Below are 57671 nucleotides of genomic sequence, written 5' to 3' on the forward strand. Positions count from 1 at the left end.
GATTACTCCGTTCTTCATGGAATCCGCCATGAACGTGAGTGCCTGAACTCCCTTCTCGTCATTGAACACCGGCTTGCCCGTTTCATCCATGAATTTTCCTCCGAACGAACCGAGGAATTCGGCAAAGTAAGCAACGAGACCTTCATTGGCGCTCCATCCCCAAGCGCTGGCCGAACCGGGGGTTATTCCTTTCTCCTGAAGAGCCTGCGACATCGTGGTGAACTCGTCCCAAGTCACCGGCGGATGATCAAAACCGGCTTTCTTCAGCAGTTCCTCATTGTAGTAAAAGAATACGACGTCGTTAAACATCGGTACGCCGTAGATCTCTTCGTCCAGGCTTGCGATTTGCAGGCTCGCCGGCAGGATGCCTTGCTTCATCTCATCGGTGTAACGATCCGTCACCGGCAGGATGAATCCGGCATTGGCATACTCCGAGGTCCAGATTTCATCGACGTCCACAATGTCGTAAGCCGCTTCACCGCTGGCGTTGAAGGAGGCCAGTTCTTTGTCGTGCAGTTGATCGTAGGCTACATGATCCAGAACCACCTTAATGTCCGGGTTTTTCGCATTGAACTCCTCCACCGCTTTTTCCCGGAAGCCTGCAAAGTCATCGCTCGACAAAATGCGGATCGTTTGAACGCCGCCGTCATCGGCCGGATTTGCCGATTTTCCGCCGGAACATCCGGCAAGCAGGGACGGAATGAGCACAAGGGACATGATACCGAGTAACGACTTTTTCATGAAATAACCCCCATTGATTTATGTTAGTTTGTTCTAAGTACAAACAAATTAAATACGGTGTGGCTCTCCATTCAGAGCCTCTTGTTGACTGAACTTGAACTTTTCTATTTTTATAGGTCTTCCGCATCCTGCAACTGCTGGAACACGTAAGCGACAGCCCCCAGTCCCCCGGCATCCCTGCCCAGACGGGCCAACTTAATCTCCGTCGGGATCGGCGTAAGATCGGATACCTGCTTGCGGATATCCTCAATGACGGTAGACATGGAGCCGGATACGCCCCCGCCGATAATGACTCGCTGCGGATTCAACAAGCTTACGATATTGGCAATGGTGATCGACAGGTATTGCACGAATCCGTCAATAATGCGAACCGCCTCAGGCTCTGCGCGTGTATAGCGAGCAAAAAGCTCTTCGGGAGATATCCCGCTCCTCTCCAAAGCGAAAGCCGAGATTTGCTGTTCGAAAGCACCCATCTCTCCGGGACCGTTCCTTCTGTTCCGGGCCAGGTCCTCCCGGTCGATAAAGCGGTTGATTTCCCCCGCGGAGTACCGATAGCCTTCTATTAATTCACCGTTGGCGATAATAGCGCCACCTACCCCGGTTCCGATGGCGATGAAGAACATATTGTCTGTCATTCCCTCGCTGCCCAGCCACCTTTCACCCAGCGCGGCAAAATTGACATCGTTGTTTACATAAACTGGGAACGCAAAATAGTTTTTCGCCTTCTCAACCAGATTGATGTTTCCCCAGTTCAATGCGGGCACGTCGAGGATAACGCCTTCCCTGCTGTCCACAATCCCCGGAAGCCCGATCCCCATCCCGAGGATACGATCTTTTTCGATCCCGGATTTTTGAATAAACGCTTGAATCAGTTCCAGTGTCTCTTCCACGGTTGCCGTCGTTTTACATTCTTCTTTATACTCGATTTCACCGTCGAGGTCGGTCAGTACGATCAGGGTTCGGGTCCGCCCGATATCGACGCCGATGCCGTACCCCGATTTCGGGTTAAAGCCCAGCTCGATCCCCCTGCGGCCCCCCTCCTTGGTAGAGTCGCCAAATCCCGTTTCCACGACAAACTTTTTCTTGATCAGTTCGTTGACGATGGAGGTGACTGTGGACCGGCTTAAACCCAATTTCTTGGCTACTAACGCTCTGCTGATTTTTTTCTCGCTGCGGATCATGTCCAGAACCAAATTCCGGTTGATCTTCTTGATAAGATCCAAACTTCCGGTTCGATTATACAACCTCTCCCCTCCTTATTTCAGTTTCGTCGGAGAACAAACAAACTAAATTTTAAAGTAATTATACCATGTCGAAACTGCCTGTCAATAGTGAAAGCGGTGCCATTTTAAAATTATGTCATGAAAGCTTACGTGTAAATTATGAACGCTTTGAAAAATCACCGAAAACTTGATGTTTACTTTGTTTTATATGACACAAACCTAACATAATAGGATTATCTAAAAAAAGACCATTCGATTTTGCCATCGAACGGTCTTCTCTTAATCAGTTCCCGGTTCTTCAATTGCGAGTCTACACACTAACGGGAAAACCTCCCGTTAATGTACCCCTCTTGGCTCTTGGATCGGACTTAGCTGGAAAAGCTCCAGCTATTTCGCGGCACAATAGCCGATATACAGAGTTTCAGGCGAATTAGCGGGAGGTCTTCCAGCTAAATCACCTCTCCAGCCGCGCACGCCCCAAATTAACGGGAAGAATTCCCTTTATTTTGACCCAAACCATTAAAAATGCACTCCACCACAATTCCAAAGGCACTGATAGCGGCTTTTTGGTCCGTTATTTCGATCCGACCTAGGCTCCGTCGAGAAAATAACGATCAAAAAAGGCCTTATTTCCTGCCGCGGGGTACAAAAATCAGGTTTCGGCCCGCTTTTCCCAAAAATAAGGCCCCAAAGGACCTCTATTTCACACGGAAAGGACGATTTCGACAAATTAGCGCCGCAAATGGCCCTTACTCTACCCGCCCGGTTTCAAAGGGAGGCTGTTACAGCCGTTAGTCCCTCGGGTTAATGCAACGCTAGTGTCAAAAAGGGACTTTTTTACCTTGTGCGGGCCCCAAATCAAGGATTGGATCTCTCTATCCCAAAAATAAACGCCTAAAAAAGCCGCTATTTGCTTCCGATGAGCCGAATTCGACAAAATCGTGGCGTAAAAAGCTTTTATCACGATTCGCCAGCCCTGCTTTCAAAGGGAAAACGGGCATTGCCGAATAGGATAAATTCGACCTACTTTAGAAATTTTTGCTACGAACTTCAAAAATTGCAAATTTCAAATAGCGCCCCTCGTCCACGCCCAATATTTGCGGATGGTCCTTTCCGGCAGCCCGCCATTCTACGAGGCGGAGGATCTTGCCGGCATCGGCCGCCGCTTCCTGGATGGTCTCCAGGAACAGATCCGGCCGCATATGGTAAGAGCAGCTGGCGGTCACCAAATAGCCGCCCTCGTTGACGAGCTTCATGCCGTGCAGGTTGATGTCCTTGTATCCCCTGCAGGCGCCTTTCACCGCGCTGCGCGTTTTGGCGAAGGCCGGCGGATCCAGGATCACGACGTCCCAGGTACGCCCGCCGCCCGCAGTCATCGGCACCGACGTGTCGGCCTTGCCGTCTGCCGCCGCCCGGCTGCTCCGCTCGGCAAGCCCCTTAACCTGGCCGCGGAGATAATCGAACGCGTCGGCCACGACGAACTCGACGCGGTCGCCGAACCCGTTCAGCTCCACGTTCGCCTTGGCGCTTTCGATCGCATGCTCGGAAATGTCCAGGCAGGTGACTTTTTTGGCGCCGTACCGGCAGGCATGAAGCGTAAAACTTCCCGTATGCGAGAAGCATTCCAGCACCGTGGCCCCGTCCCAATACGGGAAGGTGACTTCCTTGCCGTTCCGGTTGACGGGAACCCGGCGGATTCCCCCGGCTTCGTCCGGCACATCCTGCAGCGCGATCCCGCTCCGCTCTCCCCAGCCGGTCATCAGCGGCCGGATGGAAGCGCGGTTCTCGCGCTGGTCGAAGAAATAGCCGGTCTTCTGGCCCTCTTCAATATCGACGCGAATCTTCAGCCCGTTCTCCGTCACGGTCACATGCCGCGGCGGAGTGCCGTAAAGCGGGCCTTTCACTTGCTCCAGCCCTTCCATCTCACGAATCGGTACATCGCTTCGCTCGTAAATTCCCGCGGGCTGAAGCACGGCGACCAGCGCCTCAACGATCGCCTCCCGGCATAGGTCCATGCCGAGCGTCAACAGCTGGATGACGAGCACGTCGCCGAAGCGGTCCACGATCAAACCGGGGAGAAAATCCGCTTCCCCGTAAACGAACCGGTACGCGTTCTCGTCACGGACAAAACGCTCCCGATGCTTGAGACATTCCCGAAACCGGCGCTCGAAAAAGCCGGTGTCCATCGCTGCAAGCGGCGTGAAAGACACCGCGCGTACCGTAATTTGCGATGCGGCGTTATAATACCCCGTTGCCAGAAAACGCCCCCGGTGGTCAAGAATCTCCACGAGACTCCCCGGAGCCGGCTCCCCCTCCACACGCTCAATCTCACTTTTATAAACCCATGGATGACCTTGTTCCAGCCGCTTTTTGCGGCTGCGCTGCAAAATAACCGATGCCACGCTATTCAACCCCCATAAAGATGATAGAACCCAAGCTCCGCTTGCGGTCCTGAAGCCACAAACCAACGATGCAAAATTACGCAGCATGGACCGCTGCGGCCAAGCATATATGTAACTTGTACACTTTGGTAGGACAGGAGGCGTCACGATTGTTCCATGAGCTCATTTTCCCCGTAACCTTCGGACTGGCCCTGTTCCTGTTCGGCATGAAGCTGATGGAAGCCTCGCTTCACGCCTGGGCGGGCCCCGGGTTGATCCGGGCCCTGCAAGCCACAACGCGGACGCCCTGGACCGGCATGGTCTCCAGCACGTTCGTGACGGCGGCGCTCCAAAGCAGCACGGCGGTTACGGTCATGACCATCGGTCTGGTCAACGCCGGGCTCCTGTCCTACGCGCGGACGCTCGGCATTATCCTCGGCGGGAACATCGGCACCTGCCTGACGACGGAACTGATCGCCTTGAATATTTCCAGTATCGGCGTCCCGCTGCTGATTCTATCCGTGCTTCTTTGGGCCGCGGCCGTCACCGCCCAGGAGATGCTTCCCGGCGGCTACCGGGCATCCAAGTGGTTCCGGCTGCTGACGCCGCTGCAATTCGGCTCCCTGGCTGCCGCCGGCTTCAGCCTGATCATGATCGCGATCCGCTGGATGCAGTCGGCCGGGCCCGCGCTGGAAGCCTACGGCGTCATCGGCTGGCTGCTTGATCACGCTGGCGACAGCCTGCTTTGGGGCGCGGCCGCCGGAGCGGCGCTGACAGCGCTCGTTCACAGCAGCGCCGCCACCATCGCGATGACCATGGGCCTGGTCGCCGCCGGGACGCTGCCGCTCCCGCTCGGCATCGCCATGGTGATCGGCTCCAACGTCGGCACCTGCGTCACCGCCGTGATCGCCTCGCTCGGCGGCTCGCGTTCCGGCAGCTTTGTCGCTTGGTCGCACGTTGCGCTCAACGTGCTCGGCGCGGCGTTGTTTCTCCCGCTCACGGAGCCTTTGGGCGCCGCCTCGGCCTGGATATCCGGAGACCCGGCCGCCCAAATCGCCCATTCCCAAACGATATTCAACGTCGTTTGCTCCTTGCTCGCCCTGCCTTTTTGCTATTTGCCGATTTGGAGCCGCCTGGAGCATCCGAAGGAAGCGTAACCGGACCGGCGATCGGCAGCCCTCCGTTAAAACTCCAGATTCAGCATTTTCAGAGCTTTTTCCAGAATAAAATCATTATTGTCGTATCCCGATTTCAGCTGTTTCTCCCAGGCCTCTTTCGGATCGTACCAGGCCACGCCCCGAATTTCTTCCACTTGGGGACGAAGCTGTCCGCCCCGGCTTTCGACGAGGTAGTAATGCACTTCCTTGTCCACGGCCCCGTGAACAGGATGGCGGTAGGTATAAGCGATAATATCGATCAGTCCGTCAATTTGCCCGATCAAGCCGGTCTCTTCCCGTATTTCCCTTAGTGCGGTTTGCTCGACCGTCTCCCCGGGCTCTCTTTTCCCCTTGGCAAAAGAAAACCTGCCGTACCGGTCCGTGATGAGCTGTATCTGCAACCGCCCGGCGGTCCTGCGGTACACAACGCCTCCGGCGGATATTTCCTTGTCCGGCATTTTCCTCGCCCCCTTACTGTCGTATTACCCCAATCGGCAACAAGGACTTCAACCCTGACGGGTGAAATCCCTGTTGAATCGGCTCTATGCAATTGCAGGTCCAACACACGAGGGCTGGCCGGTCAGGCCAACGCTTTGGCGCTTTCCGCCCCGTCCAGGACACGGACCAATTGTCCCTCGCTCGTATTGGCGTCCGCCTTGGTCAGCTTGACCCGGCACATCTTGCCGGCAAGATCGGGCGTTCCGTCAAACCGGATTTGCAGGTAGTTGTCGCTGAACCCGGTTACGAAGCCTTCTCCCCAAACGCCTTTTTCGTCGCGCTCGGGAATAACGTCCAGTACTTGCCCGACGAACTTCTCGGCATAAGCCAGTTGCATCTGCTCGGACAGATCGATCAGTTCCTGTACACGGGCATGCTTGATTTCTTCGTCCACTTGATCTTCCATCCGGGCCGCAGGCGTGCCTGTCCGTTTGGAATAAGGGAACACGTGCATTTCCGAGAAGCCGATCCGCTTGATCGCCTCGTAGCCCTCGCGGTACAATTCCTCGGTTTCTCCGGGGAAGCCGACGATGATGTCGGTCGTAATCGCCACATCCGGCATGAAGTTGCGGATCTTCTTGATCTTCTCTTCGAATTCCTCGATCGTATATTTACGTCTCATCCGCTTGAGCACTTCATTGCTTCCGGCTTGCAGCGGTATATGGAAGTGACGGCACATTTTGGAGGAACCTTTCAGCACCTCCAGCATGCGGTCGTCGATCTGGCTCGCTTCGATGGAACTGATGCGGATGCGGCCCAGCCCCTCCACCTTGTCAAGATCCCACAGCAGATCGGATAACCGGTAATTCTCCAGATCGTCTCCGTACCCGCCGGTATGGATACCCGTCAATACGATTTCGTTATATCCCGCGGCCACAAGCTGCCGGGCCTGGGCGACCACGCTCTGCGGATCCCGGCTGCGGGACAGCCCGCGCGACCAAGGAATGATGCAGAACGTGCAGAAGTTGTTGCAACCCTCTTGGATTTTCAAAAAAGCGCGCGTATGATCCGCGAAATCGGGAACATCAAGCTCCTCGAACTCCCGCGTCTTCATAATGTTCCGTACCGCGTTGATCGGTCGGCGCTGCGCCTGGATTTCTTTCACATACGGCATAATCTTGTCGCGGTCCTGCGTCCCGATAACGAGATCCACGCCGGGAATATCCAGGATTTCCGCCGGCGACGTTTGTGCGTAGCAGCCGGTTACGGCTACAATCGCGTCGGGGTTGCGCCGTACGGCCCGGCGGATAATTTGCCGGCTCTTCTTGTCCCCCGTATTGGTTACGGTGCAGGTATTGATCAGATAGACATCGGCCGTCTGTTCGAAATCCACCTGTTCGTAGCCTTCATTTTTAAACAGCTGCCAAATCGCTTCAGTGTCATAAAAATTCACTTTACAGCCCAGCGTGTAAAAAGCAACGGATGGCATACTAAATTCCCCCCATTTCTCCGGATTCATACATGATGCAGGTCAGGGCGGCCATGGCGGCCGTCTCCGTGCGTAAGATGCGTCGTCCCAAACCGGCGGAAAGCGCCCCGGCCTTCTCGGCCTCCGCCACCTCCCGCTCGGAGAATCCGCCTTCGGGACCGACAATAACCGCTACGCGACAGTTATGTCCGGATGCGAGGCGCGTCGAGAAAGGCTTCAGCACATCGCGCAGTTGCTGACCGTGCTCCTTCTCGTAGCAAATGCATACCAGATCGAAGCCGGACAGCTCGGCTAACATATCGCGCCAGGAAACCGGCGCCTCGATCGCCGGAATTCGGCTGCGATGCGCCTGTTCGGCCGCTTCCTTCGCAATTTTGCGCCAGCGTGCGGTCCGCTTCTCTTCTTTTTTTCCGTCGTACTGCACGACCGTCCGCTCGGAAATAAACGGCAAAAACGCGGAAGCGCCGATCTCCGTGCATTTCTGGATCACGGTTTCCATCTTGTCGCCCTTCGGCAAACTCTGCGCCACGGTAACCTCAACCGACGGCTCTCCGGCCGGTTCCAAAACCTCTATAATCTCCGCTGTCACTTCCTGCGGATCCAATGTCACGATCTCGGCCAGCGCCACGCGGTTTACGCCGTCGCTGACGATCAGCTTATCGCCCGGTTTCGATCGCATAACTTTGCCGATATGGCGGGCGTCATCGCCCGTAATCTCCACCGACGTGTCGTGGAACTGCCCGGGATCTATAAAATAACGCTGCATCTCATCATTCCTTGCCTTCAAAATCGCCAAAATACATCATACAACTTTTGTTTTCAGCTTTCCAGTGCTAGTTCGCGGTAAAGTCTTACCTAGCCGCCGAATATCGTATGGAAAAAGACCAAGAAGTGCTTTGAAAGGAAATAAGACGCACCATAAAGCGGCATTATCGTATACTGACGGAGTACCGGGACCATCAGTATAATCAGAAAAATAAGCACTGACCATTGTTCATATTGCTGAAGCTTGCCCGAAATCCGCCGCGGCGCAACGTCCTCCAAAATCCGGTATCCGTCCAGCGGCGGCAAAGGAATCAGGTTAAACAGGAACAAGAAAAAGTTCATAAGAACGAACAGATTTAAAAAAGTATCCAGGGCCAATGACAATTTGTCCTGCGGTCCGAACGGGGAAACCACGCCAAACCGGATAAGCGCCGCGTAGATCGCCGCACCGGCGATAGCCAGAAGCAGGTTGCTCAGCGGGCCGGCGATGGATACGATGGCTCCCATGACCCGAGGTTTGGAAAAGTTATCCCGGTTGACGGGGACCGGCCGTGCCCAGCCGAAGCCCGCGATCACGAGCAGGATAGTCCCCAACAAATCGAAATGCACCGCCGGATTTAGCGTCACCCGGCCCAGCAGCTTGGCGGTAGGATCGCCGAATTTATTGGCAACGTAAGCGTGGGAAAATTCATGTACTGAAAAAGCGATCACGATGGTAAGTAAATAAAAAGGTAACTCGCTAAACTGACCGCGCAATATTTGATCCAGAAGCCCCATCTTTACCTCTTTCTCGCCACAAAAGCGACCCAATCTTCTTCGCGGGCCGTTTGTTCAATCACGAAGCCCGCGGCCGTCAAGGCCTCCTCAACGACCCGTTCCTTATTCTTATAGATGCCGGAGGCAATATAATAGCCGCCCTGCTGCAACGCTTCATACACATCCTCAATAAAGAGCAGAATGATCTCGGCCAAAATATTGGCGACCACTACCCGGACCGGAAGCTGTACGTTTACCGTGGCCTCGTTGCCTTTTTTCAAGACGGACAACAGATCGCTCTCCACCACCTGAATCCGGCTCTCCAGTTGGTTCAGTCTCGTGTTCTCCAGAGCGCTCGACACCGCTACGGGATCCAGATCCAGCGCAAGCACGCGGGAAGCGCCCAAACGGCAAGCGCCAATCGCCAGAATGCCGGAGCCGGTGCCGACATCGATGACTTCGTCCCCTTCCCGAATAATGCCTTCCAGTGTCCGCAAACAGAGCGAGGTCGTCGGGTGCGTCCCCGTTCCGAAAGCCATCCCCGGATCTAGTTCAATGATTCTCTCATCGGCGGACGCCGGTTCGTACGCCTCCCAGGTCGGCTTGATCGTCAGCCGGTCTGACACGCGAAGCGGCTTGAAATACTGCTTCCAGTTGTTGGCCCAGTCGTCTTCACTGACCTCCCGGATCGTAAGCTCCGGCGTCCCCGGGTCAATGTCGTAAGTCCGTAGCTCTTCAATCCGTTCACGCACCTCGCGGATCACTTCCTCGATATCGACGCCTTCGGGGAAATAGCCGCTGATCTTGGCTTCTCCCTCAGGAATATCGTTCGGCGGAATTTCGAACCATTGGCCCAGGGATGTATCGCGCGGTTTATCGTTATCGACATATTCCTCAATCGTAACGCCGCCGGCCCCCGCTTCATGCAGGAAGTTGGAAATCATCTCCACCGCTTCCTCGGTTGTATGTATAGTCAGCTCTTTCCAGATCATCGTAAGATTTCCTCCTTGAAATTCGTGCATGAAATCTATTGTACTATAGATTGAAAAGAGTGACAAAATCGCATTTTCTATTCGCAATCAATCGGCATGCCGAAGAAACCGCCGAAGCTGCTCCGGCGGTTTCTCCATCCTTTATCTAAGTCCAGTCGTGCTGCCCTTTCTGCCGGTTGTCCGCCCGCTCACTGCGTTCGATCGCTTCCCAATCTTCCTGGTCCGCAAGTTCCTCGGAAAACTCGATATCCCGGTTATATCCGATCTCCAACTGCTTTCCGCTGGCCGGAACTCTTCTAGTTATCCGGTCCGGGTTCGATTTGTTCATGGCATAACCCTCCTTCTATATATCGAAAATTAGTTACATCTGCCCGCCGGCTTCTTCTATAATCCGCAGTGCCTGATGATGTACCGACTCATCGACGACCGCCGTAAGCAAAATATCCCGTCCGGTCGGCCCGCCTTGGCCACCATGGCTCAACCCGCTGGCGGCGGGGTCCGCCGCACTCAAAATGCCTGCGGATTGATTGGTAATCGCGGCATCCTGGGTGATGGCGGATAAACTGCTCACCTTGCCGGTGATGGGGTTAAAAGGATCGTAACCCTCGCCGGGGTAACGGCTGAACCGGTCGATGGATAGGTCAATTACGCGCAAGGCGCTCAGTTTTCTGACCACGCCTTCCGCTTCCTCGGGGCTTTTGAAATAGGCTAGAATATTCTTCTCCGCCATGTGCAGGACCTGCCTTTCTCGTTGCTGCTGTAAGGAACCGGGAATCCCCGTTCCTTGGGATATTAGGATGCGGTGTTTCGGAGGGGTTTATGCGATTTTTTTATTGTAAAAAATATTGATTAAAAATTGAAACGTCCTCTCTTCTTGCCCGTATTACAGGTATAGCATTAGAACATACTAAATTAAATTTATTAGGAGGGTTATTACTTTAATGCTAAAGAAAATGATGATGATTATGATGGCGTTTACTTTGATTTTCGCCGTCACTTCGCCCGGCCTCGTTGATGCCAAACGCGGCGGCGGATTTAAATCCGGCCCTCGTTCCTATACGCCGGCACCGAAAAAATCGACGGACAACTATCAAAGATCCGGCGATACTGCCGGAACCAACAAATCCGGTACGACGGCCGGCACCACAGCAAAACGCGGATTTTTTAGCGGCGGCAGTTTCATGAAAGGCTTGATGATCGGCGGTCTCGCCGGTATGCTGTTCGGCGGATTGTTCGGGGGCATGGGCTTCCTGGGCAACCTGCTCGGCCTTGCGGTAAACCTTCTGGCCATCTATGTTATTATCGCCATCGGGGTCGCGCTCTACCGCCGGTTTAAGAGACGGCCGCAGCCTAGTGACGACCATTACCGTGGAGGAAGATATTAAAGTATGGTTTTAAGCATGGATGAAATTATTAATGCGATTTGCCTTCACACCGCGCACCGAACCGGCACAAGACCGACGGACGTCCAGGTGGAACTGAGCTGGGACGAGGACACCGGGTATACCGGCGAAGTCTGGGCGAACGGCAGAAGCTGGTACATTGTGGAAGCGAACATCATGGAAGCGATTATGCAGTATGTATATAAAGAATACGGTGTCAGGGCGTTCCGTGAAGATATCACCCTGGATTTGGACGAGGAGATTATCGCTCATATCCGGTCATAAATTTCGACTAACAAAGAACGGTACAAGGCAAGCTGCCTTGTACCGTTTTTTCACCTGTCCGGCCCCGGAAATCCGCTATGATCCTCAGAGTAAAACCGTTGGTTGTTAAAAAAGAAGCCCCATGTCACAAAAAAAAGGAGTGTCCTTAAAACCATCGGCCGATGATTCTAAAGACACCCCCGCTTTCTTGCTATCGTCCTGCCGATGTCGAAGGTTTAGTCTCCGCGAAACGCCCGTTTCATGCGATCAAAAAACGATTGCTCATGCTCATGGGTGTGCTCTCCGTCCAATGCCGCGAACTGGCGCAGCAGCTCCTTCTGCTCATCGCTCAGTTGGCTTGGGGTAACGACCACCACTTTGATATGCTGGTCGCCATTCCCGATGCCGCGCAGCTTCGGCACCCCTTGGCCTTTCAAGCGGAAGTACCTGCCTGTCTGGGTACCGGCCGGAATTTTCACTTTGACTTTACCGGTCAGCGTCGGCACTTCGATTTCATCGCCAAGAGCCGCTTGCGCGAACGTTAAAGGAAACTCGCAGTAGATGTCGTCGCCTTCGCGATCGAAAAACTCATCCGGCTTGACGCGGATGACGATATACAGGTCGCCCGCCGGTCCCCCGCGCAAGCCGCCTTCGCCCTCTCCGGACATCCGCAGTTGAGCGCCATCGTCGACCCCCGCAGGGATGCGGACGTGGATTTTCCGCTGCTTCTTCACCTTGCCGCTGCCGGCGCACGTCGGACACTTCTCCCGGATAATTTGCCCCCGTCCGCCGCAGTTGCTGCAGGAACGGCGATTGACCATCCGGCCGAACGGCGTGTTCTGCACGACTTCCTGCTGTCCCGATCCGTGACAGACCGAACAGGTTTCGGGCTTCGTGCCCGGTTTCGCTCCGGAGCCAAAGCAGGTGTCGCAATTTTCCGTCCGCGGAATGGTGATATCCGTCTCTTTGCCGAACACCGCTTCTTTAAATTCGATGGTCATCGCATACTGGAGGTCATTTCCGCGCTGCGGGGCATTCGGATCGCGGCGTCCGCCGCCTCCGAAGAACATGTCGAAGATATCGCCGAAGCCGCCGAAATCAGCGCCGCCGCCAAAGCCGCCGCCCATTCCCTGGTTCGGATCGATATGACCGTACTGGTCATACCGGGCGCGTTTGCCGGAATCGCTCAGTACATCATAGGCTTCCTTGACTTCCTTGAATTTGGCCTCCGCATCCGGCGCCTTGTTGACGTCAGGGTGATATTGACGCGCCAGTTTGCGGTAAGCTTTCTTGATCTCTTCGTCCGAAGCGTTCTTGCCGAGGCCCAGGACCTCGTAGTAATCTCGTTTCTCAGCCATCCTTCCACCCCTTTATGACTTGATTGGTGCGCCGGGTACATTTCTCCCCAATCCGGCAAAAGGAAAGTCAAAGCACGGAAACAGCCCGCACTTTGACCTTCCCAGTTCACCTAAGTCTATGCACCGTTATATCAGCCTGTGATTTTGTTAGCCTTGCTTCTTGTCTTCGTCCACGACTTCGTAATCGGCGTCGACGACATTCTCCTTGCCGCCGCCAGCCGATGCGCCTTCCGCGCCGCCGGCTTGCTGTTGTTGAGCGGCTTGCTCATACAACTTCACGGACAACTGCTGAGCGATCTCGGTCAATTTCTCGGTAGCCGCTTTGATCGTTTCCACATTGTCGCTTTCCAGCGCCTTCTTCAGCTCGTCTTTGGCCGCGTTCGCTTTCTCCGCCTCAGCCGCATCGACTTTATCGCCAAGATCCTTCAGCGTCTTGTCAACGCTATAGATCAGTTGGTCGCCGGTGTTTTTCACTTCAACCAGCTCTTTGCGCTTCTTGTCTTCCTCAGCGTGAAGCTCGGCGTCTTTCATCATGCGATCCACTTCTTCATCGCTCAGACCGCTGGAGGAAGTGATCGTGATATTTTGGCTCTTCCCGGTGCCTTTATCGGTCGCCGAAACGTTAACGATCCCGTTCGCATCGATGTCAAACGTAACCTCGATTTGCGGCACGCCGCGCGGTGCCGGCGGAATGTCGCCAAGCATGAATTTGCCGAGCGTCTTGTTGCCGGCCGCCATTTCGCGTTCCCCTTGAAGAACGTGAATTTCCACGCTAGGCTGGTTATCGGCATAAGTCGAGAAGACCTGCGACTTGCTTGTCGGGATCGTCGTGTTCCGCTCGATCATTTTGGTGAACACGCCTCCGGCGGTTTCAATACCGAGCGAAAGCGGAGTAACGTCGAGCAGAACGACGTCTTTCACGTCGCCGGTCAGCACGCCCGCTTGAACGGCTGCCCCAAGCGCCACCACTTCGTCCGGGTTCACGCCCTTGTGCGGCTCCTTGCCGGTCAATTTCTTGATCGCTTCCTGCACGGCCGGAATCCGGGTGGAACCGCCGACCAGAACGACTTTGTCAATGTCGGCCGGCGTCATGCCCGCATCGCTGAGCGCGCGGCGAGTCGGTCCCAAAGTGCGTTCTACGAGATCCGCGGACAATTCCTCGAATTTCGCACGGGTCAGGTTAACTTCCAAGTGCTGAGGCACGCCGTCCACCACGGTGATAAATGGAAGGGAGATCGTCGTCGTCAGGACGCCGGACAATTCCTTCTTCGCTTTTTCCGCAGCATCTTTCAAACGCTGTACAGCCGCTTTGTCTTTGCCCAAGTCAATGCCTTGATCTTTCTTGAATTCGGCTACGAGGTAATCGATGATCACTTGGTCAAAATCGTCACCGCCGAGATGGTTGTCCCCGCTGGTCGCTTTAACTTCGAAGAAGCCGTCGCCCAGCTCCAGGATCGAAACGTCGAATGTACCGCCGCCAAGGTCATAAACGAGAATCGTTTGGTCCTCGGCTTTCTCCAAACCGTAAGCCAAAGCGGCCGCGGTAGGCTCGTTGACGATCCGCAATACTTCGAGACCGGCGATTTTGCCCGCATCCTTGGTCGCTTGACGCTGGCTGTCGTTAAAGTAGGCAGGTACCGTGATAACGGCCTGTGTAACCGGCTGGCCGAGATATGCTTCGGCGTCCGATTTCAATTTTTGCAAAATAATCGCGGAAATTTCTTGCGGCGTAAAATCTTTACCGTCAATCGATTCCTTGTGGTTCGTACCCATATGTCTCTTAATCGAAATAATTGTGCGGTCCGGATTGGTAATAGCCTGGCGTTTTGCCGTTTCACCGACGATCCGTTCGCCGTCCTTCTTGAAGCCTACAACCGAGGGGGTTGTACGAGCGCCTTCCGGGTTAGGAATAACGACGGCTTCGCCGCCTTCCATAACCGCAACGCAAGAGTTGGTGGTTCCAAGGTCAATACCGATAACTTTGCTCATAGGAAAATATCCTCCTTAAATAGTCGCTCTGACAGATCTGTTAGCCGCTTACTTTGACCATAGCCGGGCGAAGCACCTTATCCTTCAGAAGATAGCCCTTCTGAACGACTTCCACGACGGTGCCTTCCTCATACTCATCGCTTTCCACCTGCATGATCGCCTGGTGGAATTCCGGATTGAACGGTGTTCCGACGGGTTCCATCGCCGTCAATCCCTCCGTTTTCAAAATGCCCTCCAGTTGGCGGAAAATCATATCCACCCCTTTGGCATAAGAGGAAAGATCCGCATTCTCGGCCGTCGTGCTCAAAGCGCGTTCGAAGTTGTCGATTACCGGCAGCAGTTCGGTGATCAGCTTGGCTGAGGCGTATTTCCCCAGCTCCTCCTTTTCCTTCAGCGTACGCCGACGGAAATTATCGAAATCAGCCTGAGTACGGAACAGACGCTGTTTGTGCTCCTCCGCTTCAGCCCGCAACTTTTCAAGCTCGGCTCGCTCTTCCTCCGAGTTCCCCCGTGCCGTTTCCTCTTGAACCTCCGGCTCTTCAACCGGAGCAGGCTCCTGGTTGTTCCCGGCGTTCTCCTTCAATTCCTCTTCCACACCCGTCTGGATGTTGTCTTGAATCGGTTCTTGTTCCTTCAAGATGTCACCTCCTTAACAGTAACTAAAGCCATGTTCCCTAGTGTTTCCGTTGATACGTCATCCTAATGGATCAGTGCATCCGGGACAAAAACCGGGACAGGTCCTTGGACAAAATATCAAGAATGCCGATAACCCGGGCATACTCCATCCGGGTAGGTCCCAAAATGCCGATCGTGCCGACCGCTTCGCCTTCGATGGCATAAGTCGCCGTAATCAGACTGCAATTGGCGAAAGCCTCATGATCGTTCTCGGTTCCGATCCGGACTTGAATGCCGGAGCCCGCCGATGTCATCATTTTCAACAAAGTCGGCGTCTCTTCAAACAGGTCGAGAATACTTTTCACTTTGTCCACATCGCGAAATTCGGGCTGGTTCAGCATATTGGTCGTACCGCTGAGGAACAGACGCTGCCCGTCTTGATCCTTGTCCAGCGCTTCTTCCAATACGCTCATCAACTCCTCGAAATGCTCCACATGCCGCTGCATTTCCCGTCCGATTTCATTGTACAAAGCCGTCTTCAATTTATAGATCGGCACGCCCGTCAGCTTGCGGTTCAGCAGGTTCACGACTTTCTCCATCTCCGACACGGAAAGCCCGGCAGGGATCGTAACCGTTTTGTTCTCGACCTGTCCCGTGCTCGTCACGATGATCGCCACCGCCGTATTCTCATTTAGGGGCAGCAGTTGAAAATGCCGTAAAGACGTGTGAAAAACTTCCGGCCCAAGCAGGATGGAAGTGTAGTTCGTCATATGGGACAGGATCGTCGCGGCATGCTGGATGACCTGTTCAATCGCATTCAATTTTTCCGCAAAAAAAGCTCTCATAATTTTGAATTCATCGGGCGAAATCAGATTTAAAGGTGCCAGATGATCCACATAGTACCGGTAGCCTTTATGAGAAGGGATACGGCCAGCCGATGTATGGGGCTGCTCCAGAAAACCCAGGTCCTCCAGATCGGCCATCTCGTTGCGAATGGTCGCCGGACTGTACCCGACGTCGCCGCGCTTGGAGATGCTTCGGGATCCCACCGGTTCCGCCGAGCGAATGTAATCATCCACTATAGCCGTTAAAATCATTCTTTGGCGTTCCGTCAACATGGAAATCCCTCCTGGTAACAAATTTGAGACTTGCTCGTTAGCACTCTAGATCGTCGAGTGCTAAACTATATTACAAAAATACCAAACCGACCCGACGATTGTCAAGTCAGTCCAGTATCTTGAGTACGGCGATCTCGTCGCAGCAATGCTGCTTGGCGCAATTCACGCAATCCGTCCAAACTTTCTCGGGAAAAATCTCTTTCTCCACCACGGTAAATCCGTTTTTCAAAAAGAAGGATACCTCATAGGTCAGAGCCATGACCTTGGGAATACCGAGGCTTTTCGCTTGCGAGACGAGCTCTTCTACAAGCATGGAGCCTAATCCCCGGCCTTTGTAACCTTCGGCGATGCCCAGTGAGCGAATCTCCACCAGCTCTTCTCCTAGTCTGCACAGCGATCCGCAGCCGACGATCCGCCCATCCATCTCGGCGACGACAAAATCGGAAATTTGCCGCTCCAATACGGCTCGGGAACGGGGGAGCATAATCCCTTGGCGGGCATAGCCTTCAATCATCGTAAATAACGGCTCCACATCTTCAAGTCTCGCTTGTCTGCATACGGCTACGGCCTGCATCCTCTTTCCCCCTTAAACTGTGCACTTATAATATGAATAAATATACAGTATGTCGCATAAAAGTTCAAGAGAGAAAGTGAGCTTTTCAAGAAGCCGTTTTCGGGCGAAATTCTGGAGAGCCGAAACCCGCCTCGTTTAAGAAGTCAGAGCCCCGATAAACTCGGCGAACACTTCGTTGCCGAAGAGCACTCCTTTTTCACTGAGACGATAACCGCCATGATCCTCATGCATTTCAAGCAAACCTGCCGAGGTCATTTTATGCAGCGGAGCGTGAAACGTTTCCTCCAGAGAAGCCCCGAACTGTTCGGCAAAATCGGAGAACCGGATTCCGTCCAGCATCCGAAGGCCGACCATGACGAAATCCTCCATGGCCTCCGCTTTCGTCACCTCGAACTGCTCCAAGCGCGGCAGCCCTTGCTTGCAAGCCTCGACATAGGGATTGACCCCCTTGATGTTGATGTGGCGGCGGCGTTTTGCGTAACCGTGGGCCCCGGCTCCCAGGCCATAATAATCTTCATTCCGCCAGTAGGTAATGTTATGGCGGCTTTCGTGGCCCGGTTTGGCGAAGTTGCTGATTTCATACTGCTTGAATCCGGCCGCCTTCATGCGGTCCATCAACAGGAGGTACATGTTCAGCTCATCCTCTTCCCCCGGCAATGGGAGCTGATTTTTTTGATACAGGGTATGGAACAACGTATTCTCCTCAACCTTAAGACTGTAGATCGAATAATGCGGCAGCCCCAGTTCCAGCGCCCGGCTAACGCTGTAATCCAGCATCTCGACCGTCTGATTCGGCAAGCCGAACATCAGGTCGATCGATAAATTATGCAGTCCCGCGCTGCGCGCGTTCTCCAGACTACGGTACACATCATCCGTATTATGGATGCGCCCAATGCCGGAGAGCAGCTCGTTTTGGAAGGCTTGCACGCCGAAGCTCACGCGGTTGACACCGCCGGCTTTCATGACGGCCAGCTTCTCGGCATCCGTCGTCCCCGGATTGGCCTCCATCGTGAATTCGATATCCTCCGCCCAGTTCGGAAAGTGGCGGCGGACGGAATTCAGGAAATATTCCATTTCCTGCGGATTCAGCACGGTCGGCGTCCCTCCGCCCACAAAGATCGTCTTGATCTCCTCCGCCGGAGTCGCCTGCACGGTCAGCTCCATTTCGCGGTCGAGCGCTCGAAGGTAATCCATCACCGGCTGATCTTTCAGCACATAGGAATTGAAATCGCAGTAAAAGCACTTGTTCGTGCAAAACGGGATGTGTATATAAACCGCCTTCGGGGCGCTGGCGTGATGATTCGCGGTCTCAGGCATTCCCTGATGATGCGGATTGGTCATTTCGTTCATGGGCGATGCCTCCAATTCTTACTTGTAATTCATTCATCGGTTCAAGCTTTATGACTAACGGGAATTCTTCCTGTTATTTTAGGTCCTGTGCGGCTGCGGGCGACAATTACCTGGAAAACCTCCCGCTAATTTACCTGAATTCGCTTGAAACAGCGGCTGAATCGAGAAATAACTGGAGATTTTCCAGTTAAATCAGGAGGCAGGCGCCTGGAGCGAAATTTAGCGGGAAGTTTTCCCGTTAAATCATTCTTTTGGCGTAACAATTAAAGGAAAGCCCGCGGGCTTTCCTTTAATTAGGCTCTTATCATCATAATTAGCGGACTTGGTGCCCCTTCAGCGGGAATAACGACCGTCAGCGCTCCTATTTCGGCCCGATTCATATTCGGTAGCAATATAGCGGCCCAAAAGAAGAGGCTTATTCCCCTGTTGCCGGTTCCCAAGCGGGGATTTGGGCCGCTTTCTCCCCCGAATAAGGTCCAAAAGTCCGCTATCCCCCGCCTTCTGGCAGTTTCGACAAATAAAACACCGTTTTAGGAATGGACTGACAAATTTGTTAGTCAACGTTGTCTGATGGGCACTGGATTATTTATCGTCAATCTTCAGAACCGCCATAAACGCTTCCTGCGGCACTTCCACATTACCGACTTGCTTCATCCGCTTCTTGCCTTCCTTCTGCTTCTCCAGCAGCTTCCGCTTCCGCGAAATGTCACCGCCGTAGCACTTGGCAAGCACGTTCTTGCGCATCGCCTTGACCGTTTCGCGGGCGATGACCTTCGTGCCGATGGAAGCCTGAATCGGCACCTCGAACATCTGGCGCGGAATCAGCTCGCGCAGCTTCTCGCAGATGATCCGGCCGCGGTGATAGGCCCGCTCCCGGTGCACGATAAAGGACAGCGCATCGACCTGTTCCCCGTTAAGCAGGATGTCCATTTTCACCAGATTGGACTGGCGGTAGCCGGACAGTTCGTAATCGAAGGAGGCGTAGCCCTTCGTGCTCGATTTCAGCTGATCGAAGAAATCGTAGACGATTTCCGACAGCGGAATCTGGTACGTAATCGTGACGCGCGTCGTATCGAGATACTCCATGTTCACGAATTCGCCGCGCTTGCTCTGGCAAAGTTCCATTACGGTCCCGACATAATCGTTCGGAACGATAATCGCGGCCTTCACGTACGGCTCCTCCACGTACTCGATCTTCCCGACTTCCGGATAGTTGGAAGGGTTGTCGATCGAGATCGTCTCGCCGTTCGTCAGCGTTACATGGTAAATTACGCTCGGCGCCGTCGTGATGAGCGGAATGTTAAATTCGCGCTCAATCCGCTCTTGAATGACATCCATATGCAGCAGGCCAAGGAAGCCGCAGCGGAAACCGAAGCCGAGCGCGCTCGACGTCTCCGGCTCGAAGCTGAGCGAAGCGTCGTTGAGCTGCAGCTTCTCCAGCGCTTCCCTAAGGTCGTTGTAATCCGATGTTTCGATCGGATAAAGTCCGCAGTAAACCATCGGGTTAATTTTGCGGTAGCCTGGAAGCGGTTCGGCGGTCGGTTTCTTGGCATCCGTCACCGTATCCCCGACCCGGGTGTCGCCGACGTTCTTGATCCCGGCCACGATAAAGCCGACATCGCCGACATTCAGCTCGTCCACAATCGTCATTCTCGGCTTGAAAGCTCCGACCTCGATGACCTCGAACGTCTTCTCCGTGGCCATCATTTTGATCTTCGAGCCCGCCTTGATATGGCCGTCAATAACCCGGACATAAACGATTACACCTTTATAGGGATCATAGTGCGAATCGAAAATAAGCGCCTTCAGCGGTTGATCGGGATCTCCGGTCGGAGCCGGCACCTTCTGCACGACCTGCTCCAAAATCTCTTTGATGCCGATGCCCGCTTTGGCCGAAGCCAGCACGGCCTCGCTGGCGTCAAGTCCGATCACATCCTCGACCTCCTGCTTTACGCGATCGGGATCGGCGCTCGGCAGATCGATTTTGTTGATCACCGGCAAAATTTCAAGGTTATTGTCCAGCGCCAGATAAACATTGGCCAGGGTTTGCGCTTCGATCCCCTGCGCGGCGTCCACGACAAGCAGAGCCCCTTCGCACGCGGCAAGGCTGCGGGAAACCTCATAGGTAAAGTCGACGTGCCCCGGCGTGTCGATCAAATTCAACAGGTACTCTTCCCCGTCATCGGCACGATAGGACAAGCGGACCGCCTGCAGTTTGATCGTGATTCCGCGTTCCCGTTCCAGTTCCATCTGGTCCAGCACTTGCTCCTGCATTTCGCGGGAGGTCAGCGCCCCGGTATATTCGAGAATCCGGTCGGCCAGCGTCGATTTGCCATGGTCTATATGAGCGATAATACTGAAATTACGTATCTTTTCTTGTCTTGCCCGAATATCTGTCATCCTTACCCCCACCACAAATCCTTGAAGTACAATCAATTTATTATATCAGTTGCAAAGGGCGGCATCAATCCGGGTGCCGGCAAAAGACGACGATTTTACAGTTTCAGTACCTCCTGCAGCACCCGGTCGCTCAAATTCGGCAAATATTCGTGCCCGTATTCGTGGTAAACCACGAGTTCTTTGTCCGCTCTGATCTTATTATACACGGCAAACTGCGTAATCGGAGGGCAAATCGGATCGGCCAGGGCCGTCACGAAGATCACCCGGGCCCGGATGCGGTCCGCCAAATTCTGAATATCGATGTACCCCAGTTTGTCGAACACTTCGGCTTCCCGCGTATGCAGCGGGTCCATGAAGCGGAAGTAATAGGCGATTTCCTCATAAGCCGAGGACATCACTTCCAGTTCCCAGGCTTTTTTGTAATCGCTCAGGAACGGATAGACCGGGATCGCAAGCTTGACCGAAGGTTCCAGGGCGGCGCAAGCCACCGTCAGGGCCCCGCCCTGGGAGCAGCCGTGAACGGCGATTTTGTCCGCATCGACCTGCTCCATCGATTTCAGGATACGGACCGTTTGCGCGAGGTCCAGAAAACAGTTGCGGTAATACAGCTTGTCGGGGTCCGCTTCATCGATCCCCCGGATAATATGGCCTTTTAAGGTCGTCCCTTCAACGACGGAACGATCTTCGGAAAGCCCGCCTTGGCCGCGGCAGTCCAGCGCGATGACGGTGACGCCGTGAGCCGCGTAAGCCGCCTTGTCAAACCAATCCCCGCTGCCGCCGTGATAGCCGTGAAACAGGGCCAATCCCGGCCCCTTCCCCTTCTGGTGTCTGGGTTTCACATATTTCGCATGGACCCTGGCTCCTCCTACCCCGGTAAAATATAAATGGTAGCATTCCGCATGCGGAGTTTGAAAATCCGCCGGAACCAGTTGAAACTTTAGCGGCTGGGCGTCCAGTTCCGCTACCGCTCTCTCCCAATACGCATCAAAGTCCCGGGGTTTCGGACTGATCCCATTGTACTGTAACAGGTCCTCTATTTTATCGTTGGCCATTCGGTTTACCTCCCTATTCCCATAAACGGATAATCCCATCCGCAAGGATGGGATTATCCGTTTTCTTCATTAATTACATCACGCCGATTTCCGCGTCGTCGCCCACTGCTTCATGGGTCGCTTTCACATAATCCACAATCTCCTGAACGGTTGTATAAGCGACGCCGACATAAGTATCGGCCGCGCCGTAATAAATCGTGATTCTGCCCGTTTCCGCATCGGTCAGCGTAGCGCACGGGAACACAACGTTCGGAACGAACCCGCGTTCCTCATACCATTCCTCGGGTGTCAGCACATAGGTACTGGACCGGTATTTCACTTTGGACGGTTCATCCCGATCCAAAATCACCGCTCCCATGCTGTATACGAGACCATTGCAGGTTCCCGTTACGCCATGGTAGAACATTAGCCAGCCTTCGCTCGTCTCGATCGGAGCAGGTCCGCCCCCGATTTTAACGGATTGCCACCAGCCTTGGCCGCCCTTGCTCATGACGTGACGGTGCTTGCCCCAGTATACGAAATCCGGGCTTTCGCTCAGGAATACGTCGCCGAACGGGGTGTGGCCGCTGTCGCTGGGACGGGAAAGCATCATGAAATTGCCGTTGATTTTTCTCGGGAACAACACCCCGTTGCGGTTGAAAGGAAGGAACGGATTCTCCAGACGAATGAAAGACTTGAAGTCCTTCGTCTTCGCCACCCCGATGGAAGCGCCGTAAAAATCGGTGCACCAAATAATGTAGTACGTGTCCTCTACCTTCACCAGCCGGGGATCGTAGGCATAATTCGGCTGAAACGGCTCCCCCGCCTCATTGACGAACGGAATGCGCTCCTCGTCGATCTTCCAGTTTAGTCCATCCTCACTATGCCCCAAGTGCAAATGCGGGCGTCCGTTGATCGTTTCCGCACGGAATACGCCGACATACTTTCCTTCGTAAGGGACTACGGCGCTGTTGAAGATTCGGGCAATGCCCTTTGCCGGGTTTCTCTGAATTACCGGGTTTTCGCTATGTCTCCAAACCGGGCCCACGGCCCCTTCAGGTTTGTCCTGCCAAGGCAGGTTGGACAGATTTTCTCCGATAATTTGAACTTTAGTCATTAGAAGTTCTCCTCTCTAACTTTACGAAATTAATTTTATTTAACGGAACCTTGGGCAAAACCGTTATAAATATATTTTTGCAGCGACAAAAATACGATCAAAATCGGCACAATGGTAATCATGATTCCCGCACAAATGACTTCCCATTGAGAACCGTAAGGCCCTTTGAACTTGAAGAGCGCCGTGGACAGCACCTGCAAATCTTCACTCGGCATGTACAGAAAAGGCGTATAGAAATCGTTATAGATATTTACACCCTTAACGATAATGACGGTGACGATAGCCGGAGCGAGAAGCGGCAAAATGATCTTCCAGTAAATCGTAAAATAGGAAGCTCCGTCAAGCATCGCCGATTCGTCGAGCGATTCCGAGATCGAGTCCAAAAATTGCATAAAGATATAAACGGCAATGATGTCCGTTCCCAGATACAACAGGATCGGCGCAAAACGGGTATCCACCAGATGCAAGGAGTTAATGATCCGGAACGTGGCGACCTGGGTCGTTACGCTCGGAATCAGGGTAGCCAACAAAAAAGCCCCCATAAGTAACTTGCTGCCGCGGAACTTGAAACGATTCAGTACATAGGCGATCATCGAACCGATCAAGGTAGCGCCAATGATTGAAATCACCAGAATAATGACGGTATTCCCGAAACCGAGCAGCATTTTTCCGTTGGTAAAAGCTTTGGTGTAGTTCGCAAAATTCAGCCAGTTGTCCGGAGGTGTCAATGGACTGCTTGTGCCGTACTCCTTATTTGTTTTAAATGAAGCAAAGAAAACGACGAAAATCGGTATGAGTGCGGCTAACGTGCCTAACAGCAAACTGGCATACTTGATCAAATTGGCGGTGGCATACTTGACTCTGTACATAGTCACTTCTCCTCCTTAATCAGCAAACGTTGCAGTAAAGTCACAATGATCACGATAAAGAGCAGAACGACCGCCATGGCGGAGGCCAGGCCCAGCTTGTTGTATTTGAACGCCGTCGTCACGGTTTGAATGACAAAGGTGTTACTTCCGTTGGAACCGCCGGTCATAATGTACGGGATATCAAACGCGCTGATCGCCCCGCTGATCGCCAGAATCAGATTGAGCTGCACGATACTTTTGATGCTCGGCAAAATGATATGACGAAACTGATGCCAGCGGTTGGCCCCGTCAATGTCCGCAGCTTCATAGACATCTCGTCCGATGGAGGAAATCGCTCCCAGAAATATAATGAAGTTAAAGCCCATGTATCTCCAAAGAGAGGCTCCGGCAAGCGAAATGTTAATGATATTGGGGTTCAGGAGCCAACCTTGCGTATAAGCTCCAAGGCCCAAGGCTTGCATAATCGTGTCCAGCGTGCCGTCCGGTCTAAAGAAGAACAGAAAAATGAAGCCGATGGCGACGCCATTCAATAGGTACGGAAAAAACAAAACCCCTTTAAAAAAATTTTTAAAGCGGACGTTAAAACTAAGAATCGTGGCAAAGTACAAAGCCAGCCCCATTTGTACAAAGGTAGCCACAAAGTAATACAAGCTGACTTTAAAGACGCTGAAATATTTGGAATCCGTAAAAATCGTTTTGTAGTTCTCAAATCCGACGAAGTCATAATGTTTACTGTATCCGTTCCAGTCCGTAAAGCTGTATTTAAACATATTGAAGACCGGCAAATACGCAAAAGTAAACAATAACACCACCGGAATCAGCGAAAAGGCGAAGATGATAATTTTCCGCTGAGTTTTGTAGCTTAGGTTCTTAAACACCACTCGCACCTCCAAAGGTCCTGCTGTATTGCTCTCTCTTTTTATCTATCTGTGAAAGTTAAGCGGGGAAGCGTGCGAAGGCAAGCCTCCCCTTTTTCCGGTGCAAAAAAACTGCGTACCCGTCCTCGCCGATTATTTCATCACTTTCGCACGGGATTTCACCCATGCTTCATTGAGGTCTTTCATAATGTCGTCAAAAGACTCATTCAGGTTACCGATGCCTGCTTCGATAATCCGTTTTTTGAATTCAGGCTGCCACAAGCCGATTTCGGCATCCTTGTCGATTTTGTCGACGAGGCCCTCTTGACCTTGCTTGGCCGGGGATTGCAATTCGAATTTCACCGCGGTTCCTTCGAATGCCTTTAACGTTTCAGGAAGCGGAGCACCCACAACGGGGCTCATCCCGCCAGCCTGTACTGTGGCGTAATCGGATTTGTTAAGAAACCAATCGATCCACGCCCGGGCCGCTTCTTTGTTTTTGCTGTACTTGTTGATTCCGATGTTGTAGTCGCCGGCCAACGGCATGATAACTTCGCTGGCATTGGTTGGGAATGGCATGTAGGCGATATCCTCCTTATTCGGAGCCAAAGCCTGTACTTGTCCGATCGCCCAGGAACCTACGACCATCGCGCCGATTTTGCCGTTGGCCAAATCCGCTTTGGAAGCTTCCCAGTTCGTGGTCGTAGGATCCGGTTCGATGAGACCTTCTTTCGCCGCATCGTAGAGCACTTTGTACAGCTCATAGTGAGGTTTGCCGGGAACGAAATTCTCATCCGTGTTCGGCTGATCCACATTGACGTAATCCACGCTGCCGGCTACGGTCGTCAATACTGATTCCCATTGCGTCAGCGGCCAGCCGTCGGCATAGTTCGTGTAGAGCGGAATAGCGTCACCCTTGGCTTTAATCGCTTTCAAGGCGGCGATAAATTCCTCCGGCGTTTTCGGAGCGGTTGTCACGCCGGCATCCGCAAACACCTTTTTGTTGTAAATCAACCCGGAGAAGTTAACCGCGACCGGAATTCCGTAAGCCTTTCCGTCAATCGCTCGCTCATCCAGCCCGATGTATTGTTTTTTCAATTCGGCCAAATCGCCTAGGGGTTCAAAGAACTCCGGCGTGTCGACAAGCGGAATGCTGGTAGGTATCAACAGCACATCACCGTAATCATCGGAGTTCATACGTACGGTAATCTGGCCTTCATAGTCGGACAACGCCTGGAAATTTACTTTAATGTCGGGATGCTCTTTGTTGAATTCGGCGGCGTATTCTTTAAATACCGTATCCACGATATCGGTTCTTTGCGTAATAACCGTAATTTCTCCGGAGGACCCGCCCCCCTTATTGCCTGAAGTATCCCCTGCACCTTCGTTTGCATTACCGCTTTTGGAGCAGCCGGCCAGCGTCGTTAACACTAGCAGCAGTGCCAGAAACCCCATAAGCGCTTTGTTTTTACTCACGAACATTAACCCCTTTCAAGTTTATAAATTAAGTTATCGATAAACTAATTTCATATTCTATATTTAAAGCGTTTACTAGTCAATCCATTAATTTATATTAAGTAATTATCAAGTTAACAATTTGTTAACTTTACCTCACTTCATAAACATCTTTATATTTATAAGCTATAAAGGTATACTAACTTTGATGTTTACGCTGATTCCGGTGAAGTTTTTATAGGACGGTGAATTTAAATTTATGAAAAGCAACATAACCATGAAAGATATCGCTGATAAATTGGGAGTCAGCAGTGTAACCGTATCCAAAGCGCTTAATAACAAAGAAGGGGTCAGCGAAAGCCTGAAGCAGAAAATCAGAATGGTGGCCAGCGAGATGGGATACCGTTTTAATTCTGCGGCCAAGTCGATCAAACACGGCTACTCCTATAACATCGGCGTCATGGTCCCTCAGCGGTTTACGGGAATGAATGATTCTTTTTACTTGAGAGTGTATCAACAAATCGCCATCCATCTGGATCAATACGGATACTTCGGAATTCTGAATATATTAAGCAGCGAAGATGAGGAGCAGTTGAACTTTCCGAGGGTTTATAGCGAGAACAAGGTAGACGGGATTATAATTCTCGGGCAAATCAGCAAGCCGTATATAGAAATTGTGCAAAATATGGACCTGCCCAAGCTTTTCCTTGATTTCTACGATGAGCACGCCGATATTGATTCCATTGTTACGGACAATTTTTACGGGGCCTATGAAATCACAAATTACCTGATTCGCATGGGACACCGGGAAATAGCCTACGTCGGCAACATCTATTCCACCAGCAGCATTCAGGATCGTTTCCTCGGATACTACAAGTCCCTTCTTGAGCATGGTCTTGTTTTTGAGGATCGGCTGCTCCTGAACGATCGCGATGAAAAGGGGGTGTATCTGGATATCGAGCTGCCAAACAAGATGCCTACCGCCTTCGTCTGCAACTGCGATCAGGTCGCTTATAATCTATACGAGCGTCTTACGGCCAACGGTTATAAAGTACCGGCCGATTGCTCTGTGGTTGGATTCGATAACGATGTCTACGCTACATTGACCAATCCCCCGCTTACTACCGTGGAAGTGGACATCACCCAAATGGCCCGGACCGCCGTAGAGGCGATCATGGAGCAAATCTCAAGCCCGAACCGCCGCAACGGCAGGGTCTTGGTCCAAGGAAAAATCATTTACAGAGACTCGGTCAAAGAGATCGCGAACTAAATTTAAAGCTCAAACCGCCTGACGACAAGGGCGGTTTTTTGTTATATCCGTTAAAACTTCAACAAATCGCAAAAATAAAGTATTGAAAGCGGTAATGTTTCGCCTTATATTAAACGTAGGTAGCGTTTTTGTTATATTATTTAATAACAAAATAATAACAAATCCACATTTTACCAATCAACGAGGTGAATCATTTGAATCAAGGTAAAGCGTATGCTGCCGGAATGACATGGGGCTTTATGGGAGAAAGAGGTACCTGGGGCAATGAGGCGGCCGGTTACTCCATGGAAACGATGGTCGAAACGACCGGAGTCAATTGGGCGACACTCGCCGTCTCCGCGTTTCAGGCAACCGCCTTTTCCACGGAAATCCCTTACTGGGAAGAGCCTACCGTAACCGATGAGGAAGTGCGCTGGGCGATCCGGAAAGCCAAGTCCCTGGGCCTTCAAGTTTGCCTGAAGCCGATCGTGAACTGTGCGGACGGGACATGGCGCGCACATATCAATTTCTTCGACAAGGATGTTCCCTGTGAGCCCAAATGGTCGGATTGGTTTGCTTCTTACGGGGAGTTCATTCTGCACTATGCAAAAATCGCCGAGGACACCGGCTGCGAAATGTTTTGCATCGGCTGCGAAATGGTCCAGACCGATCGGCGGGAGAGCGAATGGCGGAAACTGATTTCCGACGTCAGAAAGATTTACGGCGGGCTGGTTACCTACAACTGCGACAAATACCAGGAAGACAACGTGACATGGTGGGACGATTTGGATCTTATCAGCTCCAGCGGATATTACCCGATCGATGACTGGGATCGTCAACTGGATCGCATTGAAAGCGTTGTAAAGCGCTTCGGAAAACCCTTCTTGTTTATGGAGGCCGGCTGTCCGAACCGCACGGGTTCCGCCGCGATGCCAAACGACTGGATGCATCAGGGCGATATCAATCATAGCGAACAAGCGGAATATTACCGCACGATGTTCCAAAAATGCGGAGAACGCGACTGGGTGGGCGGCTTCATGCTGTGGGATTGGCCCGCCAAGCTGTACGCCCGCGAAGAAGCGGCGGTCCATGACGGTTATTGCGTTTACGGCAAAGAGGCCGCCGAGGTGATTAAGGCCGCTTTTTCCGCCAAGCTGGCGGTAACCAAAGCATAGGAGGAAATTCCATTATGGATGCTAAAATTTGGAAAGAGCAGCTCCGGCGTGAGCTGCAGGACAACATTTTGCAATACTGGATCGATCACACGATCGACACCGAACACGGCGGGTTTATCGGAGAGATCGACCATCAACTCCGGGTGAACCGCCAAGCCGACAAAGGTCTGGTGCTGAACGCCCGGATTTTGTGGACGTATTCCTCCGCCTATCGTCTGTACCCCGATCCGGCTTATCTTGAAATGGCCGGGCGGGCATATGATTACCTACGAGATCATTTTGTGGACCGGGAATACGGCGGGCTTTACTGGATGGTCGATTACTTGGGACGGCCGTCACAGGATAAAAAGCAGGTTTACGGCCAGGCCTTCGCCATCTACGCGTTAGCCGAATACTACCGGGCGAACGGCCGGCAGGAAGCGCTCGATTGGGCCATCGACTTGTACCGTTTGCTCGAAAAACACAGCTATGACCACGAGTATAAGGGGTATTTCGAGGCTCTCTCCCGCGACTGGCAGCCTACCGGGGAACTCAGCCTCAGCGACAAGGATTTAAACGAGAAAAAGTCCATGAACACCCATCTCCATGTCCTTGAGGCATACACCAACCTGTATCGGGTCTGGAAGGACCCTGAGCTGGAGAGCAGCTTGCGCGGGTTGATCGATGTGACCCTTGATCACATCATTAATCCCGACAGCGCCCACTTTTGGCTGTTCTTCGATGAGACCTGGCAGGTCAAAAGCGATCATATCTCCTATGGTCACGACATCGAGGGGAGCTGGCTGCTTGTCGAAGCGGCGGAGGTGCTGGGCAATCCGGAAGTGTTGGGCAGAGTCAAAGACGTGGCTTCCGCCATGGCGGAAGCCGTACATGCCAAAGGCATCGACAAGGACGGCGGAATTTGGAACGAGGCGGATGCCGGTGGGTTGACCGATGCGAACAAAGACTGGTGGCCGCAAGCCGAAGCGATGGTCGGTTTCTACAATGCCTATCAAATGACAAAGGACGATAAGTTCCAAAGGGCCGCTCTTACGTCCTGGGATTTTATTCAGAACTACATCGTGGATCGCGAGGGCGGCGAATGGCACTGGGGCGTCGACCGGAATGGTCAACCGCTGCCGCATGAACCGAAAGTAAGTCCATGGAAATGCCCTTACCACAATGGCCGGGCTTGTATGGAAATGCTGGAGCGTCTGCCTTAAAGCAAATGTTGTTCAAATAAGAAATCAAAATCATTGGAGGGAATTATTATGAACTTATTCGAAGAAAGAAAAAAACAGCTCACCGAACGCTACGAAACGCTGATTCAACGGCCAAACGAGGTTGTCCCGTACGGAAACGGAGTTTATGACCGTCATAAATATCCGGTGCTTACGGCCGAGCATGCTCCGCTGGTCTGGAAATACGATTTCAACCCGGAGACGAACCCTTATTTCTCCGAACGGCTCGGCGTGAACGGTGTGTTTAATCCCGGGGCGATTCAACTGAACGGCAAGTTCTATCTGGTGGCCCGGGTCGAGGGGGTTGACCGGAAGTCCTTCTTCGCCGTAGCGGAGAGCGATAACGGCGTGGACGGCTTCCGCTTCTGGAATCGGCCGGTTGTGCTGCCGGAGACGGATGAGCCGGATACGAACGTGTATGATATGCGCCTCGTCCAGCATGAAGACGGCTGGATTTACGGCCTCTTCTGCACCGAACGCAAGGATCCCGACGCTCCGCGCGGCGATCTTTCCAGCGCCATCGCCCAGTGCGGGATCGCCCGCACCAAAGACCTTGTTACCTGGGAACGGTTGGCCGATCTGAGAACCGGCTCGGCACAGCAACGCAACGTCGTTCTGCATCCCGAGTTTGTCGACGGCAAATATGCGTTCTATACGCGTCCGCAGGACGGCTTCATCGATACCGGCTCCGGCGGCGGCATCGGCTGGGGGTTGTCCGAATCGATCGAGAACGCGGTGATCGATAAGGAGATTATTATCGATGAGCGCTATTACCATACGATTAAGGAAGTCAAGAACGGCCAGGGCCCCGCTCCGATCAAAACCGACCGGGGATGGCTCCACATCGCCCACGGAGTACGCAACACGGCGGCCGGGCTCAGATATGTACTCTATGCTTTCCTTTCGGACCTGGAGAAGCCTTACGAAGTCACACACCGTCCTGGCGGACATCTGATTGCACCGGAAGGCGAAGAACGGGTCGGAGACGTATCCAACGTCGTGTTCTGCAACGGCGTCATCGCGACGGACAGCGGCGACGTGTTTATCTACTACGCTTCCTCCGATACGCGCGTCCATGTCGCTACTTCTACGGTGGACCGCCTGCTGGACTATGTCATAAACACGCCGGAAGACGCCATGCGCTCTTACGCTTGCGTCGAGCAAAGAATCGAACTGATCAACCGTAACTTGTCCCTGAAGTAAGCTTATCTATTTGGTTGAATCTATTAAAAACACCTTCAAGCGGATTCTGCTTGAAGGTGTTTTTTAGTAAGACTTGCTCCGCCTATTTCTTCGGTACAGCCGTAGAACCGCGATGCACCAGCTCTGCTGTTACCAGAACTTTCTCAATCTTAAAATCCGGATGTTCGATCCGCTCCATCAGCTTCTTTACCGCTCTTCGCCCGATCGCTTCCTTGGGGACATTAACTGTCGTAAGCGCCGGATTGCTGTGATAGGCATCATCAATATTGTCGAACCCCGTTACGGAGATTTGCTCTGGCACGGACACCCCAAGTTCCTGCAGAATGGAAATCGTCTGAACCGCAATAGAATCGTTGGCGCAAACCAGAGCCGTAGGCAGCATTTGCTCCCTCTTCTTCATCTCCAACCACCCCGCCAATTCCTCTCGATATCCTCCAGTATCAATGCCTTCCAACCACAGCAAAGGATCATTTGCCGGCTGCGTCTTCAGACCGTTAAGCTCCATCGCTTCGCGGAAACCTGTCCACCTGTCCCGGAAACTGCGTGAAAAGGACAAATTGCTAAGAAAATAAAGCTCTTTATGTCCAAGCCCGATCAAATGATTGCACAGTCTCATCATGCTGTCTCCATTATTGGCGAAAATGGTATCCGTCGGAATCAGTGCGTCCTCATGGTCGACCAGCACCATCGATATGCCGAGCCGATGCACCTCAAGCAACAAAGCGGAATCGATCTGGCCGACTCCGATCATTCCCAGTATGCCGTCCGGATTGAGCACATGAATAAACTGGTCCATCCTGGAATCCGACACGATGACCATGCCGAATCCCCGGCTTTCCAGCTCTGTGGAAATGCCTTCCAGGATCTTCCCCCAATAGAGTGAGTCCTTCGTCTGAAAACGAATATTCGGCATCAGGACGATGACCGATTGCTTCCCCGGCGTAGGAGCGGTTTGCTGGGGAAGCGCCTGGTTTTTGATATAGGCGTTCTTCTGCGCGAAATAACCAAGCTGGGACGCTGCCTGGATGACCCGGTTTCTGGTAACTTCGTTCACCCCGCCTTTTCCCGACAATGCTTTGGAAACGACAAATTTGGATACGCCCAAATGATCGGCGATTTGCTGCATCGTAATTTTCTTCAACTTCAAAATACCCCCGGATACCATAACTGTTTGAAGATTTATCTCATAACATTATAACAAAGGAGGTGCCAGGGATAAATGAAATTCGACAGAATTCCCGAACTTATTCCGGGGAAGGCCCGAACCAGGAGGCAAACCAGTGAATGCTTTTGCGCGAAACCTGCTGAAGCAGGTGGGCCGCTTTATCCGCAAAGCGGTCCACCGCCGGGGCTTCAGGAGCGGGAAGCAGCAAATCGGCCGGCGTCTCAAGAACGCGATCCCCCGCTTGCGTTCCCTGAATCCCTCCGGCTGCTGGCATGGACGAACCTGTCCCCCCGGGCAACGTCCCCGCCCCTGCCCCATAATTTCCGCCGCTGCCGGCGCTTGTATTTCCGTAACCGGGGACTTGAGTATTCCCGTTATAACCGGAGCTTTGGGGCCATGTCCCCTGTGGCCAGCCTGCGGCACCAGGCTGCCCCCCCCCGCCCCCGGCAGTCATCCCCCCGTTTTGGACCCATCCGTTCACCTCGGACCCCGGCTCCGCCATCTGCATGCCAAAAGTAACTCCAGCGATCAGCAATAAGCCGTACAGCATTCCTTTTTTTAACGGTTTAGCCATGAAACCCATCCTTCCGCCGCTTAGGATTTCTTATTCGCCTGAGGGGCCGCGTTATTCGCCCTTTCCGATTTCTTCGGATACTCCGCTTTGGCCACGGCGCCGGCTTTTTTGACTTCCTGGCCTTCCCAATAAAGATCGGCAATGATGCCGGCCAGCAATTTGGACGTGCGCTCCAGTTCCTCGGCCGAGTTGTCGATCCCGCCAACCTCGATCAGGATACTCTGCGGGGACAGGGACTGATTGTACTCTCCGTTGCCTTGAGAGCTCGTCTTCCCCCAGATTCCCCGGGAGATGCCGGGATAATTTTGCTCCAGCCGGTCATGGATCATACTGGCAAACGCCTCGTTCTTTCTCCAATTCGCGTTGGCGTGTCCGATGATGAAATAGACCTGGGCGTACTTTTTGCCGTCAATCGTCGTCGTTGTCTTGGCGTGCCGCTGCGAGTCCCGGTGAATATCGATGAAATACTGGAGTTGGCCGTTTTCCGCCATGGCCGTTTTGACGGTCTCCCTGGAGTATTTATAGGAATAATTGTAATTGTAATTGCTGACGGTAGCGGCGTAGTTCTCAAAAGAGTGCAGCGTAGCCACGCCTTTTCGCTCCAGCTCCTTGGCCAAAAAGGTCCCGACCAGCCCGACGTTTTTGTTCTTATCGGTCGAGCTCGGATTGGTTCCGTTCGCTCCGAGGAGCGGGTTATAGGCTTCTTGCGGATGGGAATGATAGATCATCACAATGTTTTTGTACCCCGGCTTGACCGGCTCCCCGGCTTCCTGACCGGGCCCGTGGTTGCCGGACGCCATGCCTTTGGAGCCGGATGCATCCTTACCGGGGTTCTCCGCCGGCGGTTGCTGCCCCGGCGTCGAATCCTTACCGCCATTGTTCGCTGAGCTTCCCTCGGTACCCGGCCGGTAATCCTCCGGCGCCTGCACCGTCGTGTTGCCGGAACCGGTGCGAAGCAGGATTGGACTGTCCTTCCCCAGCCCCGGCACCTCGCGGGCGACCAGGCTTTTCGGATCCGCCGGATTTACGTCCGTCAGCAACTGGAACACAAACTCTGACATTTGCCTGCCGGAAAAGGCGGGCGGCTGATCCTTGTTGACCGAATGCGGCAACTCCATTCCGACCATATCGATGAAGAAGCGGCTCGACAGCGAGGCGGCCAGCCCTTTCATGGATGAAACGGGCGAAGTGTTCAAGTTCTTTTCGGCAATTCCCAACGTTCCCAGCAAAATAAAAAATACGACCGACAGTACCGACAGCAACAAAAAGGTTTGGCCCATCGCCAGCACATGCAGCAGGTTTCTTTTCATTTTCCCGATATTCCAGGCTCTGAATTTCATTTAGTCTTTCCTCCTCCAGCCGGTCTTCCCGTGGCTCGATCTTGTATACTCCAAATCTATGAACCTAGCGGAGGGGTTAGAACCTGGAATTCTCACAAAAAAAAGAAGTCCGCTAGATTGCGAACTTCATAGAAGGGTAGGAACTAATGCGTGTAAGCGGCGACGTTGTCGGGATTCACCGCTTCATGCAGAGCTATATTAAGCCCGCTGGCGATCACGTTGGCGATATCCTCAATGAACTCATCGATTTCCTTCGGCGTTACGATCAGATCATGGCCGAGCGGCTGCAGCACCTCTTTCACCAGACCAAGCCGTTCGTTTTCGCTCAGCTCCGAGAGCAGTCCCATGATTTGCCGGGTCTGCCCTTGCCGGCCCGTTGCGCCTCCGCTCTCCTGGCTAAAATGCGTTTTCATCAGGTCGAACGCATTGTTGACGATCGTTGAGGCATAGCACACCGTCGGCACGCCGATCGCGATGCACGGCACGCCGAGGACTTCCCGGGTGATGCCCCGCCGCTTATTGCCGATCCCCGACCCCGGATGAATGCCGATATCCGCGATTTGAATCGTCGTATTGACCCGCTCGAGCGACCGGGAAGCCAGGGCGTCGATGGCGATGATCAGATCCGGCTTGGTCCGGTCGACGATTCCCTGCACGATTTCACTCGACTCGATTCCGGTAATTCCCAACACGCCGGGAGCGACGGCGCTCACGTCCCGATATCCCGGAGCCACCTGATCCGGCGTCAGCTCAAAAAAGTGGCGCGTTACCAGCACGTTTTCCACGACCAAAGGGCCGAGCGCGTCCGGCGTAACATTCCAGTTGCCAAGTCCGACAATCAGCACCTTGGCATTTTTTCCGATATGGATTTTGGATAGAAAATGGGTAAATTCCTGGGCAAACGCAGCGGCTACCCGCTCCTGCAGCTCGGTATCCTGACTGCGCAGCTCCGGGACTTCCAACGTGATATAATGGCCGATCATTTTTCCGATATGCCGGGACGCCGTTTCATTCGCAATATCCAGTCGGGTTATTCGGATGCCGTCCTGTTCCTCGGTCTGCTCGTTCAGGCCCGGCACCGGACCGCCGTAAGCCGTTTCCGCCATTTCTTTCGATTCCAGGGCCAGATCGGTGCGAACGGAGTAATCCCGCAGATCCAAATTCATAAAATGAAGACCTCCTTTTCCTCAGTTACCTGTAGTTTGCGGGAATAAGAATGCGATTATGCACGGGGAGCTTTTGTTTTAAGGAATAGATTGCATTTTAACGAGGTGCATGATAAAATATTTTAAGTTGTGAATCATCTGGGTTTATATATGCTTTACAGGAGGTGAATGCAATGCCAAACATTAAATCCGCAATCAAACGTGTGAAAACTAGTGACAAGCGCCGCGCGCTGAACGCTTCGCAAAAGTCCGCTTTGCGTACGGTTGTTAAAACAGCCGACACCGCTCTGGCGAACAACGAAGTGGAAGTAGCTAAAGCCGCTTTCGCCGCTGCAACCAAAAAATTGGACAAAGCCGTTACTAAAGGTTTGATCCACAAAAATGCAGCTGCCCGTAAGAAATCCCGCTTGGCTAAAAAATTGAACGCCCTTACGTCCCAAGCGTAAGCGTCGCTATTTATAAACTTAAGCTCAAAGAGACCTGAACGATACCGTTCAGGTCTCTTTGATTAACGCCGGACCGAAACTTTCCGTTTGATAACAGCGTCTACTTTACATAAGGTAAATTTTGGGCTTTAGCGAGAGGGGATTTTTTATGAGAAAGCAATTTATCGCCTTGCTTCTGGTCATGTGCCTGTTTGCGGGAGCCGAAGGCTTGCCGGCCTATGCCGAAGGAGAAAACAGCAGTAAACCTTTGGAAGACATCTTTTATCAAAGCGTGATCCTCCCCTACGACTATCAAGGGAAGGTGTTTATTCAAGGGGACAAGACCGACCTGTACGAAGATTATAAAGTGGAGCAAAGGAACGGCAGGGTGTTGGTTCCCATTCGCCTGATGGGATATCTGGCCGGGCAATCCGGCAAGCGGGGTGAGGGAACGTGGGATGTGATCTGGAATCAGAAAACGCCGGACGTCGTGCTCATTAACAACAGCGCAAAGGCTAAATCCATCAAGTTTACAGTGAACAGCAAAACGATGCTGGTCAACAAAAAACCGGTGGAATTGGAGGTTCCGCCGCAAAAAATAAACGGCCGGGTCGTTCTTCCACTGCGTGATGCCGCCGTGGCGCTTGAGAAGCGGATCAGTTGGCTGGACGGCTTGATTGTGATCGGTGACACCCCCGTGGATGTGAAGCATGCCCGGACGCTGTCCGTTAAGGACGCGGTCAAAGCGGAACTGGCCGATTCCCGGAAGCCTGTAAACCTTTATACAAAACACCTCACGCCGATCACGAAACACGGAAACTATATTTATTATTACAAAAGTATCTATGGCGATGTCAAAATTACGGATGTGCTTTACAGAAAAGCGGACGGTCAGAAAGAAACGAAGGTTCAACTCCCCGGAAAGCCTTCTTTAAATACGACGAGGATCATCGGAGACGAACTCTATTACGTTTCAACGGTAAAGGATTCGGCGGAACTCCATGCTTATCATTTTGCCAAGAACCAATCCCGGAAAGTCTGCTCGCTTGGCTCGTGGCGTCCGTCGGATGGTTGGCTAAGTGACATCCGGCTGTTCGATGGCGAACTATACGTAAACCTGCATTCCGGTGATAACACGATGGGTTCCGATACCTTATATAGGGTGGAAAAAGGTTCGCTAAAGGAAGTGCTCGGCGCCAAGAGCCTCATTCAGTTCGTGAAATCGGGCAAAGAACTTTATTACACTGACTTTATGTCCATAGGCGACCCGCTGAATAACCTCTACCGCATGGACATGATGACAGGCAAAGAAGTTACCTTGGGCGAGCCCGGTTTTGCTTACGGAATTCACCGGGATATCAGCGACGGTGGAATCGGTTATTCGTCCGATGAAACACTGCACCTCAAAGACGGATACCTGTATGCGTTAGGTTACAAGGATGAGGATCCCACGGACCAAAGCGCCGTATATAAAATTTCCCTGGCGGACCAAACCCAGGTCAAACTGACCTCCCCCGCCAGAAACTTTTGGGTGAAGAATGACCGGATTTATTATATCGATGCACAGACAGGGTTCCTGTATCGAAGCGATCTGAACGGAGAAAACCCTCAGGCCGTGGCGAAAAAAGCTGTCTTTCAAGTATCGTTCCATGACGGGTTTATTTATTACCTGGCGAACGAAGGTAATGCCCCTGTGGGAATGGGCGTTCTTTACCGATACGATATAAAGCTCGGAAAGGAAGTCAAGCTTAGCGATCAAATCACCGCTTCCTATATTGTGAACGGCGGTTCCGATGTTTATTATGTGGCCAAAGGTTATAAACCGGGGATCTACAAGGTGGATCGGAACGGCCGGAATGTTCCCCTGGTTCGGGATGACGTGTATGAGACTGTGCAGGCCGATAAAGATAAAGGAATCGTATATAGCTTGGTGTACAAGGAAGGGATCTATGCGGTGAAGTAAGGAGCGAAAGACCGGGCTGAAGAAGTTATCGTAACTTCTTCAGCCCGGTCTTTCTGTTGGAATTTGAGAGTGCGGCTAGCCGGTGCGTCAAATCCCGCAACTCGATTCGTAACTGTGCAACACTGCATTTCGCATCGAAACCAGCACATCTGCTAAGCCGCGCCCAGCTTCAAAAGAAACAGCTCCAGCCCCAGCACCTTGTCAATGCCGCCGCTTTTCATCTGATAGTCGAGCTGCGCCAAATCGGCAAGGATTTGCTTTAAACGGGCCTGCTCGAACTTTCGCGCCTGCTCTCCGGCAATTTTAACCGCATACGGGTGCAGTCCCAATTGGGAAGCAATCTGTTGCTGGGAATAGCTCTGGCGCGCCAGATCCTTCACCTGCAGCATGATCCGGAACTGCCTGGCGATCAGCGCCGCAATTTTGATCGGTTCCTCGCGCTGCTTGAGCAGTTCATAGAAAATGCCCAGCGCCCGTTCCAGTTTAAGTCCGGCGATGTGCTCCACCATCGCGAATACGTTTTGCTCGGTGGTGCGGGCTACGAGTTGGTCGACGGCGGCAGTATCGATCATACCGTTCGCTCCGGCATACAAGCAAAGCTTGTCCACCTCGACCGATAGCGCCGACATCTGCACGCCGCAGGCCGCGATCAACGCCTCGGCGGCATCCCGGCCGATGCGGCAGCCGCGCTTCTCCACCTCGCGCACAACCCAAAGGGTCAGCTCGTTCCCGCCCAGCGGCATAAAGGAAAGGACGGTCCCCGCCGACTTTATCGCTTTGACGATTTTTTTCCGCTCATCCAATTTCTCATGATGAGCCACGAAGACGATGACGCTATGCTCCGCCGGGTTGTCCATGTAGTCCAGCAAAGCTTCCACTTTATGTTCAACTTTCCCGCCCTCCTTGGCCGCCGCGGTAAAAAGCGCGGAGTCGCGGACGACGATCAGCTTGCGCTCTGCCAGGAAAGGCAAGGTTTCCGCTTCTTCAATCACCGCTTCAATGGGGGTTTCCGCCAGATCAAACGCAGCGAGCGAAAAATCACGCTGCTCACGGTCCACCACTTGCTCTTCCAGAAGAGCGACGAACTCTTGAATCTGGTATTTCTCCGTGCCATAGCATAAGTATAAAGGGGAGACCTGCCCCTGCTTCAATTGCTTGACTGCGGCTTTAATATCCATTCGGCAACTCCCTTACTTCGACATATGATTATCCATGTTCTCCTTCTTATGATACTGTGAAAATCCCGATTCGTCCAAGAGGCCGATAAGGCAACAAAGGGACCTCTGCACGTGGCGAAAGGTCCCTTTGTCCCGGAGCATCTATATAAACGCGGGCGGAAAAGCTCTAGAAACTTTCCCGCCGGCGGTCATACGACGATCAGGGGCACTTCATCTTGCTCTCTATTATCTATATAACCTATTCCATATCTCCCGAAAAGGTGACTATCCGTTAAAAAAAGCATGTTGCGGATTTTGTCAAATTTTATCTCTCTTGATTCCGGCGATTAGGGCTCGCTTCCGTTTGAACCGCTGTCCGGTGTTGGCTCCTGCGGAGACGGCTCAATCTGATGCGAGGACGAAGCACCATCTTTTTCCGTTTCGAAAGTAAATGTCTTGCCGTCATCTGACCATTCTCCGCTCAACCATTTGCCGTCCACAGACTGCTCGGTGAGAAGCTGACGTTCTCCTTCTACATTCTGGTAAACATACAAGCGGTTATCGCGGAGCTCTGCCGTATACTTGCCGTCCGAAGAGGTCCATTCCGACGCCGGCGGAGCCTGTGTAATCCCGTACATCTTGCCCTGATCTAAATCGGATTGCGGGGGAAGAAGCTCCTGGGCCATCATGGAATCGGCCACGCCCTCATCCGGATTAGCCGCTCCGCCGTTGCCATCCGTTGCTCCCCGCTGGTCCGAGGGCTGGCTATTCCCGGATTGGCCTGACTTCGTGCCGTCCGCAGTGCCTTCGCCTTTACTCCGTGCCGGAGGGATAAGGGCCTTCTGCTTAGGAGCATCCGCATTCCCCGTTTCCCGAGGAGGAGCGGCGTCTTTGTCCCCTCGCTGCGAATCGGCCTCTTTGGATTTCCCGGAAGAAGGAACCGGAGTTTCCGAGGATGGGGGTGCTAATTGAGCTGACGGCGCGGAACCGTCTCCTTGCGGCCCCGTACCGGACTCGGAACCGCGACCGGCTTGCTCCGAAGGAGCGCTTTCCCCAGCGTCGTTCGCTTTATCGCCGGAATCATTCATGGACGAAGCGGTACCATTCGCGCTGTTATCCTGCGCGGTCTGGGAAGTAATTTCAGCTTCAGGCACGCTCTGGGGCTCGTATTGATAAATGAATATGCCCAAAATGGCCGCAGCCGCCACGCCAAGAGCACCCGCCCGGTAAATTCGCCCGCGCCGCTGGCCGGATTCCCGGCGCCGTTCATTCCGGCTAAGCTCGCTCACCGTCTCTTCGGCGACCATGGAAGCAGGAAGAACCTCAAACGCGGCTCCGCCTTCCCGGCGTGCTCTGTCGATCTCATCCAACTGAGGCAGAATCGCATCGACAAGACTAAAGGGAGGGGTCACTTTGGGGAGATCTTCCAGCTTGGCCGACAGCTCCTGCAGCAGAGCAAATTTCTCCGCGCATTCCGGGCAGCCCTCCATATGTTCAAACAGAACTGAACTTTGTTCTTCGTCCAGATCATGATCGATATAACGATGCATCCATTCCACCGCCTCCGAGCAATTCATCCCGATACACCACCTTTCTGATAATCTTGGAGTAAGTGTTGAAGCTGCTGCCTCGCCCTGAATAAATAGGATTTCACCGTATTCAGCGGCAAATTCAGGCTATCCGCAATTTCGTTATAAGAAAAATCCTGCAAATATCTCAAAACTACAACCGTCCGGTGATGTTCAGGCAACTGGTCGATCGCTTCGCGGATATCCTGCGCCAAATATCCGCTCATGACCTCACGTTCCACGCTTTCCTTTCCCTGGAAAACCAGTTCATGCTCTTCAATGGAAACGGTGGGCTTCTTCCTGCGGAATTTATCGATGCAGATGTTGGTAACAATCCGTTGCACCCAGGTTTTGAACTGGGCTTTTTCCTCATAAGAATCGATTTTGGTATAAATCCGAATCAATGCTTCTTGCGCCGCATCCAACGCATCCTGCTCATTATTCAAAATATAATAGGCTGTCCTGTAAACGTGTGTCTCTATTTCTCGCAATAGGGTGATTAGAGCGTCGCGATCGCCCGTTTGAGCGGCTCTGATGAGTCCCTGCTCTACCACTAAGGCTCCCCCTTCCTTGCAACATTACAGACGTGATCGCCCTTCAAGATGTTGCAATTATGTTACTATTTTTTAATTACATATAGGAAATAAGTACGATAGCTAGGTTTCTTCATTAACCTCACCTAAGAATACCAAAAAAAAGGGGACGCGTCATCCGCGCCATTCTTAACTGCTCTCTATAATTTATGCTAGGGGGCGGGAGCGACGATCTTTGTTCTTACAAAAATCTCACCCTTGTTGATGACCATCTGAACCTCCCCCATCCGATCCGTCCGGTAAACCGCGCTCCCGCCTTCCGTAAGGCGCTTCAGCACATCCCCATTGGGATGTCCGTATGTATTGGCGGCCCCGACTGAAATGACGGATGCTCCGGGGCGGATCGCCTGAAGCCACTCGGCCGAGGTGGAGGTTTTGCTGCCGTGATGCGCCACTTTCAGCACATCGGTGGTTTCTTTTCCCGTCGCCAGTTCCTTGATTTCCAGCACTTCCCGCTCGGCCGCCTCATCCATATCACCGGTAAACATAAAAGTTCTGCCATCCATCTTCAACCGAAACACCACCGATCTCCGGTTCTGGTCTTTTACGTAAGGAATACCCGCTCCCGGCGAAACGCGCTCCGGGGAGGGCGATAAAAACTCGAGGGTCGTGCGCGCGTCGGGGGTAAGCCTCATGCCTCTATATGCGGCATATATGGGAATTTCCTTGGACAGCGCCGTCTTCATCAGCTTGTTCATGGTGGCGGATTCCGCAAGCGATCCGTTCGTGATAAGAGCTTCAACCGGGAATTGGTCAACGACCGCTTGCAGGCCGCCGATATGATCCTGGTCCCCATGCGTTAGAATTATGGCGTCCAGCCGGTGGATCCCCCGCTTCTTCAACAAAGGAACTACCGTCTTGGCGCCGACCTCAAACGGAACCCTCCGGTCCCGCCACGCCTCCTTCGGTCTGCGAAAAGATACGGTGCCCCCGCCGTCGACCAGGAGGTGCAAACCGCCGGGTGTCGTGATTAAAGCGCAATCTCCTTGCCCCACATCGATGAATTGAATATAGCCGATCCCCCGCTTGAAATCCGGCTGGTACCCCAGGATAAGAAGAGCGAGCAAGCAGAGCGCAAGGCAGCCGTTGAAAGCCGCCCTTTTCCAGACGCGGTCGCGGGGATGGTTGGACAAAAACGGGACGGCCGGATGCGCTGCCTCCGGCTTTGTCGGAAGGGGAGCGGTATCCTGCAGGTACGATGCTACCGCAAACGGACCGCCCCGCCGGATGTCCGGGAGGCTTCTTTTTAAGAGCCAATATGTCACTGTATAGAAGAAAGCGATCCATAGCAAGGATGGCGATTTCCAGAAAGTCATAAATCCGCTTCGCGCATCCAGCCATTCCGCGGCTACAAAGGTCAGCGCATTAACGCAACGCACCGGATAGGCCAGCCATTGCCCCAAACGGAGCCATACCCCGCTCAGCAGCAGGGCAAAGGTGCCGAGCGGCAGGGCCACCAGACTTACCAGCGGGACGATCAGCAGATTGGCCGCTAATGAGAGCAAGGAAAACTGATTAAAGTAAAAAATGGTGAGCGGAAAAGAAACGAGCTGGGCCGCCACCGTTATAGCGACAGCCCCCCGGATCCGCTCGGGAAGCCAATGGAGATGAGGGGTCAAAAGCGGTACATAAAGCATCAGCCCGGCCGTGACGGCAAAGGACAACTGGAAGCTGACGTTCAATAAAAAATACGGCTCCCACACCAGCATCAGCAGCGCCGCGGCCGACAGCACGTTCATGCCGTCCTTGATCAGCCGCTTTCGCAGCAGATATAGACCCAGCAGGGTCATTACTCCCGATCGGATGACGGATGGAGAGAAGCCGGTTAACAGCACATAGGCCGGAACAAAGGCCATCACGATCAACAGTGAGGTTTCACGGCTGACGCGGCATAAGCGGAGCAAGCCAAAAATAAGTCCCACGTTAATCGCGACATGGCTCCCGGAAATCGCCAAAATGTGTGTGAGACCCAGATTGGTAAATTGAGCATACTTCTCGGGCTCGAGCTCATCTTCCAGACCGATGATCAGCCCTTGCATGTAGCCGGCCTGCCACCCCGGAAACAGCTCTTGCACCCGCCTGCCGAGCGCTTCCCGAAGGCCGTCGACCTTTCCTAGCCAAACGGGGATATCGAAATTGTCCGGCGGAAGGAAGTTGATCCCGGATGCCCCCTTCACCTTGAATAGCCAATGAATCCGCTGGTTGTGCAAATAGTTGCAGTAATCAAAACCTCCGTAGTTCCGGGCGTTCCCCGGACGTTCGAACGTACCGTGCATCGCGATCCGCTGTCCCCGCTTCCAGGCGGATGCCTCCTTGGCTTCCTCCTTCGAGGACAAGCGGACCTGAACGGCCACCTTTTCCCGGGGGCTGTTAACCCATGGCGACCGTTTTTGCCCTGCATTCGGACTACTGTCCGGTTTATCCGACCAGGAATACCGGCTAAGGCGCAGAATGAAATCGGCCCGATCCCCGTCCACTTTGACCGCGGACACAATGGTTCCCTCCACGCTGCCCACCGCTTCTTCCGCCAGGAGATCATTCCCCGGCTGTGTCGGCCTCTTTTCTATATGACTGACGTTTCCGGCATCATTGTAAATCCAATAGGCCGCACCGAGTGAAAAGGCCACCCACATTAACACCACCCGCTTCCAAGGCACCCGCCCCAGTGCCGCCGGCAGCGGAACGATCAAAGTCAATCCGCCCCATAACAGCAAAAATGTATAGCCTCCAAAGCAGTAAAGCAAGCCGCTGCCGGCAATCCAACAGCAGGCGATTGCCGCTAGAGGTCTGCGCTCCATCGTCCTCGCTCCTGTCCGTCAAAAAAGTTTGCCACAAAAAAAGAACCCCCTCTGCTCCCAAGCAGATGAGGTTCTTCCTGCATCCATTGACCGAAATCCGAAGTGATTCAGTTTTCAATTTGAGTCGCGGTTTCGCGCGGCGGCTCATACGATTCGAGGCGCCGGAACGTGATGCCCTTCTGTCCCATCATTGCCGTGACTTTCCCCGTATCCTTCGGGTAAGGCCGATGGAACACCACTTCCGTGATCCCGCTGTTGGCCAGCATGTTGGCGCAGGTCCAACAAGGCTCGTCCGTCACGTAGACGCTCGATCCTTCGCGGTCGATCCGATCCGTAAACAACAGCAGATTCTGTTCCGCATGAATTGTACGGACACAGCGCTGCTTCTTGATCATGGTCTCCTTGCCGTCCACCACGGAAAGTTCATATTCCTCGGCAATCATGCAGCCGGCCTCGGAGCAATCGGGGACGCCCGACGGAGCTCCGTTATAGGCGGTGCCCAGCAGCTTTTTACCCTGGACCAGCACAGCGCCGACATGGCGGCGGCTGCACTGGGAACGCGTCGACACCATATAAGCGATATCCATGAAATACGTATCCCAATCTTTACGATGATCCGGTATCATCCCTGCCATAACCCCTGTTCTTACAGCCCGATATGAGGCTTCATTTTTTCCAGCATCTTCTCGCCGATTCCCTTGACATTCGTCAACTCATTCACCGATTTAAACGGCCCGTGTTCGTTCCTGTAGTCCACGATTGCCTTCGCCTTCTTCTCGCCGATACCGGGAATTTCCTGCAATTGGTCCGTTCCGGCGGTATTGATGCTGATCAAGCCGCTTTGCCCAAGCGTGCTTGGTTCGGTATCGGATTTGTTCCCGAGGGCCTGCCCTCCTGCTGCAACCGGAGCATCCTGACTTGAAGCGGCGGCATTCTTTTGTAGGGAGCCCGCATTCGTCTCAGGTTTGTCCGCACTCAGACCGCCGGAAGGCGCCTTCCCGGCAGGCCCCTCGCCGTCGATTCCCGCTCTTGCCACCGCATCGGCGACGCTCTCGTTTAACGGCGTCCATCCTTCGATCCCGGATGGTTGGCCCGCGCCAAGCGCCAAGAGCATCAGACCCGCTCCGATCACCGCCGATACGATCGCCGTCATCACATATCCCCTCTTCAACCTGTACACACCTTTCTGCTTCTTATATGGTTCACATTCACACCGAAGTCATGGTCATGAAAATCCCATCAAGATGCATATATATAAATAGGTTGTGCATAAAAACAGGTTGCGCACGGAAGGGGGAACCGGGATGAAAGTAGCTTTCATCGGAACAGGATCAATGGGAAGCTTGCTGATCGAAGCTTTCCTGCGTTCCGGTGCACTGCACCCGCATCATATTTGCGCCAGCAACCGTTCCATGCCGAAAGCGGAACTGCTGGCGAATCGGCATCCCGGACTTCGCATTACCGACTGTAATGCGGACGCCGTAAACGGGAGCCATATCGTCTTTTTATGCGTGAAGCCGCTCGATTATCCGTCCGTCGTCTCAGAGCTGACGGGCGTATTAAACGAAGGGCAAATCGTCGTATCCATTACCAGCCCTGTGGGGATTGCCGTGCTGGAGGGACGCATTCCCTCCAAGGTCGCCAAGATCATCCCCAGCATTACGCACTCTGCCCTGGCCGGAGCATCGCTCTGCGTTTACGGCAGCCGTATCCTGCCCGAGGACCGGCTGCTGCTGGAGCAGCTCATGTCCTCGGTCAGCCTGCCGGTAGCCATCCGGGAGAGCGAGACGAGAATCGCCTCGGACATCGCCAGCTGCGGTCCGGCCTTCATCGCTTTTATTCTTCAGCAATGGGCGCAAGAGGCCGCAAGACTCACGGGAATCACCCTCCCCGAGGCGGTCAGGCTGGGGGCAGAAATGCTGCACGGCACGGGCAAACTGTTGACCGAGGGCGGCTTCACACCGCAGGAACTGCAACGGCGGGTCGCGGTCCCGGGCGGCGTGACCGCGGAAGGCATCGCCGTGCTGGAAAACGGGCTTCAGGATGTTTTTCAGCGGCTCATTCAAACGACCCACCGGAAGTACGACGAGGATCTGGGCCGGCTCGATGTTCTGTTCGGCACGGAACCGGGAATCGCCCCGGACAAGGAAGCTTAGCCGACGACGATGTTTACAAGCTTGCCGGGCACGGCGATCACTTTCCGGACCGTCTTGCCTTCCACCGCCTGCTTCACGTTCGGAAGGGCAAACGCATGCTCCTGCATGGCCGCTTGGTCCAGGTCCTTGGAAATCTTCGTCCGGTCGACGATTTTGCCGTTGACCTGGACGACGATTTCCACTTCGGCGTCCACCGTCCAAGCCTCGTCATAAGTCGGCCATGGTTCATAGGTCACCGTCTCTTTGTGGCCCAGGCTCTCCCACAATTCTTCCGCCAGATGCGGCGCCAACGGGGACAGCATTTGCACGAAGTTCTCCGCCGCCGCTTTCGGAACAACATCAGTCTTATAGGCTTCGTTGACAAAAATCATCAGTTGGCTGATCGCCGTGTTGAAACGCAATGCTTCGAAATCTTCCGTTACCTTTTTGACCGTCTTATGCCAGGTCCGCTTGAATTCGTCGCTGCCTTCGCCGTCCACAATCTTCGCGTTCAGACCACCGTCCTCGGCCACAAACAAGCGCCAAACGCGGGACAAGAAGCGGTGAGTCCCTTCAACGCCGTTGGCGTTCCAAGGCTTGGTCGCTTCCAGCGGCCCCATGAACATTTCGTAAACCCGCAGCGTATCCGCCCCGTACTCGTTCACAATTTCGTCCGGATTGATGACATTCCCGCGCGACTTGCTCATCTTCTCATTGTTCGTACCGAGAATCATCCCTTGGTTGACCAGCTTGTGGAACGGTTCCTTCGTCGACACGACGCCGAGATCGTAGAGGACTTTATGCCAGAACCGCGCATACAGCAGGTGAAGAACCGCGTGTTCGGCTCCGCCGATGTACAAATCGACCGGCAGCCATTCCTGCTGCTTCTCCATGGAGCAAAGCTCCTTGTCATTGTGCGGATCAATATACCGCAAGTAGTACCAGCAGCTTCCCGCCCACTGCGGCATCGTATTCGTTTCCCGGCGGGCCGGCATCCCGGTTTCCGGATCGGTCGTGTTCACCCACTCGGTTACATTGGCCAGCGGGGATTCTCCCGTACCGGACGGCTTGATCGCTTCCACATCCGGCAGAACGAGCGGAAGCTGATCTTCCGGCACCGGCTTCATCGTGCCGTCTTCCAGATGGAGAATCGGAATCGGCTCGCCCCAGTACCGCTGCCGGCTGAACAGCCAATCGCGCAGACGGTAGGTTATTTTGCCTTTCCCCTTACCGTTCTCTTCGAGCCAGGCTATCATTTTCTTGATCGCCTCTTCATTGCGCAATCCGTTGAGGAAGTCGGAATTCACATGCGGTCCGTCCCCGGCATATGCCTCTTTGGACAAATCGCCGCCTTCCACCACTTCGATAATCGGCAGATCGAACTGCTTGGCGAATTCGTAGTCGCGCTCATCATGACCCGGCACGGCCATTATCGCTCCGGTCCCGTATCCGGCAAGCACGTAATCCGCAATCCAGATCGGCAGCTTGGCCCCGTTCACCGGGTTTACGGCATAAGCGCCGGTGAATACACCGGTCTTCTCCTTCGCCAAATCGGTCCGCTCCAGATCGCTCTTGCGCGCCGCCTGCTCCTGGTAAGCCTTTACGGCTTCGCGCTGCGCTTCGGTCGTGATCTTCTCCACCAATTCATGCTCGGGAGCCAGCACCGCGTAGCTTGCGCCAAACAAGGTGTCGGGGCGGGTCGTAAACACGGTGAGCGAGTCCTCATTCCCCTCAATCGAGAATACCACTTCCGCGCCTTCGGATTTGCCGATCCAGTTGCGCTGCATATCCTTGATGCTTTCGGACCAATCAAGCTCTTCCAGATCCTCGAGCAAACGCTCGGCATACTCCGTAATTTTCAACACCCACTGGCGCATCGGCTTCCGGATGACCGGATGTCCGCCGCGTTCGCTCTTGCCGTCGATGACTTCCTCGTTGGCCAACACTGTTCCGAGGGCAGGGCACCAGTTCACCGGCACTTCGGCCACGTAAGCCAAGCCCTTCTTGTAAAGCTGGATGAAAATCCACTGCGTCCATTTATAGTACTCCGGATCGGTCGTACTGATCTCCCGGTCCCAATCGTACGAGAAACCGAGCGATTTGATCTGGCGCCGGAAGTTGTTGATATTCTTGACCGTGATATCCCGCGGGTGCTCGCCGGTATCCAGGGCGTGCTGCTCCGCCGGCAGACCGAAGGCATCCCAGCCCATCGGATGAAGCACATTATAGCCGCGCATCCGCTTGAAGCGGGATACGATATCCGTAGCCGTATAGCCTTCCGGATGGCCTACATGCAGCCCCGCGCCGGAAGGGTAAGGGAACATATCCAACGCGTAAAACTTCGGTTTCCCCTCATCTTCTTTCGTTTTAAACGTTTTATTGTTCTCCCAGTAAGCTTGCCATTTCGGTTCGATGTTTTGGGCTTGGTAAACGTCGTGTGGCACGTTTTTGTCCGCCATAATGTAATCCTCCCTAAAATCATTCATTGTCAAATATATCCTGTGCAGAATATAAAAAAACCTCCCGATCCATAGCGTATCATCGCTAGGGACGAGAGGAAATTTCCCGTGGTACCACCCTAGTTAGCGTCGGACATGCTTTGTCGTTCGCTCCCTTTACACCCTTAACGCGGGTAAGACGATGATGTTTTGCATCATAACTCCGAGGCGAGTTCATCTCCATTCTCCAACCGGCTTGCACCAAACACCGGCTCTCTGGGTGGCAGAATCGAAAACTAATATTCCTCTTCAAAGTTTAATCAATTTGCAATTAAATCACCATCCATTATATAAAACCAAACAGCCGCCGTCAATGGGGCCGGACTGAATCGCAAGCCCACAAAAAACATGAAAAACCCCCTTTACAGTTCGAGGGAAAGGAGTATAATTTATTAATGTTTCCACCATTTATTTTTGCGTGCCGAGACGTGGCTCAGCTTGGTAGAGCGCTTGCTTCGGGAGCAAGAGGTCGCAGGTTCAAATCCTGTCGTCTCGACCATTATAAAATCAACGGTTGCGGGGCTTTTGACCGCAACTTTTTTATGCTCAAAAACGCTGAATGTACCAACCGTGTACCAACGGATTTAAAAAAACGGAGAAGAGGAGCTTTCGTTAGTTCGAGCAAGCTCCTCTTCGCTTATCTTACTTGAAATCCTGAAAGCAACTCGCTTCGTTTACGAGCCGCTTCCTTCTTTATTTTTGGAGATCGTTATATTCCATCTCAATCCCTCTGCTCACGATATCTTAACATGTCATATTCAGCTTCTCAGCGGAAGCATCGAGCTTGCTCATCATTTCTTGATCGACACGTACTTCAATCTTTTCACTTTTGGGATTGTCAGATGGAGGACGCCCCATCTTTTTGAACGACATGGCTTCACCCCGCTATTCGCCCAACACCCGGTTCACCGCGTCAAGCATCGCCTGGATGGAATCCTGGTCCAACAAAATACTGACTCCCTTCGGAACCCGTTACGCCACTCATGATCGAAATCCGCAAACCTCTCATTTTCGGCAAGTTGGAAGAACTCGCATTTTTTCAAATCCTGCCAGAAACGAACCGAAGCCTGTCCGGCCAAATAAGTCACCTGAACCAAACCTCCGCCAAGTTCAAAATACAAGCAGTTTTTTGGGGCTGCGCGGTGCTGATAAATTGACCTCCGTTAACTGAACGGGGTGCCTGATCTCTTCCCTGGACAACTCCAGCGATAGTATCTGATAGGTGTCCCCATCAACGATTAGCTTAATAAACGCGCATCTCTTCGTCTTCCGCCGGAAGGATAATCACGGTGTCCGTTCCCAACCAAAGGCTCGCGCCGTAAAAAAATTGACCCAATGCCGTCATAGTTTGCGAAAATCTGGTTAAGGTCCGCTTTTTCCATGCGGAAATCCGGGTGGTCGAAAACCAATCTCGCCTCCCCGACATATTCAATTAAACCGCTGCCCCTAGTCCAATCCATCACGGCTCCTCCAAATTGATATTTCGGTTATATCTATAAATTCTGTTTATTTTCAGATATTCCCCTCAAAGTTCAGGAAAGCTTAAAATCGTTCTCCATTTGGAAATTAGCAATCATTTTCTCCTATTATATAACATTTGTTCCTTTATTTGCAGAAACATTCAGAAAAATTCAGAAAAATCCAGGAAATATAAGCAATAATGAGATATATTGGATTATTTGGCATTATATATATTGTTTTTAAATTTTATGTTTATATTTAAACATTGAGCAAATTGGGCATTAGAACTAAGATTAAAACCGCTACAAAATTCCAATTAAAGGAAGAAGTGAAGACTGTCAAAAAATGATGGATAACGCAAGGTCGTCATGCTCAGTGTTTCATTCGCTGTAATTTCCGATGCCATGGATCTCAAAGCTGGTGTGGTTCTTAAATCTGAGGAAAACACGAAATAAAATGCAGTCACGGATTTTTTTGTCTTAAACACAACGAAAGGATTGTGAGTGTTTATGAAAAAAGTTGCACTAGTAAGCCCATTGAGAACGGCGGTCGGCTCCTTTAACAAAACCCTTGCGCCTTTAAGCGCTCCCGAACTGGGGGCCAACGTGATGACAGCATGCCTTCAGCAAAGCAAACTAGAGCCGGCTAAGATTGATCAAGTCTTTCTGGGAAATGTCCTTCAGGCGGGCGTTGGCCAGAACCCCGCCAGACAGGCGGCGCTCAAAGCCGACATCCCCATCGATGTGCCCGCATCAACGATCAACACGGTTTGCGGTTCAGGACTTCATGCCATTGCATTAGCTTACGAATCCATATTGGCGGAGCAAAGCAGCATCGTCATGGCCGGAGGCATGGAGAGCATGTCCAACGCCCCTTATCTGCTAAGCGATGCCCGAAACGGCTACAGACTGGGCAACGGCGAACTGGTCGACTCCTTGGTGAACGACGGCCTTACGTGCCCAATCAACAAATACCATATGGGAATTACCGCAGAAAATGTTGCCGAAAAATATGAAATTTCTAGACTTGAACAGGATGAATTTTCCTACCAAAGCCAGATAAAGGCCGCGGAAGCCAGAAACAAAAAGGTTTTTGCGGAACAGATCGTTCCGGTCACGATCAAAACCAAAAAAGAAACGATCAGTTTCGCGGAAGACGAACACGTAAGAGGAGATACCACCAAGGAAAAACTCTCCAGTTTAAAGCCCGCGTTTAAGAGGGACGGAACGGTTACCGCAGGAAATGCTTCGGGAATCAATGATGGTGCGGCGGCCGCACTCGTCGTATCGGAAGACAAATGTAAAGGGCTTGCGTTAAAACCGCTGGCATATATCAAGGGTTACTCGTTGGTCGGCGTCGATCCCGCCTATATGGGAATGGGACCGGTGAAAGCCATTTCGTCGCTTCTTAAACGCCAGGGAATGTCCATCGATGACATCGATCTTTTTGAAATTAATGAAGCCTTCGCCGCGCAAGCAGTTGCGGTATTGAAGGAGCTTGGGATCCGTCCGGACAAGGTCAATGTTAATGGCGGCGCAATCGCAATCGGGCATCCTGTCGGGGCAAGCGGCGCTAGAATATTGGTTACGCTGGTTCACGAAATGATACGAAGATCTTCACGTTACGGCATAGCCTCGTTATGCATCGGAACGGGCATGGGAATCGCGATGCTGGTTGAGAATGCACTCATTTAACTAAAAAAGGGAGAGCGAGATCGTTATGAATCAAAAAGAGGTACTTTCACTGCAATCGATGCCTGCGGCCAGCGCCAGTTACGGACGGCCGCCATGCCGTTTCATTAACCGGGAATTTTTTATCATTACTTATGAATCCGATCCCGCCACGATTAGACAGGCGGTCCCAGAACCGCTTGAGCCGGACGGAAGCAACACCGTTTCGTATGAGTGGATCAAGATGCCCGATTCGTCCGGTTTGGGAAGCTATGAGGAAAGCGGGATTGTTATTCCGTGTACTTTTCAAGGAAAGCCGTGCAATTTTGTCGCGCAAATGTATTTGGACAACGCGCCCGCTATTCTCGGGGGACGGGAAATCTGGGGATTTCCGAAAAAATGGGCGAAACCTCGCTTGAGAGTCGAAGAAACCGAGACGCTGACGGGCACATTGCACTATAATAACGTCCTGGTGGCCATGGGAACGATGCCTTTCAAATATCACTTTCTCGATGAAGCGGAAACGGCTAAATCGATCGCCAAAACCCAGGTTAATTTAAAATTAATCCCCGATGTTGACGGCACTCCGAAAATCGCTCAGTTAGTGGCGTATAATCTGGAAAACATCACGGTAAAAGGCGCCTGGTCAGGGCCCTCCAGATTATTCCTGGTCCCCCACGTCAATGCCCCTGTGGCCGACTTGCCAGTGAAAGCTTATGTTGGCGGAAAACATTTTATCGCCGATTTAACGCTGCCCTATGCGAGAGTCATCCACGATTATCTCCAAGAAAGTTAGTTTCCCTAAAAATCAGATAAGGGTGGGAGAAACATGATGAACAAAATCATCTCTGCGGAAGAAGCGGTTAAGAAGGTGAAAGATGGGGATACGGTGATGGTCGGCGGTTTTCTCGCCGGAGGTTATCCGGAAGAGCTGGTGCGCGCGCTGGTCGACACTAATTCCGCCGGCAATATAACCGTAATTTCCAACGACACGGGCACATCGGAACTATCGATCTATGAGCTTGTGAAAAGCGGCCGAGTAAAGCGGATTTTTGCTTCCTACATCGGCGCCAATCCGGAAACGGGGAGACTCCTGATGACGAAAGAAGCGGATGTGCAGCTCTTCCCGCAAGGCACGCTCGCGGAAAAAATCCGCGCGGGAGGAGCGGGCTTGGGCGGTGTTTTAACCCCTGTAGGCGTAGGCACCGTTGTCGAGGCAGGTAAACAAAAGCTGGAGATAGACGGACGGGAATATTTGCTGGAGCTACCGCTCAAAGCGGACGTGGCGTTAATTCGCGCCCATAAGGGGGATGAAGCGGGGAACCTGGTCATCAACGGCTCTTCACGCAACTTCAATATTGTTATGGCAACGGCTGCCGAGTATGTCATTGCACAGACGGACGAATACGTAAAGGCAGGGGACATTGATCCCAATCATGTCAACGTCCCCGGAATCTTTGTCGATGCGATCGTAAAGGTGGGAGATTAAGTATGAATAACCGAGAATTAATCGTTAGAAGAATAGCCCGGGAATTTAAAGACGGCGATATCGTCAACCTTGGAATCGGCCTGCCTACCATGGCGGTGGACTATATCCCTGAAAACGTGCATATTACGCTGCAGGCTGAGAATGGAATTGTCGGCGTAGGTCCCAAAGCGGCTCAGGGAAAGGAAAGACTCGATTGTATCGATGCTGGCGGAAACTACGTAACTACCGTAAAAGGAGCTTGTTTTATCGACAGTACGCTATCTTTTTCCATTATTCGCGGAGGGCATGTAGACATCACCGTTCTGGGCGCCCTGGAGGTCGATGAGCAAGGCAACCTGGCAAGCTGGATGATTCCCGGGAAAAAAGTGCCGGGTATGGGCGGGGCCATGGATTTGGTGGTTGGAGCCAAGCGGGTGATCGTAGCCATGGAGCATCTGACCAAAGACGGAGCGCCGAAAATCCTGAAAACCTGCAAGCTCCCCCTGACCGCCGTAAATGTTGTAAAGACCATCGTTACCGAAATGGCCGTCATCGATGTGATTCCAGGCAAAGGGCTGCTACTGAAGGAAATCGCTTCGGGTTTGTCGGTGGAAGACGTTCAGAAGGCAACCGAGGCTAAGCTGATGGTTTCACCGGATTTGAAGGCTATTGCAGTGTAAATCATAGAAGTGGACCAAGCCCTCAAGGAAATCAGCTTCCCGAGGGGGCTTGGTCTTTTTCGTATTAGTTTGTCGTCACCTTTACCTTGTAAGGATCCGTAATGCCTATCCGTTCATTTGAAGGAAATAGAAGGAATTTATATCGCTATGTTCTTCCTACAGATTGATACGAAAGGAAACCCGTGAGGCGCACTGTAGATGGTTTACGAGGTAGCTTTTTGCTCTGGCAGTACATCTATAGATTCAATGAAAATATTGATCTCATGCTCCCCTACCTTTATAGATTCTACTAGCGCATCATGAAAGTATAATAAATTAAAGTAAGTAGGCTCTATAATTGTCAACTTTATAGCCTTGAATAGGAAGAAGACAACTACTTACTGGATTTCTAATCCTGAGGAGTTGTCTTTTTTTGTTGAGTTGCATTTTGTGTAGAACTGTATACATCCAGGATTTATTACTACTCGTTTATTTCAAATTGGATTAAGCTATATCGTATCTGAAAAATGTTTAATTAACAAAGAGAAATACACTTCTCTTATTACAGTGACATAATAAAATCTTTCTTTAGTATTTTTAATTTCTCAATTCTTTCTGCTATAAAATATCTGTAACTTTCCTGTGTATACCCCTCTGGCCATGAGTTGCAGAATTCTATACAGGAAATTGTTTCAATTATTATTCTTATAATTTCCATGCAATAGAACACAAATGCTTTGTGATAGTAAGGACTATCAGAATAGTCTCCAATCACCTTCCTAATTAGCTTCATCATTTTTATAAATGACTCTTCATTCCAATCTGCGTTTATTCTAATATAATTTGCTAACTCCTCATCAGAATCAGAATATTCCAGAAACTGTTTCAAACTATCCTTCATAACGTTTAACCATGACAGTCTATAATAGCACTGCCAGGTATTCCTCCTTCCACTAAAACTTCACTTGCTCCTTTTGCCCATTTATTCGCTGTACAAATAGATGACCTTGCAGTGCGGTCAAATCAAACTCAGGTTTTTCCAACTCGCCTGAACATTCTTTAAAATCAAGGTAACGTGCTGTATACAAACAATCATGCAAAATCTCCTACTATGATCAAATTCGTAACATCGCATTATGTTGTTGTTTAGCTTACTAATCGAAATTTGGATTGAATACTCTCCGCCCTTTACAAATTTGCATATCCAATAAATTAGTTTGAGTATTTTGTTCTATAAATTTTATAGCTTCACGCAGATTGGTAAATTCCTTCATTTCCTCTCTTAAGTACTTTTCCGCGACCATATTTTCTTCATCAATTTCGTCCACGTAAACTTTATATATTCCTTGCCATTTTTGTATACCGACAGACGACCAAATGGTTTTCCCATTTATATCAAATGAAAAAACATTTCCTAATTGCTTTCCATTCTCGATCCATTGAATCAATTTTTCAGTATTCGCCATTATTTAAAGTTGCCTACTTTCCGACAATATTTATTAATACTTTTATCTGTTCCATGGTTTCGAGTTGTTTTAAGGATCCCTATTTACTTGTGACTCTAATCCAGGATAATCATCATATCCCCCTATTTCCGGATCAAAAATTTTAAAATTATTTTTTCTCCAACAGATGACCCTTTAATAATCCTACTTGGCGATCAGGAAACGCAAAGTTCCTTGTTTTTCCTGTGCATATCTGCACTATTCACCCTTATTAATGAGATTCCATTCGGGTTCAATCTTCCTTTCGAGACTTCTTCAATTTCATATTGATTTAGTAAGAAAGCTTTGATTTCTCATTTATATGTCAGATCAGTACCTAATCTTTTTTCGAGAAAATTCTGCATTGCTTGGAGATATGTTTGTTCCATTTCAAGTATTTCTTTTTTTAAAGCACTTGTTAATTCCTGAAATTTACAATCGACATAATCCATATCTCCAAACTCTGAAACAATATCTCTAGTAAATGTGATATTGTCCAAACCATTAAGGTGAATTAAAAATCCCAATACAACATCATTTGGACGCTGACCAAATTCATCTTCTATATTTTCAAAAAAAGTATAACTCAAAGAGTATGATAGAAGGCTTACCTCCTTTATAAGGTTTATAGTTCGAATGGGTAAATACTCGATAACCCTTTTTTTATTTTTTCAATTTCAGTAAGCAACTCCTGTCTATACACGGCTTTAAGGTTCAAATTTTCATCAAAATAAACGTCGGCTTGTGTATCTATAAGTCCCTCCATTTGTGATATTAGGTCAGCCAGTATAAACCATTCTTTTAGGTTTATATTTAAACTTAATGCATGTTTAGATGAAAAATCCCCTAGGTCATGATCATAAAAGTAAATTAAACTATTTAAATTATTGTTTGAATTAATTAACCATAAATCCCCCTGTCCGCTTTCTCCAAATATCCATAGTTCTCCTTCAAATTCAGTAAAATCTTTACGGTAATCCTTATTATACTGTTTTGCTTTTTCATACGAAAGGAGAACGCAGTCTTCGGATATTTTATTATCCGCCAAATTTTCACAAACCCATAAGTACTCCTTTGGAAATAATTCGCTAACAGCAACTGAGTTTTTTCTCCTTTGCAAACCATCTACTACGTCCTCAAAGCTTCTCTTTTTAAACAAAGTCTCACCTCTTATACGAATAATTTTTAATTGACGTAGAACTTCTAGAATTTATTTTGCTTTTCTTTGCCATACTGTCTAATACCATCTCAAAATAAGTTTTCATCTCTTGTTTTGAAGAATTTGAAAATTTAATTTTAGATTCATTCAAAATATTCTTCCAAATAATATTCCAGTTCTTACCCAACTTACTACTATTAGTGTGAATTCCAGGCTTTTTAGTGTGTTGTTTTTTGCTTAAATCGAAAAAATATTTAGGATCATTGACATCAATGTCTGCCATTTGTTTAAAAATATCTTTAAATTGTTCCGGAAAACCATGATGTTAGGGTTTCCTTCCTGCTCTCCTGGTTTGCTCTCCGCTGCCTACTCATGCAAAATTTGGTTCCCGTCCCATATATAGCAGTATACTACGCCATTGAAGCGCTTCTCAATCCGGCGGCCCAAGCTGTCGTACGTGAACACCACTTCCTGGCCGTCTGGCCGCATGACTTTGCTCATCATGCCGTTGTCGTAATACTCGTAACGCCAGCGCGGCAATTCATATCCAACTACATTCTTTATGACAAAAAAGACCTCGAAAGGCTAGTGGCCAATCAAGGTCTATCAAGTTTCCAACATATTAGCTTGCTACTCGCAACCGTCCCTACTCTATATGGCTATTAACCAATTATACTTACACAAAAGTGTCTTTAATGCTGAAACCTGCTTCTGCAGCCAGTTGCTTGATATCAGCCAAATCTACCAAAAGAATAGTAACAAGAATGTAGGAGTCACTATCTATATTTAAATAAGCTAGTCCCATTCCGTGCTCGTTAAGTTTTTTAGATACTTCCGATTTAAACTGATTCGGAGAGTAACCACCATAGCTCTCATCCTCAAACTCTACCCAATCCGGAACTGGTATCCCCTTCCTATTCAGCAGTTCATCGACCACATCGTATACGTATATTCCCGAATCCTTCCAATCGATTTCAAATGCCAGTTCCCGCTCAATCAAGGCATCAACCAATGCAATCCAGGCTAAATCCTCAACCGTCTCATCTATCCCTCTCTCCTCAAGACGCTGCTCATATGTTGCAAAATAAACCTCCGGTTATTCGAGAGCCAATGCAACTTCTCCCAGTACACTTGCCGCTTCATCATAGGCCAGCTTCTCACTAAGCTGTATCAATGCGGAATTATGCATGTCCTTATTCTCCTCCGGAATTAGCGCATCA

Annotated in this window: 55 protein-coding genes, 1 tRNA gene, 1 pseudogene and 1 other annotated feature (2 of these 58 cut by a window edge); of the genes and pseudogenes, 16 read left to right on the top strand and 41 right to left on the bottom strand. The window is 51.8% G+C overall.

Annotated features, from left to right (window positions below):
* The 3 genes from V4U88_RS04200 to V4U88_RS04210 all read right to left on the bottom strand — a co-directional run.
* Positions 1–741: the 5' portion of an extracellular solute-binding protein gene (locus V4U88_RS04200; RefSeq protein WP_334071972.1), read on the bottom strand. The gene continues 543 nt to the left of window position 1, outside the view; 741 of the gene's 1284 nt are visible here — the first part of the coding sequence; it begins with the start codon at positions 739–741; its stop codon lies off the left edge, out of view.
* A 110-nt stretch (positions 742–851) separates the two neighbouring features.
* Entirely contained in the window at positions 852–1985 is a 1134-nt protein-coding gene (locus tag V4U88_RS04205) for an ROK family transcriptional regulator (RefSeq protein WP_334071973.1), read from the bottom strand.
* A gap of 1007 nt (positions 1986–2992) precedes the next feature.
* A complete protein-coding gene (locus tag V4U88_RS04210; protein ID WP_334071974.1) occupies positions 2993–4366 on the bottom strand; it encodes a class I SAM-dependent rRNA methyltransferase in 1374 nt (457 codons plus the stop codon).
* 149 nt (positions 4367–4515) lie between these two features.
* On the opposite strand from V4U88_RS04210, the gene V4U88_RS04215 reads away from it, so the two are divergent.
* Positions 4516–5502, top strand: coding sequence for a Na/Pi cotransporter family protein (locus tag V4U88_RS04215; RefSeq protein WP_334071975.1), 987 nt, complete (start codon positions 4516–4518; stop codon positions 5500–5502).
* Positions 5503–5528: 26 nt separating this feature from the next.
* Here the strand turns inward: V4U88_RS04215 and V4U88_RS04220 are convergent, their stop codons facing one another.
* The 7 genes from V4U88_RS04220 to V4U88_RS04250 form a co-directional block, all read right to left on the bottom strand.
* Complete coding sequence (locus tag V4U88_RS04220; RefSeq protein WP_334071976.1) at positions 5529–5960, bottom strand: NUDIX hydrolase; 432 nt, start codon at positions 5958–5960, stop codon at positions 5529–5531.
* A gap of 122 nt (positions 5961–6082) precedes the next feature.
* Positions 6083–7429, bottom strand: coding sequence for a tRNA (N(6)-L-threonylcarbamoyladenosine(37)-C(2))-methylthiotransferase MtaB (gene mtaB, locus V4U88_RS04225; protein WP_334072074.1), 1347 nt, complete (start codon positions 7427–7429; stop codon positions 6083–6085).
* A 1-nt stretch (position 7430) separates the two neighbouring features.
* Entirely contained in the window at positions 7431–8195 is a 765-nt protein-coding gene (locus tag V4U88_RS04230; protein WP_334072075.1) for a 16S rRNA (uracil(1498)-N(3))-methyltransferase, read from the bottom strand.
* Between the two features lie 89 nt (positions 8196–8284).
* Positions 8285–8971 carry a site-2 protease family protein gene (locus V4U88_RS04235; protein WP_334071977.1) on the bottom strand — a complete coding sequence of 229 codons (687 nt, stop codon included), beginning with the start codon at positions 8969–8971 and terminating at the stop codon, positions 8285–8287.
* Between the two features lie 2 nt (positions 8972–8973).
* Entirely contained in the window at positions 8974–9942 is a 969-nt protein-coding gene (gene prmA, locus V4U88_RS04240; RefSeq protein WP_334071978.1) for a 50S ribosomal protein L11 methyltransferase, read from the bottom strand.
* 145 nt (positions 9943–10087) lie between these two features.
* The gene (locus V4U88_RS04245) at positions 10088–10270 is read right to left on the bottom strand and encodes a YfhD family protein (RefSeq protein WP_334071979.1); all 183 of its coding nucleotides are present in this window, start codon (positions 10268–10270) and stop codon (positions 10088–10090) included.
* 33 nt (positions 10271–10303) lie between these two features.
* A complete protein-coding gene (locus tag V4U88_RS04250; protein ID WP_334071980.1) occupies positions 10304–10672 on the bottom strand; it encodes a hypothetical protein in 369 nt (122 codons plus the stop codon).
* 211 nt (positions 10673–10883) lie between these two features.
* Between V4U88_RS04250 and V4U88_RS04255 the strand changes: the two genes are divergently transcribed.
* Positions 10884–11327 carry a hypothetical protein gene (locus tag V4U88_RS04255; protein ID WP_334071981.1) on the top strand — a complete coding sequence of 148 codons (444 nt, stop codon included), beginning with the start codon at positions 10884–10886 and terminating at the stop codon, positions 11325–11327.
* A 3-nt stretch (positions 11328–11330) separates the two neighbouring features.
* Positions 11331–11609, top strand: a complete 279-nt coding sequence (locus V4U88_RS04260; RefSeq protein WP_334071982.1) for a YxcD family protein — start codon at positions 11331–11333, stop codon at positions 11607–11609.
* 215 nt (positions 11610–11824) lie between these two features.
* On the opposite strand, the gene dnaJ is transcribed toward V4U88_RS04260, so the two are convergent.
* The 12 genes from dnaJ to V4U88_RS04320 form a co-directional block, all read right to left on the bottom strand.
* The gene (gene dnaJ / locus V4U88_RS04265) at positions 11825–12946 is read right to left on the bottom strand and encodes a molecular chaperone DnaJ (protein WP_334071983.1); all 1122 of its coding nucleotides are present in this window, start codon (positions 12944–12946) and stop codon (positions 11825–11827) included.
* 147 nt (positions 12947–13093) lie between these two features.
* Positions 13094–14935 carry a molecular chaperone DnaK gene (gene dnaK, locus V4U88_RS04270; RefSeq protein WP_334071984.1) on the bottom strand — a complete coding sequence of 614 codons (1842 nt, stop codon included), beginning with the start codon at positions 14933–14935 and terminating at the stop codon, positions 13094–13096.
* 40 nt (positions 14936–14975) lie between these two features.
* The gene (grpE, locus tag V4U88_RS04275) at positions 14976–15572 is read right to left on the bottom strand and encodes a nucleotide exchange factor GrpE (protein ID WP_334071985.1); all 597 of its coding nucleotides are present in this window, start codon (positions 15570–15572) and stop codon (positions 14976–14978) included.
* Between the two features lie 70 nt (positions 15573–15642).
* Positions 15643–16668 carry a heat-inducible transcriptional repressor HrcA gene (gene hrcA / locus V4U88_RS04280; RefSeq protein ID WP_334071986.1) on the bottom strand — a complete coding sequence of 342 codons (1026 nt, stop codon included), beginning with the start codon at positions 16666–16668 and terminating at the stop codon, positions 15643–15645.
* A 106-nt stretch (positions 16669–16774) separates the two neighbouring features.
* Entirely contained in the window at positions 16775–17242 is a 468-nt protein-coding gene (locus tag V4U88_RS04285; protein WP_334071987.1) for an N-acetyltransferase, read from the bottom strand.
* A gap of 135 nt (positions 17243–17377) precedes the next feature.
* Entirely contained in the window at positions 17378–18559 is a 1182-nt protein-coding gene (hemW, locus tag V4U88_RS04290; RefSeq protein ID WP_442951867.1) for a radical SAM family heme chaperone HemW, read from the bottom strand.
* Between the two features lie 615 nt (positions 18560–19174).
* A complete protein-coding gene (gene lepA, locus V4U88_RS04295; protein ID WP_334071988.1) occupies positions 19175–20992 on the bottom strand; it encodes a translation elongation factor 4 in 1818 nt (605 codons plus the stop codon).
* A 95-nt stretch (positions 20993–21087) separates the two neighbouring features.
* A complete protein-coding gene (locus V4U88_RS04300; protein WP_334071989.1) occupies positions 21088–22044 on the bottom strand; it encodes an acetylxylan esterase in 957 nt (318 codons plus the stop codon).
* Between the two features lie 73 nt (positions 22045–22117).
* The gene (locus tag V4U88_RS04305) at positions 22118–23140 is read right to left on the bottom strand and encodes a glycoside hydrolase family 130 protein (RefSeq protein ID WP_334071990.1); all 1023 of its coding nucleotides are present in this window, start codon (positions 23138–23140) and stop codon (positions 22118–22120) included.
* A 35-nt stretch (positions 23141–23175) separates the two neighbouring features.
* Positions 23176–24009 carry a carbohydrate ABC transporter permease gene (locus tag V4U88_RS04310; RefSeq protein ID WP_334071991.1) on the bottom strand — a complete coding sequence of 278 codons (834 nt, stop codon included), beginning with the start codon at positions 24007–24009 and terminating at the stop codon, positions 23176–23178.
* Positions 24010–24011: 2 nt separating this feature from the next.
* Positions 24012–24887 (bottom strand): carbohydrate ABC transporter permease, encoded by an 876-nt coding sequence (locus tag V4U88_RS04315; RefSeq protein WP_334071992.1) that lies wholly within the window; start codon positions 24885–24887, stop codon positions 24012–24014.
* 132 nt (positions 24888–25019) lie between these two features.
* Positions 25020–26342: an ABC transporter substrate-binding protein gene (locus V4U88_RS04320; protein WP_334071993.1), complete on the bottom strand. Its 1323-nt coding sequence runs from the start codon at positions 26340–26342 to the stop codon at positions 25020–25022.
* Between the two features lie 238 nt (positions 26343–26580).
* Between V4U88_RS04320 and V4U88_RS04325 the strand changes: the two genes are divergently transcribed.
* From V4U88_RS04325 to V4U88_RS04340, 4 genes are all read left to right on the top strand, one after another.
* Positions 26581–27591 (top strand): LacI family DNA-binding transcriptional regulator, encoded by a 1011-nt coding sequence (locus tag V4U88_RS04325; RefSeq protein ID WP_334071994.1) that lies wholly within the window; start codon positions 26581–26583, stop codon positions 27589–27591.
* Positions 27592–27815: 224 nt separating this feature from the next.
* On the top strand, positions 27816–28745 hold the full coding sequence (locus tag V4U88_RS04330; RefSeq protein ID WP_442951868.1) for a glycoside hydrolase family 113: 930 nt from the start codon (positions 27816–27818) through the stop codon (positions 28743–28745).
* Between the two features lie 14 nt (positions 28746–28759).
* Positions 28760–29947, top strand: coding sequence for an AGE family epimerase/isomerase (locus tag V4U88_RS04335; RefSeq protein ID WP_334071995.1), 1188 nt, complete (start codon positions 28760–28762; stop codon positions 29945–29947).
* 48 nt (positions 29948–29995) lie between these two features.
* Positions 29996–31168: a glycoside hydrolase family 130 protein gene (locus tag V4U88_RS04340; protein WP_334071996.1), complete on the top strand. Its 1173-nt coding sequence runs from the start codon at positions 29996–29998 to the stop codon at positions 31166–31168.
* An 82-nt stretch (positions 31169–31250) separates the two neighbouring features.
* Here V4U88_RS04340 and V4U88_RS04345 read toward each other — a convergent pair whose 3' ends face one another.
* The 4 genes from V4U88_RS04345 to gpr form a co-directional block, all read right to left on the bottom strand.
* On the bottom strand, positions 31251–32309 hold the full coding sequence (locus V4U88_RS04345) for a LacI family DNA-binding transcriptional regulator (RefSeq protein ID WP_334072078.1): 1059 nt from the start codon (positions 32307–32309) through the stop codon (positions 31251–31253).
* 103 nt (positions 32310–32412) lie between these two features.
* Complete coding sequence (locus V4U88_RS04350) at positions 32413–32907, bottom strand: hypothetical protein (protein ID WP_334071997.1); 495 nt, start codon at positions 32905–32907, stop codon at positions 32413–32415.
* Between the two features lie 20 nt (positions 32908–32927).
* Positions 32928–34247 (bottom strand): stage II sporulation protein P, encoded by a 1320-nt coding sequence (locus V4U88_RS04355; RefSeq protein WP_334071998.1) that lies wholly within the window; start codon positions 34245–34247, stop codon positions 32928–32930.
* Between the two features lie 143 nt (positions 34248–34390).
* Positions 34391–35413 carry a GPR endopeptidase gene (gene gpr, locus V4U88_RS04360; RefSeq protein WP_334071999.1) on the bottom strand — a complete coding sequence of 341 codons (1023 nt, stop codon included), beginning with the start codon at positions 35411–35413 and terminating at the stop codon, positions 34391–34393.
* Between the two features lie 173 nt (positions 35414–35586).
* Here gpr and rpsT point away from each other — a divergent pair, with 173 nt between their 5' ends.
* Positions 35587–35859, top strand: a complete 273-nt coding sequence (rpsT, locus tag V4U88_RS04365) for a 30S ribosomal protein S20 (protein ID WP_334072000.1) — start codon at positions 35587–35589, stop codon at positions 35857–35859.
* Positions 35860–36007: 148 nt separating this feature from the next.
* Positions 36008–37801, top strand: a complete 1794-nt coding sequence (locus V4U88_RS04370) for a DUF5050 domain-containing protein (protein WP_334072001.1) — start codon at positions 36008–36010, stop codon at positions 37799–37801.
* Between the two features lie 152 nt (positions 37802–37953).
* Here the strand turns inward: V4U88_RS04370 and holA are convergent, their stop codons facing one another.
* From holA to V4U88_RS04400, 6 genes are all read right to left on the bottom strand, one after another.
* The gene (holA, locus tag V4U88_RS04375; protein WP_334072002.1) at positions 37954–38979 is read right to left on the bottom strand and encodes a DNA polymerase III subunit delta; all 1026 of its coding nucleotides are present in this window, start codon (positions 38977–38979) and stop codon (positions 37954–37956) included.
* 326 nt (positions 38980–39305) lie between these two features.
* On the bottom strand, positions 39306–40535 hold the full coding sequence (locus V4U88_RS04380; protein ID WP_334072003.1) for an anti-sigma factor family protein: 1230 nt from the start codon (positions 40533–40535) through the stop codon (positions 39306–39308).
* Positions 40532–41080 (bottom strand): RNA polymerase sigma factor, encoded by a 549-nt coding sequence (locus V4U88_RS04385; protein WP_334072004.1) that lies wholly within the window; start codon positions 41078–41080, stop codon positions 40532–40534. The genes V4U88_RS04380 and V4U88_RS04385 overlap by 4 nt, the downstream gene beginning before the upstream one ends.
* Before the next feature lie 191 nt (positions 41081–41271).
* Positions 41272–43917 (bottom strand): ComEC/Rec2 family competence protein, encoded by a 2646-nt coding sequence (locus tag V4U88_RS04390; protein ID WP_334072005.1) that lies wholly within the window; start codon positions 43915–43917, stop codon positions 41272–41274.
* A gap of 107 nt (positions 43918–44024) precedes the next feature.
* Positions 44025–44543, bottom strand: coding sequence for a deoxycytidylate deaminase (locus V4U88_RS04395; RefSeq protein ID WP_334072006.1), 519 nt, complete (start codon positions 44541–44543; stop codon positions 44025–44027).
* A gap of 20 nt (positions 44544–44563) precedes the next feature.
* Positions 44564–45070: a ComEA family DNA-binding protein gene (locus V4U88_RS04400; protein ID WP_334072007.1), complete on the bottom strand. Its 507-nt coding sequence runs from the start codon at positions 45068–45070 to the stop codon at positions 44564–44566.
* Positions 45071–45221: 151 nt separating this feature from the next.
* Between V4U88_RS04400 and comER the strand changes: the two genes are divergently transcribed.
* Positions 45222–46073, top strand: coding sequence for a late competence protein ComER (gene comER, locus V4U88_RS04405; protein WP_334072008.1), 852 nt, complete (start codon positions 45222–45224; stop codon positions 46071–46073).
* Here the strand turns inward: comER and leuS are convergent.
* The gene (gene leuS / locus V4U88_RS04410) at positions 46070–48511 is read right to left on the bottom strand and encodes a leucine--tRNA ligase (protein WP_334072009.1); all 2442 of its coding nucleotides are present in this window, start codon (positions 48509–48511) and stop codon (positions 46070–46072) included. The two genes, comER and leuS, sit on opposite strands and share 4 nt — an antisense overlap.
* 84 nt (positions 48512–48595) lie before the next feature.
* Positions 48596–48812, bottom strand: a binding site (T-box leader).
* A 160-nt stretch (positions 48813–48972) separates the two neighbouring features.
* Between leuS and V4U88_RS04415 the strand changes: the two genes are divergently transcribed.
* The 6 genes from V4U88_RS04415 (at position 48973) to V4U88_RS04440 (ending at position 53829) form a co-directional block, all read left to right on the top strand.
* Positions 48973–49049, top strand: a tRNA-Pro gene (locus V4U88_RS04415).
* Between the two features lie 484 nt (positions 49050–49533).
* Positions 49534–49707, top strand: coding sequence for a hypothetical protein (locus V4U88_RS04420; protein ID WP_334072010.1), 174 nt, complete (start codon positions 49534–49536; stop codon positions 49705–49707).
* Between the two features lie 813 nt (positions 49708–50520).
* The gene (locus tag V4U88_RS04425) at positions 50521–51705 is read left to right on the top strand and encodes an acetyl-CoA C-acetyltransferase (protein ID WP_334072011.1); all 1185 of its coding nucleotides are present in this window, start codon (positions 50521–50523) and stop codon (positions 51703–51705) included.
* Between the two features lie 25 nt (positions 51706–51730).
* Positions 51731–52477: an acetoacetate decarboxylase gene (locus tag V4U88_RS04430; RefSeq protein ID WP_334072012.1), complete on the top strand. Its 747-nt coding sequence runs from the start codon at positions 51731–51733 to the stop codon at positions 52475–52477.
* A 33-nt stretch (positions 52478–52510) separates the two neighbouring features.
* The gene (locus V4U88_RS04435) at positions 52511–53170 is read left to right on the top strand and encodes a CoA transferase subunit A (RefSeq protein ID WP_334072013.1); all 660 of its coding nucleotides are present in this window, start codon (positions 52511–52513) and stop codon (positions 53168–53170) included.
* Between the two features lie 2 nt (positions 53171–53172).
* Positions 53173–53829: a 3-oxoacid CoA-transferase subunit B gene (locus V4U88_RS04440; protein ID WP_334072014.1), complete on the top strand. Its 657-nt coding sequence runs from the start codon at positions 53173–53175 to the stop codon at positions 53827–53829.
* A gap of 541 nt (positions 53830–54370) precedes the next feature.
* Here V4U88_RS04440 and V4U88_RS04445 read toward each other — a convergent pair.
* The 8 genes and pseudogenes from V4U88_RS04445 to V4U88_RS04480 form a co-directional block, all read right to left on the bottom strand.
* Positions 54371–54709, bottom strand: coding sequence for a hypothetical protein (locus V4U88_RS04445; RefSeq protein WP_334072015.1), 339 nt, complete (start codon positions 54707–54709; stop codon positions 54371–54373).
* Positions 54710–54962: 253 nt separating this feature from the next.
* Positions 54963–55274: a hypothetical protein gene (locus V4U88_RS04450; RefSeq protein ID WP_334072016.1), complete on the bottom strand. Its 312-nt coding sequence runs from the start codon at positions 55272–55274 to the stop codon at positions 54963–54965.
* 332 nt (positions 55275–55606) lie between these two features.
* A complete protein-coding gene (locus V4U88_RS04455; RefSeq protein WP_334072017.1) occupies positions 55607–55882 on the bottom strand; it encodes a hypothetical protein in 276 nt (91 codons plus the stop codon).
* Between the two features lie 35 nt (positions 55883–55917).
* Positions 55918–56451 (bottom strand): hypothetical protein, encoded by a 534-nt coding sequence (locus tag V4U88_RS04460; protein ID WP_334072018.1) that lies wholly within the window; start codon positions 56449–56451, stop codon positions 55918–55920.
* 4 nt (positions 56452–56455) lie between these two features.
* Positions 56456–56734, bottom strand: a complete 279-nt coding sequence (locus V4U88_RS04465; RefSeq protein ID WP_334072019.1) for a hypothetical protein — start codon at positions 56732–56734, stop codon at positions 56456–56458.
* An 83-nt stretch (positions 56735–56817) separates the two neighbouring features.
* Positions 56818–56991, bottom strand: coding sequence for an RHS repeat domain-containing protein (locus V4U88_RS04470; RefSeq protein ID WP_334072020.1), 174 nt, complete (start codon positions 56989–56991; stop codon positions 56818–56820).
* Positions 56992–57127: 136 nt separating this feature from the next.
* A pseudogene (locus tag V4U88_RS04475) lies at positions 57128–57535 on the bottom strand (DUF6630 family protein); the annotation flags it as partial.
* 125 nt (positions 57536–57660) lie between these two features.
* Positions 57661–57671, bottom strand: partial view of a hypothetical protein gene (locus V4U88_RS04480; protein ID WP_334072021.1) — the final stretch only. Its footprint extends 286 nt past the window's final position; only the last 11 of its 297 coding nucleotides appear in the window; its start codon lies beyond the right edge, outside the window; its stop codon occupies positions 57661–57663.

The sequence above is a fragment of the Paenibacillus sp. A14 genome (assembly GCF_036864815.1).
Classification (GTDB): Bacteria; Bacillota; Bacilli; order Paenibacillales; family Paenibacillaceae; genus Fontibacillus; species Fontibacillus sanfengchensis.

Excerpts from the sequence above, each read along its gene's own strand:
- V4U88_RS04220 (WP_334071976.1), bottom strand. The coding sequence starts at position 5,960 with ATGCCGGACAAGGAAATATCCGCCGGAGGCGTTGTGTACCGCAGGACC.
- mtaB (WP_334072074.1), bottom strand. The coding sequence starts at position 7,429 with ATGCCATCCGTTGCTTTTTACACGCTGGGCTGTAAAGTGAATTTTTAT.
- V4U88_RS04230 (WP_334072075.1), bottom strand. The coding sequence starts at position 8,195 with ATGCAGCGTTATTTTATAGATCCCGGGCAGTTCCACGACACGTCGGTG.
- V4U88_RS04235 (WP_334071977.1), bottom strand. The coding sequence starts at position 8,971 with ATGGGGCTTCTGGATCAAATATTGCGCGGTCAGTTTAGCGAGTTACCT.
- prmA (WP_334071978.1), bottom strand. The coding sequence starts at position 9,942 with ATGATCTGGAAAGAGCTGACTATACATACAACCGAGGAAGCGGTGGAG.
- V4U88_RS04245 (WP_334071979.1), bottom strand. The coding sequence starts at position 10,270 with ATGAACAAATCGAACCCGGACCGGATAACTAGAAGAGTTCCGGCCAGC.
- V4U88_RS04250 (WP_334071980.1), bottom strand. The coding sequence starts at position 10,672 with ATGGCGGAGAAGAATATTCTAGCCTATTTCAAAAGCCCCGAGGAAGCG.
- V4U88_RS04255 (WP_334071981.1), top strand. The coding sequence starts at position 10,884 with ATGCTAAAGAAAATGATGATGATTATGATGGCGTTTACTTTGATTTTC.
- V4U88_RS04260 (WP_334071982.1), top strand. The coding sequence starts at position 11,331 with ATGGTTTTAAGCATGGATGAAATTATTAATGCGATTTGCCTTCACACC.
- dnaJ (WP_334071983.1), bottom strand. The coding sequence starts at position 12,946 with ATGGCTGAGAAACGAGATTACTACGAGGTCCTGGGCCTCGGCAAGAAC.
- dnaK (WP_334071984.1), bottom strand. The coding sequence starts at position 14,935 with ATGAGCAAAGTTATCGGTATTGACCTTGGAACCACCAACTCTTGCGTT.
- hrcA (WP_334071986.1), bottom strand. The coding sequence starts at position 16,668 with ATGTTGACGGAACGCCAAAGAATGATTTTAACGGCTATAGTGGATGAT.
- V4U88_RS04285 (WP_334071987.1), bottom strand. The coding sequence starts at position 17,242 with ATGCAGGCCGTAGCCGTATGCAGACAAGCGAGACTTGAAGATGTGGAG.
- hemW (WP_442951867.1), bottom strand. The coding sequence starts at position 18,559 with ATGCCTGAGACCGCGAATCATCACGCCAGCGCCCCGAAGGCGGTTTAT.
- lepA (WP_334071988.1), bottom strand. The coding sequence starts at position 20,992 with ATGACAGATATTCGGGCAAGACAAGAAAAGATACGTAATTTCAGTATT.
- V4U88_RS04300 (WP_334071989.1), bottom strand. The coding sequence starts at position 22,044 with ATGGCCAACGATAAAATAGAGGACCTGTTACAGTACAATGGGATCAGT.
- V4U88_RS04305 (WP_334071990.1), bottom strand. The coding sequence starts at position 23,140 with ATGACTAAAGTTCAAATTATCGGAGAAAATCTGTCCAACCTGCCTTGG.
- V4U88_RS04310 (WP_334071991.1), bottom strand. The coding sequence starts at position 24,009 with ATGTACAGAGTCAAGTATGCCACCGCCAATTTGATCAAGTATGCCAGT.
- V4U88_RS04325 (WP_334071994.1), top strand. The coding sequence starts at position 26,581 with ATGAAAAGCAACATAACCATGAAAGATATCGCTGATAAATTGGGAGTC.
- V4U88_RS04330 (WP_442951868.1), top strand. The coding sequence starts at position 27,816 with ATGACATGGGGCTTTATGGGAGAAAGAGGTACCTGGGGCAATGAGGCG.
- V4U88_RS04335 (WP_334071995.1), top strand. The coding sequence starts at position 28,760 with ATGGATGCTAAAATTTGGAAAGAGCAGCTCCGGCGTGAGCTGCAGGAC.
- V4U88_RS04340 (WP_334071996.1), top strand. The coding sequence starts at position 29,996 with ATGAACTTATTCGAAGAAAGAAAAAAACAGCTCACCGAACGCTACGAA.
- V4U88_RS04350 (WP_334071997.1), bottom strand. The coding sequence starts at position 32,907 with ATGGCTAAACCGTTAAAAAAAGGAATGCTGTACGGCTTATTGCTGATC.
- V4U88_RS04355 (WP_334071998.1), bottom strand. The coding sequence starts at position 34,247 with ATGAAATTCAGAGCCTGGAATATCGGGAAAATGAAAAGAAACCTGCTG.
- gpr (WP_334071999.1), bottom strand. The coding sequence starts at position 35,413 with ATGAATTTGGATCTGCGGGATTACTCCGTTCGCACCGATCTGGCCCTG.
- rpsT (WP_334072000.1), top strand. The coding sequence starts at position 35,587 with ATGCCAAACATTAAATCCGCAATCAAACGTGTGAAAACTAGTGACAAG.
- V4U88_RS04370 (WP_334072001.1), top strand. The coding sequence starts at position 36,008 with ATGAGAAAGCAATTTATCGCCTTGCTTCTGGTCATGTGCCTGTTTGCG.
- holA (WP_334072002.1), bottom strand. The coding sequence starts at position 38,979 with ATGGATATTAAAGCCGCAGTCAAGCAATTGAAGCAGGGGCAGGTCTCC.
- V4U88_RS04380 (WP_334072003.1), bottom strand. The coding sequence starts at position 40,535 with ATGAATTGCTCGGAGGCGGTGGAATGGATGCATCGTTATATCGATCAT.
- V4U88_RS04390 (WP_334072005.1), bottom strand. The coding sequence starts at position 43,917 with ATGGAGCGCAGACCTCTAGCGGCAATCGCCTGCTGTTGGATTGCCGGC.
- V4U88_RS04395 (WP_334072006.1), bottom strand. The coding sequence starts at position 44,543 with ATGATACCGGATCATCGTAAAGATTGGGATACGTATTTCATGGATATC.
- V4U88_RS04400 (WP_334072007.1), bottom strand. The coding sequence starts at position 45,070 with ATGACGGCGATCGTATCGGCGGTGATCGGAGCGGGTCTGATGCTCTTG.
- comER (WP_334072008.1), top strand. The coding sequence starts at position 45,222 with ATGAAAGTAGCTTTCATCGGAACAGGATCAATGGGAAGCTTGCTGATC.
- leuS (WP_334072009.1), bottom strand. The coding sequence starts at position 48,511 with ATGGCGGACAAAAACGTGCCACACGACGTTTACCAAGCCCAAAACATC.
- V4U88_RS04420 (WP_334072010.1), top strand. The coding sequence starts at position 49,534 with ATGATCGAAATCCGCAAACCTCTCATTTTCGGCAAGTTGGAAGAACTC.
- V4U88_RS04425 (WP_334072011.1), top strand. The coding sequence starts at position 50,521 with ATGAAAAAAGTTGCACTAGTAAGCCCATTGAGAACGGCGGTCGGCTCC.
- V4U88_RS04430 (WP_334072012.1), top strand. The coding sequence starts at position 51,731 with ATGAATCAAAAAGAGGTACTTTCACTGCAATCGATGCCTGCGGCCAGC.
- V4U88_RS04435 (WP_334072013.1), top strand. The coding sequence starts at position 52,511 with ATGATGAACAAAATCATCTCTGCGGAAGAAGCGGTTAAGAAGGTGAAA.
- V4U88_RS04440 (WP_334072014.1), top strand. The coding sequence starts at position 53,173 with ATGAATAACCGAGAATTAATCGTTAGAAGAATAGCCCGGGAATTTAAA.
- V4U88_RS04445 (WP_334072015.1), bottom strand. The coding sequence starts at position 54,709 with ATGAAGGATAGTTTGAAACAGTTTCTGGAATATTCTGATTCTGATGAG.
- V4U88_RS04450 (WP_334072016.1), bottom strand. The coding sequence starts at position 55,274 with ATGGCGAATACTGAAAAATTGATTCAATGGATCGAGAATGGAAAGCAA.
- V4U88_RS04465 (WP_334072019.1), bottom strand. The coding sequence starts at position 56,734 with ATGGCAGACATTGATGTCAATGATCCTAAATATTTTTTCGATTTAAGC.